The 41448-nt window shown below is 73.4% G+C and carries 36 protein-coding genes and 2 pseudogenes; 8 read left to right on the forward strand and 30 right to left on the reverse strand.

Annotation, left to right across the window (positions count from 1 at the left end):
• A partial coding sequence (locus VK640_13105; GenBank protein ID HTE74122.1) for an IS110 family transposase occupies positions 1 to 120 on the forward strand: 120 nt, incomplete at its 5' end.
• A 55-nt stretch (positions 121 to 175) separates the two neighbouring features.
• On the opposite strand, the gene dapB is transcribed toward VK640_13105, so the two are convergent.
• From dapB to VK640_13145, 8 genes are all read right to left on the reverse strand, one after another.
• On the reverse strand, positions 176 to 922 hold the full coding sequence (gene dapB / locus VK640_13110) for a 4-hydroxy-tetrahydrodipicolinate reductase (GenBank protein HTE74123.1): 747 nt from the start codon (positions 920 to 922) through the stop codon (positions 176 to 178).
• Between the two features lie 3 nt (positions 923 to 925).
• The gene (locus tag VK640_13115; GenBank protein ID HTE74124.1) at positions 926 to 2251 is read right to left on the reverse strand and encodes a pitrilysin family protein; all 1326 of its coding nucleotides are present in this window, start codon (positions 2249 to 2251) and stop codon (positions 926 to 928) included.
• A 5-nt stretch (positions 2252 to 2256) separates the two neighbouring features.
• On the reverse strand, positions 2257 to 4506 hold the full coding sequence (locus VK640_13120; protein ID HTE74125.1) for a polyribonucleotide nucleotidyltransferase: 2250 nt from the start codon (positions 4504 to 4506) through the stop codon (positions 2257 to 2259).
• A 166-nt stretch (positions 4507 to 4672) separates the two neighbouring features.
• Complete coding sequence (gene rpsO / locus VK640_13125; GenBank protein ID HTE74126.1) at positions 4673 to 4942, reverse strand: 30S ribosomal protein S15; 270 nt, start codon at positions 4940 to 4942, stop codon at positions 4673 to 4675.
• A 184-nt stretch (positions 4943 to 5126) separates the two neighbouring features.
• Positions 5127 to 6158 (reverse strand): aldo/keto reductase, encoded by a 1032-nt coding sequence (locus VK640_13130; protein HTE74127.1) that lies wholly within the window; start codon positions 6156 to 6158, stop codon positions 5127 to 5129.
• Positions 6159 to 6169: 11 nt separating this feature from the next.
• Positions 6170 to 7345 (reverse strand): hypothetical protein, encoded by a 1176-nt coding sequence (locus tag VK640_13135; protein HTE74128.1) that lies wholly within the window; start codon positions 7343 to 7345, stop codon positions 6170 to 6172.
• Positions 7342 to 8289, reverse strand: a complete 948-nt coding sequence (locus VK640_13140; protein HTE74129.1) for a bifunctional riboflavin kinase/FAD synthetase — start codon at positions 8287 to 8289, stop codon at positions 7342 to 7344. Before VK640_13140 ends, VK640_13135 begins: the two co-directional genes overlap by 4 nt.
• A gap of 104 nt (positions 8290 to 8393) precedes the next feature.
• On the reverse strand, positions 8394 to 10526 hold the full coding sequence (locus VK640_13145) for a peptidase M6 (GenBank protein ID HTE74130.1): 2133 nt from the start codon (positions 10524 to 10526) through the stop codon (positions 8394 to 8396).
• 254 nt (positions 10527 to 10780) lie between these two features.
• Here VK640_13145 and VK640_13150 point away from each other — a divergent pair, with 254 nt between their 5' ends.
• Complete coding sequence (locus VK640_13150) at positions 10781 to 11602, forward strand: SMI1/KNR4 family protein (GenBank protein HTE74131.1); 822 nt, start codon at positions 10781 to 10783, stop codon at positions 11600 to 11602.
• Here VK640_13150 and kynU read toward each other — a convergent pair.
• Positions 11547 to 12794: a kynureninase gene (kynU, locus tag VK640_13155; GenBank protein ID HTE74132.1), complete on the reverse strand. Its 1248-nt coding sequence runs from the start codon at positions 12792 to 12794 to the stop codon at positions 11547 to 11549. The two genes, VK640_13150 and kynU, sit on opposite strands and share 56 nt — an antisense overlap.
• A gap of 64 nt (positions 12795 to 12858) precedes the next feature.
• Between kynU and VK640_13160 the strand changes: the two genes are divergently transcribed.
• Positions 12859 to 14319: a glycosyltransferase family 39 protein gene (locus tag VK640_13160; GenBank protein ID HTE74133.1), complete on the forward strand. Its 1461-nt coding sequence runs from the start codon at positions 12859 to 12861 to the stop codon at positions 14317 to 14319.
• A 77-nt stretch (positions 14320 to 14396) separates the two neighbouring features.
• Here the strand turns inward: VK640_13160 and truB are convergent, their stop codons facing one another.
• The 5 genes from truB to VK640_13185 form a co-directional block, all read right to left on the reverse strand.
• Positions 14397 to 15311 (reverse strand): tRNA pseudouridine(55) synthase TruB, encoded by a 915-nt coding sequence (gene truB, locus VK640_13165; protein ID HTE74134.1) that lies wholly within the window; start codon positions 15309 to 15311, stop codon positions 14397 to 14399.
• Positions 15298 to 15897 carry a 30S ribosome-binding factor RbfA gene (rbfA, locus tag VK640_13170; protein ID HTE74135.1) on the reverse strand — a complete coding sequence of 200 codons (600 nt, stop codon included), beginning with the start codon at positions 15895 to 15897 and terminating at the stop codon, positions 15298 to 15300. Before rbfA ends, truB begins: the two co-directional genes overlap by 14 nt.
• A gap of 2 nt (positions 15898 to 15899) precedes the next feature.
• Positions 15900 to 16253: a DUF503 domain-containing protein gene (locus VK640_13175; protein HTE74136.1), complete on the reverse strand. Its 354-nt coding sequence runs from the start codon at positions 16251 to 16253 to the stop codon at positions 15900 to 15902.
• A 110-nt stretch (positions 16254 to 16363) separates the two neighbouring features.
• Positions 16364 to 19213, reverse strand: a complete 2850-nt coding sequence (gene infB, locus VK640_13180; GenBank protein HTE74137.1) for a translation initiation factor IF-2 — start codon at positions 19211 to 19213, stop codon at positions 16364 to 16366.
• A gap of 269 nt (positions 19214 to 19482) precedes the next feature.
• Positions 19483 to 20952: a PLP-dependent aminotransferase family protein gene (locus VK640_13185; GenBank protein HTE74138.1), complete on the reverse strand. Its 1470-nt coding sequence runs from the start codon at positions 20950 to 20952 to the stop codon at positions 19483 to 19485.
• Positions 20953 to 21134: 182 nt separating this feature from the next.
• Between VK640_13185 and VK640_13190 the strand changes: the two genes are divergently transcribed.
• The gene (locus tag VK640_13190; protein HTE74139.1) at positions 21135 to 21716 is read left to right on the forward strand and encodes a hypothetical protein; all 582 of its coding nucleotides are present in this window, start codon (positions 21135 to 21137) and stop codon (positions 21714 to 21716) included.
• A 417-nt stretch (positions 21717 to 22133) separates the two neighbouring features.
• Here the strand turns inward: VK640_13190 and VK640_13195 are convergent, their stop codons facing one another.
• Genes VK640_13195 through rimP form a run of 3 tightly spaced genes read right to left on the reverse strand, consistent with a single transcriptional unit; the run spans position 22134 to position 23863 of the window.
• On the reverse strand, positions 22134 to 22457 hold the full coding sequence (locus tag VK640_13195; protein ID HTE74140.1) for a YlxR family protein: 324 nt from the start codon (positions 22455 to 22457) through the stop codon (positions 22134 to 22136).
• Complete coding sequence (gene nusA, locus VK640_13200) at positions 22382 to 23389, reverse strand: transcription termination factor NusA (protein ID HTE74141.1); 1008 nt, start codon at positions 23387 to 23389, stop codon at positions 22382 to 22384. Before nusA ends, VK640_13195 begins: the two co-directional genes overlap by 76 nt.
• 3 nt (positions 23390 to 23392) lie before the next feature.
• Positions 23393 to 23863: a ribosome maturation factor RimP gene (gene rimP, locus VK640_13205; protein HTE74142.1), complete on the reverse strand. Its 471-nt coding sequence runs from the start codon at positions 23861 to 23863 to the stop codon at positions 23393 to 23395.
• 112 nt (positions 23864 to 23975) lie between these two features.
• Between rimP and VK640_13210 the strand changes: the two genes are divergently transcribed.
• Together VK640_13210 and VK640_13215 are read left to right on the forward strand one after the other, a co-directional pair.
• On the forward strand, positions 23976 to 24536 hold the full coding sequence (locus VK640_13210; protein HTE74143.1) for a hypothetical protein: 561 nt from the start codon (positions 23976 to 23978) through the stop codon (positions 24534 to 24536).
• Complete coding sequence (locus tag VK640_13215; GenBank protein ID HTE74144.1) at positions 24533 to 24991, forward strand: ferritin-like domain-containing protein; 459 nt, start codon at positions 24533 to 24535, stop codon at positions 24989 to 24991. The genes VK640_13210 and VK640_13215 overlap by 4 nt, the downstream gene beginning before the upstream one ends.
• A 15-nt stretch (positions 24992 to 25006) precedes the next feature.
• On the opposite strand, the gene VK640_13220 is transcribed toward VK640_13215, so the two are convergent.
• From VK640_13220 to dxr, 12 genes and pseudogenes are all read right to left on the reverse strand, one after another.
• Positions 25007 to 25921 (reverse strand): aminoglycoside phosphotransferase family protein, encoded by a 915-nt coding sequence (locus tag VK640_13220; protein HTE74145.1) that lies wholly within the window; start codon positions 25919 to 25921, stop codon positions 25007 to 25009.
• Positions 25918 to 26697, reverse strand: coding sequence for a TSUP family transporter (locus tag VK640_13225; protein ID HTE74146.1), 780 nt, complete (start codon positions 26695 to 26697; stop codon positions 25918 to 25920). The genes VK640_13220 and VK640_13225 overlap by 4 nt, the downstream gene beginning before the upstream one ends.
• Positions 26698 to 26715: 18 nt before the next feature.
• Positions 26716 to 27450: an HAD family hydrolase gene (locus VK640_13230; GenBank protein HTE74147.1), complete on the reverse strand. Its 735-nt coding sequence runs from the start codon at positions 27448 to 27450 to the stop codon at positions 26716 to 26718.
• Complete coding sequence (locus VK640_13235) at positions 27447 to 29219, reverse strand: proline--tRNA ligase (protein HTE74148.1); 1773 nt, start codon at positions 29217 to 29219, stop codon at positions 27447 to 27449. Before VK640_13235 ends, VK640_13230 begins: the two co-directional genes overlap by 4 nt.
• A 70-nt stretch (positions 29220 to 29289) precedes the next feature.
• On the reverse strand, positions 29290 to 29838 hold the full coding sequence (locus VK640_13240; protein HTE74149.1) for a hypothetical protein: 549 nt from the start codon (positions 29836 to 29838) through the stop codon (positions 29290 to 29292).
• A pseudogene (locus VK640_13245) lies at positions 29835 to 30146 on the reverse strand (helix-turn-helix transcriptional regulator). The gene VK640_13240 and the pseudogene VK640_13245 overlap by 4 nt, the downstream one beginning before the upstream one ends.
• A gap of 85 nt (positions 30147 to 30231) precedes the next feature.
• A complete protein-coding gene (locus VK640_13250; GenBank protein HTE74150.1) occupies positions 30232 to 32040 on the reverse strand; it encodes an ABC transporter ATP-binding protein in 1809 nt (602 codons plus the stop codon).
• Positions 32024 to 33901 (reverse strand): ABC transporter ATP-binding protein, encoded by a 1878-nt coding sequence (locus VK640_13255; protein HTE74151.1) that lies wholly within the window; start codon positions 33899 to 33901, stop codon positions 32024 to 32026. Before VK640_13255 ends, VK640_13250 begins: the two co-directional genes overlap by 17 nt.
• Positions 33902 to 33913: 12 nt before the next feature.
• The gene (locus VK640_13260) at positions 33914 to 34756 is read right to left on the reverse strand and encodes a GNAT family N-acetyltransferase (GenBank protein HTE74152.1); all 843 of its coding nucleotides are present in this window, start codon (positions 34754 to 34756) and stop codon (positions 33914 to 33916) included.
• 41 nt (positions 34757 to 34797) lie between these two features.
• Positions 34798 to 35952, reverse strand: a complete 1155-nt coding sequence (gene ispG, locus VK640_13265; protein HTE74153.1) for a flavodoxin-dependent (E)-4-hydroxy-3-methylbut-2-enyl-diphosphate synthase — start codon at positions 35950 to 35952, stop codon at positions 34798 to 34800.
• A gap of 42 nt (positions 35953 to 35994) precedes the next feature.
• The gene (locus VK640_13270) at positions 35995 to 37254 is read right to left on the reverse strand and encodes a site-2 protease family protein (GenBank protein HTE74154.1); all 1260 of its coding nucleotides are present in this window, start codon (positions 37252 to 37254) and stop codon (positions 35995 to 35997) included.
• 40 nt (positions 37255 to 37294) lie between these two features.
• A complete protein-coding gene (gene dxr / locus VK640_13275) occupies positions 37295 to 38521 on the reverse strand; it encodes a 1-deoxy-D-xylulose-5-phosphate reductoisomerase (protein ID HTE74155.1) in 1227 nt (408 codons plus the stop codon).
• Between the two features lie 107 nt (positions 38522 to 38628).
• Here dxr and VK640_13280 point away from each other — a divergent pair.
• A pseudogene (locus tag VK640_13280) lies at positions 38629 to 38814 on the forward strand (hypothetical protein).
• 150 nt (positions 38815 to 38964) lie between these two features.
• On the opposite strand, the gene VK640_13285 reads toward VK640_13280, so the two are convergent.
• On the reverse strand, positions 38965 to 41181 hold the full coding sequence (locus VK640_13285; GenBank protein ID HTE74156.1) for an MMPL family transporter: 2217 nt from the start codon (positions 41179 to 41181) through the stop codon (positions 38965 to 38967).
• An 83-nt stretch (positions 41182 to 41264) separates the two neighbouring features.
• Between VK640_13285 and VK640_13290 the strand changes: the two genes are divergently transcribed.
• Positions 41265 to 41448: TetR family transcriptional regulator (locus VK640_13290; GenBank protein ID HTE74157.1), on the forward strand; the 184-nt coding region annotated here is incomplete at its 3' end.

The following is a 41448-nucleotide window of genomic DNA, read 5'->3' on the forward strand; positions in this document are numbered from 1 at the left end:
CGCGCCTACGTCACGCGACGCACCCAGCAGGGCCTGTCCAAGCGAGAAGTCATGCGCTGCCTCAAGCGCTACATCGCCCGCGAGCTCTACGCCGACCTACCCCAGCAAATGTTGGCTTGACGGCCCTAGGAGCATCACTACCGGGCGGCCCGGGTCCATCGCCCTGGACCGGCCTTCAGAGGCCCATCAGGTGCTCGAGGCCGACGGTCAGGCCGGGGCGCGACGCGACCTGGCGCACCGCGAGCAGGACGCCAGGCATGAACGACGAACGGTCGGTGGAGTCGTGCCGGAGGGTGAGGGTCTCCCCCGGACCGCCGAGCAGCACCTCCTGGCTGGCCACCAACCCCCGGGCACGCACCGCGTGCACGTGCACACCGTCGACGTCCGCCCCGCGAGCGCCGTCGGGGTCGCTCGTGGTCGCGTCCGGCACCGGGCCGAGACCGGCCTTCCGGCGCGCGGCGGCGACCAGCTCGGCCGTCCGGCGTGCGGTGCCGCTGGGCGCGTCGCCCTTGTCCGGGTGGTGCAGCTCGACGACCTCGACCGACTCGAACCACGGCGCGGCCTGGGCCGCGAAGCGCATCATCAGCACCGCGCCGACGGCGAAGTTCGGCGCCACCACGACGCCCACTTCCGGCGCCCCGGCCAGCCAGGACTCGACCTCGGCCAGCCGGTCCGGCGACATGCCGCTGGTGCCCACCACGACGTGGATCCCGTGCTCGACGCAGAACCGGACGTTGTCCATCACCACGTCCGGCCGGGTGAGGTCGACCGCCACCCGCGCCCCCGCGTCGGTGAGCGCGCTGCGCTCGTCGCCGGAGCCGAGGCGCGCGACCAGGTCGAGGTCCTCGGCCGCCTCGACGGCGGCGGTCGCAGCAGCACCCATCCGGCCGTACGCCCCGAGCACGCCCACCTGGGTGGCCATGGACTAGGCCACCGCCGAGGTGAAGTCGCGGTCCTCGTCGAAGGGACCCACGACGGCCAGCGTCGGCCGCACCGCGAGCAGGTCGGAGGCGACCGCGGCCACGTCGTCCAGCGTCACCGCCTCGATCCGGGCCAGTACGTCGTCGACGGACAGCAGCTCGCCGTAGACCAGCTCGGCCTTGCCGATGCGGCTCATCCGGGACCCGGTGTCCTCGAGCCCGAGCACCAGCGAGCCGCGCAGCTGGCCCTTGCCGCGGTCGAGCTCCTCGAGGGTGATGCCAGCCGCGGCCACCTTGTCGACCTCGTCACGGCAGATCGCCAGGACCTCGTCGACCTTGCGCGGGACACACCCGGCGTAGACCCCGAAGAGCCCCGTGTCGGCGTACTGCGCGTGGTAGCTGTAGACGCTGTAGGCAAGGCCGCGCTTCTCGCGGACCTCCTGGAACAGCCGGGAGGACATCCCACCGCCGAGGGCGGCGTTGAGGACCCCGAGCGCGAAGCGCCGCTCGTCGGTCCGGGCGATGCCGGCACCACCGAGCACCACGTTTGCCTGCTCGCTGGGCCGGCGCACGACCCGGACGTCGCCGGGTCGGGTCGCCGGTGCGCGGCCGCCGGCCCGGGCCTGCGTGGGGTCCGTGTCGCCGTCGAGCATCCCGGCCTGCGCGAACGCCGCCTTGACCAGACGGACGACGTTGGCGTGGTCGACGTTGCCGGCCACCGCGACGACCATGTCCTGTGGCTGGTAGCGGCGGCGGTAGTAGCCGTTGATCGCCGACCGGCGGATCGTCTCGATCGACTCGACGGTGCCTAGCACCGGGCGGGCGATCGGCGCGTCGCCGAAGAGGACCTGGGCGAACTGGTCGTGCACCATGTCCGTCGGGTCGTCCTCGTGCATGGCGATCTCCTCGAGGATCACGCCCCGCTCTGCGTCGACGTCGGAGCCGCGGATCACCGACGAGGTGACCAGGTCGCAGACGACGTCGACGGCGAGCGGCAGGTCGGCGTCGAGGACCCGCGCGTAGAAGCAGGTGTACTCCTTCGACGTGAACGCGTTCATCTCGCCGCCGACCGCGTCGATCGACGCCGAGATGGCCAGCGCGTCCCGGCGCCGGGTGCCCTTGAAGAGCAGGTGCTCGAGGTAGTGCGAGGCGCCGGCGAGCGCCGGCGACTCGTCGCGGGAGCCCACCCCGACCCACACGCCGACGGTCACCGACCGGACGGTGGGCACCGCCTCGGTGACGATCCGCAGCCCGCCGGGCAGGACGGTGTGACGGACGAGTCCGCCACCACCGTCCCCCCGGTCGAGCGTGCGGGTGGCCTGACGGCCCAAGGCGGCTAGGCCTCGACCGACGCGTCGGCCGGCGGGCCCGCGGGCGCGCCGTCGGCGGTGTCGCCGGCCTCGACCGGCACCAGCGAGAGCTTGCCCCGCGGGTCGATCTCGGCGATCTGGACCTGCACCTTGTCGCCGACCTTGACCACGTCCTCGACGTTGTCGACCCGCTTGCCGCCCGCGAGCGCGCGCAGCTTGGAGATGTGCAGCAGGCCGTCACGGCCGGGCACCAGCGAGACGAAGGCACCGAAGGTCGTGGTCTTGACGACCGTGCCCAGGTAGCGCTCGCCGACCTCGGGCATCGTCGGGTTGGCGATGCCGTTGATCATCGTGCGGGCAGCCTCGGCCTTCGGGCCGTCGGTGGCGCCGATGTAGATCGTGCCGTCGTCCTCGATGCTGATCTCGGCACCGGTGTCGTCCTGGATCTGGTTGATCATCTTGCCCTTGGGGCCGATGACCGCGCCGATCTGGTCGACCGGGATCTTGATGGTGATGATCCGCGGCGCGTGGGGCGACATCTCGTCCGGGGCGTCGATCGCCTCGTGCATGACGTCGAGGATGTGCAGCCGGGCCTCCTTGGCCTGGGTGAGCGCCGAGGCGAGCACCGAGGCCGGGATGCCGTCGAGCTTGGTGTCGAGCTGGATCGCGGTCACGAACTCGCGGGTGCCGGCGACCTTGAAATCCATGTCGCCGAAGGCGTCCTCGGCACCGAGGATGTCGGTGAGCGCGGCGTACTCCGTCTCACCATCCACCGTGTCGGAGATCAGGCCCATCGCGATGCCGGCCACGGGGGCGCGCAGCGGCACGCCGGCTTGGAGGAGCGACATGGTCGACGCGCACACCGAGCCCATGGACGTCGAGCCGTTGGAGCCGAGGGCCTCGGACACCTGGCGGATGGCGTAGGGAAACTCCTCGCGGGCCGGGAGCACCGGCAGGATCGCCCGCTCGGCGAGTGCGCCGTGGCCGATCTCGCGGCGCTTCGGCGAGCCGACCCGGCCGGTCTCACCGGTCGAGTAGGGCGGGAAGTTGTAGTTGTGCATGTAGCGCTTGCGGTTCTCGGGGTTCAACGTGTCGATCATCTGCTCCATGCGGAGCATGTTGAGCGTCGTGACCCCGAGGATCTGGGTCTCGCCTCGCTCGAAGAGCGCCGAGCCGTGCACCCGCGGGAGCACCTCGACCTCGGCGGCCAGGGTGCGGATGTCCGAGAGGCCACGGCCGTCGATGCGCACCTTGTCGCGCAGGATGCGCTGGCGGACCAGCTTCTTGGTGACGGCGCGGTACGCCGCGCTGATCTCCTTCTCGCGGCCCTCGAACTGGCCGGCGAGCTTCTCCTTGGCCGACTCCTTGAGGCGGTCGAGCTCGGTCTCGCGCTCCTGCTTCGCGGCGATCGTCAGCGCCTGGCCCAGGTCGTCGCCCACCAGGCTGCTGACGGCCTCGAGGACGTCGTCCTGGTAGTCGAGGAAGCGCGGGAACTCGGCCGTCGGCTTGTTGACCGCCGAGGCCAGCTGCTGCTGGGCCTCGCAGAGGACCTTGATGAACGGCTTCGCGGCCTCGAGGCCCTGGGCGACGACCTCCTCGGTCGGAGCGGTCTTGGCATCGTCCTTGATCAGGTGCCAGGCAGCTGTGGTGGCCTCGGCCTCGACCATCATGATCGCGACGTCTTCCCCTTTCGGGGTGTTGACCGTGCGGCCGGCCACCACCATGTCGAAGACGGCCGACTCGAGCTGCTCGTGGGTGGGGAACGCGACCCACTGGTCGTCAATGAGAGCTACCCGGGTGGCGCCCACCGGGCCGGAGAACGGCAGGCCGGAGAGCTGGGTCGAGGCCGACGCGGCGTTGATGGCCACGACGTCGTACATGTCCTTGGGGTCCAGCGCCATGACGGTGATGACGACCTGGACCTCGTTGCGCAGGCCCTTGGCGAAGGTCGGGCGCAGCGGGCGGTCGATCAGCCGGCAGGTGAGGATCGCGTCCTCGGAGGGCCGGCCCTCACGGCGGAAGAACGAGCCGGGGATGCGCCCGGCGGCGTACATGCGCTCCTCGACGTCGACCGTCAGCGGGAAGAAGTCGAGCTGGTCCTTGGGGTGCTTGCCGGCCGTCGTGGCCGAGAGCAGCATCGTGTCGTCGTCGAGGTAGGCCGCGACCGAGCCGGCGGCCTGGCGGGCGAGGCGCCCGGTCTCGAAGCGGACGGTGCGCTTGCCGAACGAGCCGTTGTCGATGACGGCGTCGGCGGTGTGGACGTTCTGACCCTCCATGTCGGGTCACTCTCCTGTTCCTTGGCGGAGGAGCAGGTCGCACACGACGAACAGCCGGTCTTCGATGGAAGCCTTCGGACTGCCAGAACGCAGGTCGCCCAGCGGTCCGCGGGCCACTACCGAGGACCGGAACGCCTGGGCGAACCGCTCCTCACGGTGAGTGGGACTAGCGGCGGAGGCCGAGCTTCTCGATCAACGCGCGGTAGCGGTTGATGTCCTTCTTGGCCAGGTAGTTGAGCAGCCGGCGGCGCCGGCCCACGAGCAGCAGGAGGCCACGACGCGAGTGGTGGTCGTGCTTGTGCTCCTTGAGGTGCTCGGTGAGGTCGGCGATGCGGCGCGAGAGCATCGCCACCTGGACCTCGGGCGAGCCGGTGTCCGTCTCGGCGCTGCCGTGCTCGGCGATAATCTGCTTTTTGGTGGCGGTGTCCAGCGACACAGGCTCTCCTCGGTGGTGTGCTGCAGTGAGCTCCGCGCGGTCTGAGTCACGGGCGGATCGAAAGGGCTCACGCCGTGACGCGCACGGCAGTAGGCGAGGCTACCAGCCGGTCGGCCCGGGGACCGAATCGCGCCGGACCGGCTCGGTGAACGGATCTCCGCAGGTCAGGCCCGGTCAACCTGGGTCAGACGGTCCGGGAGCCCTGCTCGCGGCCGGTCGCGCCGTAGGGGTACGCGGCCGGCGCCGGGTCGCTCGCCGCGTCCAGGCGGGCCGTCTCCTCCGCCGACAGGTGCAGGCCGACGGCGCCGAGGTTGTCGCGCAGCTGGTCGGTGGTCCGGGCGCCGAGGATCACCGAGGTGACTGCCGGGCGGTCGTGCAGCCAGGCCAGCGCCACCTGCCCCATGGGCACCCCTCGGCCCTCGGCCACCGACTGCAAGGCGTCGACGACCGCCCAGGTCCGCGCGCTGGCGGCGCGCGGGTCGTAGGCCTCCACACCTCGCTCCGGGTTCTCGCCGAGGCGCGTCCCTCCGGTCGGCCGCTGGTCGCGGGTGTACTTGCCGGTCAACCAGCCACCGCCGAGCGGCGACCACGGGAGCAGGCCCAGGCCGTTGGCCCGGCAGGCCGGGACGATCTCCCACTCCACCTCGCGGGCGAGCAGGTTGTACTGCGGCTGGTGGGTGACCGGGGCCGCCCAGCCGCGCCGGTCGGCGAGGTCGACCGCGCGCTGGATCTGCCAGCCTGCGAAGTTCGACAGCCCGACGTAGCGCACCTTCCCGGCGCGGACCGCGTCGTCCATGAAGCGCAGCGTCTCCTCGAGCGGCGTCACGGGGTCGAAGGCGTGCACCTGGTAGAGGTCCACGGCCTCCACCCGCAGCCGGCGCAACGAGGCCTCGAGGGCACGGTCCAGGTGCCGGCGAGACAACCCGACGTCGTTGCGGTCGGTGCCCGTGGCGAAGCGCGCCTTGGTCGCCAGCACGACCCGGTCGGTGACGTCGGAGGGCCGGTCGTCGAACCAGCGGCCGACGATCTCCTCGCTGGCCCCGGGGTCGTCGCCGCCGTAGACGTCAGCGGTATCGACCAAGGTGCCGCCCGCCTCGACGAAGACATCGAGCTGGTCGTGGCCGGCCGCCTCGTCGGTCTCGACGCCGAACGTCATGGTTCCCAGGGCGTACGTCGACACGGCGGCGCCGCTGCCGCCCAGGGTTCGATGCTCCATGGCGACCGACCCTAAGGTGCTGACGACGTCGCCGCGCGTCGCAGGGCGAGGTAGGCCGCCCGGACCCCGACCGCGCGCTCAAGGTCGTCGGTGATCTCGTGGAAGAACTGGTCTCGGTACGTCGCATCGGTCACGGCGTAGACCGTGAAGTAGAGCCCGGAGAACGCGGCCAGGAAGATGCTCACCTGCAGCAGCTCCTGGGACAGAAAGCGCAGGCCCGGGACTTGGTGCGGCGCGGCGTCACCGACCCAGCTGGAGATGACCGAGTCCTCGATCGCGACCGCCCCGAATGACAGGAAGAAGACCCACACCGCGAGCGACAGCAGCAGCACCTGAGACATCTGGGTGATGAGCAGGACCAGCAGCAGGTTGACGCGCTGCTTGCGTGCAAGCGGCTCGGCACGCACGTCGTCCTCGACGTCGCCGACGCAGTCCTCGAGGGGGCTGCCGGCGACCGCCCTGCGCACCGCGTCGGGGTCGAGGTCGTCGTTGACCGCCGCCACCTCCTCGGGCAGCCGGGCCACCAGGAAGCCCACCGCCAGCGCCCCGAAGAACGCCACGGCCAGCCAGAGCACGGGTGTCGACAGCGAGGACGCGACCTGCCACACCTCGGTGTTGATGAACAGGAACGTCGTGAACAGCAGGAGCATCGGCAGCGCGCGGGTCACCAGGCGGAACAGCGAGGACACCTCGCGGAAGCTGCGCAGCAGCGCCCACCGCGCGATGGGCCCGGCGTCGAGCACCTCGACTGCCGCGACGACGACCAGCACCGTCACGTCCGCCAGCAGCACCGTCAGCACCAGGTCGGCGTCCCGCCGAAGGGCGCCGACGGCCGCCGCCGGCGCGAGAGTGAACACCGCGACCTCGACCAGGCCGACCCGGCTCGGGCGCTCGAGCGCCCGCTGCCGGCGGGCCAGGTTGGCCACCGCCCACACGAGGACGAGCGCCAGGACGCCGAGGCCGGCGTAGACCAGCCGGGGGCCCCAGTCCTGTCCCCCGGGCACCGCGAGCAGCAGGGAGCCGAACCACGCCAGCACGAGGACGACGAGCGAGCGACCGCGCACCAGGTCGTCGAGGGTGATGCTGCGCCCCTCGACGAAGAACGGCAGCCCGTGGTCGAGGAACCAGCGCTCGGTCGCCCGGACGTCCTCCCGCGTGTCCCGGCTCCCTCGACCGCCTGTCGTCACGGGGCCTCGGTGATGCGCCGCGCATGCACGACGTCCAGGCCCATCTGCGCCACGAGCGGCTCCACGCCGGCGTAGGCGATGGTCTCGCGCAGCCGTTGCACGAACTCGACGCCGACCCGCTCGCCGTAGAGCTCGAGGTCGTCCCGGTCGAGCACGTACGCCTCCACCCGGCGAACGGTGCCGCCGAAGGTGGGGTTGGTGCCGACGGAGACCGCGGCGGGCAGCGTCGTGCCGTCGGCCCGGACCAGCCAGCCGGCGTAGACGCCGTCGGCGGGCACGGCGACGTCGGCGTCCAGCGCGAGGTTGGCCGTCGGGTAACCGAGCTCCCGGCCCCGCTTGTCGCCCTCCACGACCGGCCCCACGACGCGGTGCGGCCGGCCCAACGCGGCCGCGGCGGCCACGACGTCGCCCTCGGCGAGGCACTGCCGGACGTACGTCGACGACCACCGGGCGGTGTCGCCGGCGAGCGGCAGGGCACGCACCGCGAAGCCGTGTCGCTCGCCGTCGACGCGCAGGGTCTCGACGTTTCCGGCGGCCCGGTGGCCGTAGCGGAAGTTCTCACCCACGTGCACCTCGACGGCGTGCAGCGCCTCGACGAGCACGTCGTCGACGAACCGGCTGGGCTCCCACAGCGAGAGCTCACGGGTGAACGGCAGGACCAGGGTCGCGCCCACCCCGAGATGGTCGAGCAGGTCGAGGCGTCGGTCCAGGTCGGTCAGCCGCAGCGGCGCGGAGTCCGGGTGGATCACCGACATCGGGTGCGGGTCGAACGTCGTGACGACGGGAACCGCGGCGATCTCGGCGGCCCGCGCGACGACTCCCGCGACGACCTGCTGGTGCCCGCGGTGCACGCCGTCGAAGTTGCCGATGGTCACGACAGGCCCCGGCGGCGACGCGACGCCACCCTGCCGCTCGACCTCGTCGAGACCGTGCCAGACCTGCACCGCGCACCTCCCTGTGGAACGGCCGCGGGCCAGCCTAAGGCTGCCGGACGCGCGGACAGGCCCCGGCCTGTCAGCCGGGGCCTGTCGTCACGCGGAGGAACGCGTCAGGTGCCTTCTCCGCCGCCGGGCAGCGTGGTGCCGCCCTGGGTAAGCGTGTAGCCGGCGTACTGGGCGACCGACGCACCCGGGTCGTCGGCCGTCACGATGAAGCCGGCGAACGTCGGGCTCGCGATACCGAGCGTGTCCGACACGTCACCGGTCCAGGTGTTGCCCGCCCCCAGTGTCAGGGTCCGGGCGCTGGCCTGGGAACCGTTCCAGCCGACGAGCTGGACGGTCCAGCCCGCCACCGGCACCGGCACCGCGCCCGTCAGCGACGTCCACTTCGACAGGTCGGTTGCGTCCGCCACGGGCGTGCCGCCGACCGACATCCCGCTGAGCCACACGCCGCCCGCGTTCACCGAACCGTCCGACATGTAGCGGACCGCGAGCCAGATCGTCTGGCCGGCGTAGTTCGCCAGGTCGAACGTCTGCGGCACGACGCCGCCGGAGCTGCCGGTCAGACCCGGCAGCTGGGTCCGGATCGTGGCCAGTGCTTGCGGGTCCGCGGCGCTCGTCGTGTTCGCGTTGGACAGGCTGACCCACTTCTTCTCCGTGGAGTCGTAGACCTGCACGAAGGCGAAGTCCCACGCGGGCTCGGTCTCGTACTGGAGGTCCAGGGTCACCGTCGGGCTTCCGGCCGGCACCGTGATCTGCCGAGCGATGGCCCGGTCGAGGTTGTTGGCGTTGCCGGAGAACAGCCTTCCGTCCGCAGCCTTCGTCCACTCCACCGGCTTGGGCTTGTATCCCTCGGCGCCGTCGAAGGTGACCGCTGCGCCGTCGGTAACCTTGAGCCAGTCAGCACCGTTCGTCGGAGCGCCCGAGGTGCTGTAGGCCTGCGGCGTGTCCCAGTTGATGTGCGCGTTGAGCGACGCCGTCTTCATCGCTGCCGTGCGTCCCGCGTCGACGAGCGTCCGGGTGTCCAGGGCCTTGTCGAGGGCCATCGACGCCAGGAAGTCGTGGATGACGTCGAGCGGCGTGCCGCTCACCCCGAACTGGGTCATGACTGCCTGCAGGCCGGCGAATCCGTTCTTGTCCTGGTTGTGCAGCGCCGTCATGAACGCGTCACCGCCGAAGTGGCTCCACAGGTACTCCTGGAAGGCGTACGCGATGCCGTAGTCGGCGAGGATCTCCGGTGCACCCTGGTCCTGCCACCGGGTCAGCGACTGCTCAGGGCCGCCGAAGGCCGGGTCGTCGTTGAAGCCGAACCAGGTCTGCAGGTGGCCGTCGACGTCTGGGTCGTCGCTGGCCGGGTCCAGGCTCGGGTCGACGTAGCCGACCAGGGTCTGCGCCCAGTCGGAGAGGCCCTCGTTGATCCAGGTCGACTCGCCCGGGCTCGCGTAGTACTCCAGCAGGTGCTGGTACTCGTGCGCGAAGGTGCCCTCGTAGGTCAGCGGCCGCGGGTCGCCGAACGGCCGCAGGATCTTCGCGCTGCAGGCGGCGTAGTCGGCGTCCGCCGAGTCGTCCGGCGGGTTGGTGCCGGTGCGGTGGATCCAGTCCCACGAGTCCAGCGTCATGACGTTGCGGTTGGTGTACTCGTTGAACAGCGACCAGAAGAAGCCCGCGATGTAGGTGCGGCCGTCGGCGGCCGTCGGGTCGTAGTAGTTCTGGTCGCGGACGTTGTCCACCAGCGTGACGATCCGGTCGCCCTCACCCTTGAAGTTGCGGGCCGGCAGCCCGTAGAAGTGGGCGTACGCCCGGGTGAGCGGCGTGACGCTGCCGTCGCGGTCCGGCGGGACCGAGAAGACTTTCGACTCCTTCGGGTAGATGTTGGTGTCGAACTCGTCGATGAAGTCCGCCACCTGCTGGTCGGTGACGACGATGCCCTCGCCATTGCCGACCGTGTTGCGGCACGCTCCCTCTGAGCCCGCCGGGAAGGCGAGGTTCTTGGCGACCCAGACCTCGACGTTGTCGCCGATGCCGCGCAGCACGTACTGCTTGACGTAGGTGAAGTCGCCCTTGTCGTCGAGCGCCGGCCACTTCCGCACGGTGCCGACCTTGAACTGGTCGCTCTTCACGCCGGAGCCGCCGGCGTTGGCGCCCTTCCGGGAGAGGCGCAGCGGCTTGCCGTTGTTGTAGTCGCCGTTGATCAGGCGGACGTCCGACTTACCCCTGCTGCCGTTCGCCGCCTGCGCGGTCACTGCCCCCGGCGCCGACGCCGAGCCCCGTGGCGAGCAGGCCGAGTGCGGCCGTGACCGCGACACCCCGAGTCGTCCGCCGACGCGCCGGTGCTCGTTCCATATGCCCACCTCCGACGTGAGATCCGCGCTTGTGCGGTCATCTGACCATTTGTTACGCCGCCTGACAAGAGATGTCCGTGACGTCGTCTGGGCGTCACGTCCTGGGTGGCGCCAGGTCCGGCCTGAGCCGGGCTCCGGTCGCCTACCGTGACCGTGTGGACGCGGTGCAGCGGCTGGGCAGGGCCGCCACGGCCGGCGAGCTGCGGGACGAGGACGGCGAACCGGTGCGCCTGGACCTGCTCCCGCCGGCGGGCCAGGGCACGGTGGACGGTCTCCGCGACCGCTACGGCGCGCTCGGTGCGGCTCTTCCGGCGGAGCTGGTCCGGCTGCTCGGGCTGGCGTCCGGCGCCGAGGCGCTGCTCGACCTCGACCTGACCGGGGAGCGGCACAGCATCGAGGTCGCCGAGCTCCTTCCCGCCGGCCACCCGGTCGCCGCGGACGGCTTCGGCAACTTCTGGCTGCTCGACCTCACCCCGGACACCGTGGAGACCGCGCCGGTGTTCTTCGCCTGCCACGACGCGCCGGTGCTGCTCTACCAGGCCGCGTCGCTGGGCGACTTCCTCGACCAGGCGCTCGGCGCGCTCGAGCCCCGCCGCGACACCACGATCGACGACGTGCACGAGGACCGGCTCTTCGAGGTCGGCCGCCGTGCCCCTCAGTCGATGCCGTGGCGCGCGGCGATGACGTCGGACGACCAAGCGCTGCGCGACTTCGCCGCATCGCTGGACGAGTCCTGGACCGTGGTCGACCTGCGCCGGCGCGACGTCGGGATGGGCGTGGCCTGGGGCGCGCACGGGGCACGCACCCGGCTGGCCCGGCACGGCTGGGAGCGGGTCTTCGGCTACGCGCCGCCGGCGCGGACCCGCCGGAGCATCTGGTCGCGGATGGCGTTCGCGGACCCGACGATGGGCATGCGACCGGTCAGGTCACGGTCGCGCGGACGTCGTACCGCTCGTCCCGCTCCTCCCCCGCCGTGACGACCGCCGTCAACTGCTCGACGGCGCGGACGACGTCGACGTGGCGCAGATAGAGGGGCGCGAACCCCAGCCGCACCAGGTCCGGCTCGCGGTAGTCGCCGACCACGCCGCGAGCGTGGAGCGCCTGCACCACGCCGTACGCCCTCGGGTGCCGCAGCGAGACCTGGCTGCCCCGCTCGGCCGGGTCCCTGGGTGTGACGGGGGTGAACTCCAGCGGGGCCAGCGCCTCGTCGGCCAGCTCGAGGAAGAACGACGTCAGCGACAGGCTCTTGGCCCGTACGTCGTCCATGCCCACGCCGTCGAACGCCGCCAGCGCGGCCTCCAGCGCCAGCAGCGAGAGGACCGGCGGGGTGCCGTTGCGCATCCGGTCGATGCCCGGGGCGGGTCGGTAGCTGCCCTCCATCGCGAACGGCTGCGCGTGGCCGGTCCAGCCGGTGAGAGGTGACCGGACCGACTCCTGGTGGCGGCGGGCCACCATCACGTAGGCCGGCGCGCCGGGGCCACCGTTGAGGTACTTGTAGCCGCACCCCACCGCCAGGTCCGCCCCGGCGCCGGTCAGGTCGACCGGCAGCGCACCGGCCGAGTGCGACAGGTCCCACACCGCCAGGGCTCCCGCGTCGTGCACGGCCGCCGTGATGCCGGCCATGTCGTGCGCGCGGCCGGTGCGGTAGTCCACGTGCGAGAAGCTCACGACGGCGACGTCGCCGCCGGCCTTCGCCAGCAGGGCGGCGACCTCGCCCGGCTCGGCGCGCGCGACCTGGAGGCCGAGCAGCTCGGCGACCGAGTCGGCGACGTAGAGGTCGGCCGGGAAGTTGCCGGGCTCCATGACCAGGGTCGAGCGCCCTGGCCGCATCCGCGCCGCTGCGACCAGCGCCTTGAAGAGGTTCGCCGAGGTGGAGTCGGCCACGACGACCTCGTCGTGATGCGCCCCGACCAGCCGGGCGATGCGGGCCCCGACCCGCCGCGGCGCGTCCCACCAGTCGTGAGTGTTCCAGGACGTGATGAGGTCCTGACCCCACTGGCGGGACACCGCGTAGTCGAGCGCCGCGCGGACCCCGACCGGCAGGGCTCCAAGCGAGTTGCCGTCGAGGTAGACCAACCCGTCCGGCAGCTGGAACCGGTCCCGTACACCGGCCAGCGGGTCGGTGGCGTCCAGCTGCTCGGCCCTTGGCCTGGCCTCGACGAGGTTCATCGTCCGAACCCTAGGGCTCGCGCGGCGGGGCGGCGAAGTCAGTGGCAGGTGCGACCATGCGGGGATGAGGGGGGCGAACCGGCTGACCGGCGCGACGTACGCCGTCTCGGCCGCCGCCACCGTCCTCCTGCTGGCGCTCTCGGGCCGTTACGGGCCGCACCGCGACGAGCTGTACTTCGTGGCGGCCGGGCACCACCCGCAGTGGGGCTACCCGGACCAGCCGCCGCTGACCCCGCTGGTGGCCGGGCTCGCCGACAGCGTGGCGCCCGGCTCGCTGCTCGTGCTGCGCCTGCTGTCCGCGCTCGCCGTGGGCGTGGTCGTGCTGGTCACCGCCGACCTGGCCCGCGCGCTGGGCGGCGGCCGGGGCGCCGAGCTGCTCGCCGCGGTCGCGACCGCGACCGGCGCCGGGGTGCTCGCCGTCGGGCACATGCTCTCGACGGCGACCACCGACCTGCTCGTGTGGACCGTCGTCGTGCGGCTCGTCGTCTCGACGCTGCAGCACGACCGGCCCCGGCAGTGGCTGGTGGTCGGCCTGGTGCTCGGCATCGGGCTGCAGAACAAGCACCTCGTCGGCTTCCTGGCCGCGGGGCTGGTGGCCGGCATCGTCCTCACGCCTGGGCTGCGGCACCACCTCCGGTCACCGTGGGCCTGGGGCGGCGCGGCGGTCGCGATCCTGATCTGGCTGCCCAACCTGGTCTGGCAGGCGCGGCACGGCTGGCCGCAGACCGAGCTCGCCGCGGACATCCGTGACGAGTACGGCACGGCCGGCGGCATCGCCGAGTTGGTACTGCTGCAGGTCGTCATGCTCAACCCGCTCGGCGCGGTGCTAGCCGCGGTCGGCGGGGTCGCCGGGTGGCGGCGCCCCCAGTGGCGGTGGTTCCGCCCGGTGCCGATCGCCTATCTGCTGCTGCTGACCGTCTTCGTCCTGACCGGCGGGAAGAACTACTACCTGCTCGGCCTGCTGCCGCCGCTGGCCGCGGCCGGCGCCGTCGTGCTCGAGCGGCGCTGGTCGACGCGTGGGGTCGGCCTCTTCACCGCGGCCGTCGCCGTCACCGCGCTGTTCCCGCTGCCCGCGCTGCTGCCGGTGCTGCCGGCGACGACGCTGGACGCGTCGTTCTACCCGGCGCTCAACGAGGACCAGATGGAGACGATCGGCTGGCCGGCAGTGGTGCGCACGGTCCGCGGCGTCGTCGACTCGCTGCCGGCCGGGGAGAGGGGCTCGGCGGTGGTGGTGACGCAGAACTACGGCCAGGCGGGCGCGCTCCGGTGGTACGGCGTCGAGCCCCCGGTCTACGGGACCCACAACGGGTTCGCCGACTGGGGGCCGCCGCCCGAGGGCTCCGGGCCGGTCGTGTGGGTCGGCTTCAGCGCGCCGGACCCGGCCGCCCTCAGCGGGTGCGCCCGCGCGGCCCGGCTGGACACCGGCGTCGACAACGAGGAGGACGGCAACGGGGTCTGGGTCTGCGACGGGCCGACCGGCAGCTGGGCGTCGGCCTGGAAGCAGCTGCGCCACCTCTCCGCCTGACCACCGGCACCTTCCGGACTGTCGGGGACTCCGCATGGTCATCATGCGGATTCCCCGACGGTCCCTGGCGGGCCTGGTCAGACGAAGACGGCGATCGCCCGGGTGGTCGCGCCCCGGTCCTCGACGAGCGCCAGGAACCGGCCGTCCGGGCCGAAGACGGCGGTCGGCCCCGGCGCCCCGGTCGCGGGCAGGGGGCCGCCGTGCGAGACGACGGTCGCCGCCGCCTCGTCGAGCTCCCGGACCGGGAACGCGGCCCTGGCCGCGTCGGCGATCGGCAGCACCGGCAGGTCGGCCGGTGGCTCCTGCGCGACCAGCCCGGCCAGCTCGTCCAGGGTGTGCGCACCGGCCAGGCCGTAGGGCCCGACCCGGGTCCGGCGCAGTGCGGTGAGGTGGCCGCCGACCCCCAGGGCCGAGCCCAGGTCCCGGGCGAGCGCCCGGACGTACGTCCCGCTCGACACCACGACCTGCACGTCGACGTCGAGGAAGCCTTCCTCGCGGCGCGAGCCGACGAGGTCGAACCGGTGCACGGTGACCGGCCGCGGCGGCAGCTCGACCTTCTCGCCGGCGCGGACCCGCTTGTAGCTCCGCTCGCCGGCGACCTTCACGGCGCTCACCGCTGAGGGCACCTGGGCGATGTCGCCGGTCAGGGCGTCGATGCCGGCGCGCAGCGCATCGTCGGTGACCCCGCTCGGGTCGACCGTCGTCAGGACCTCGCCCTGCGCGTCGTCGGTCACCGTGGTCGCGCCGAGCCGGATGGTGGCGTCGTAGGCTTTCTCGGTCAGCGTGAGGTGGCCGAGCAGCCGGGTCGCGCGGTTGACGCCGACGACGAGCACCCCGGTCGCCATCGGGTCCAGGGTCCCGGCGTGCCCCACCCGCCGGGTGCCCGCCAGCCGGCGGATCCGGGCGACCACGTCGTGAGAGGTGATGCCGGCCGGCTTGTCGACGACGACGAGGCCGTTGACGGCGCCGCCGGCGGTGTCAGCGGACGGGATCGCGAACGTCCTCGTCGGGCTCGTCGGCACCGCCGACCTCGTCGGCTCCGTCGGCACCGTCAGGATCGTCAGGACCGCCAGGACCGCCAGGACCGCCAGGACCGCCAGGACCGCCAGGACCGCCAGGACCGCCAGGACCGCCAGGACCATCAGCGTCGTCAGCCTCGTCCCGGGGCGCCTTGTAGGGGTCCGCGTCGCCGGCGTAGGCCGCACCGGCGGCCGCCCGGTGCACCTCGGCGTCCGCGGCGGCGACCTGCGCGAGGAGGTCCTCGATGTGGCTGGCGTTCTCCGGCACCGCGTCCTCGACGAAGGTCAGGGTCGGCGTGAGCCGCACCCCGGTCTGCCGGCCGACCTCGGAGCGCAGCACCCCCCGGGCGCTCTCCAGCGCCGCCGCGGTGTCGGCCTTCTGGGCGTCGTCGCCGTAGACGGTGTAGAACACCGTCGCCTGCTGGAGGTCGCCGGTCACCCGGGCGTCGGTGATGGTGATGAACCCCAGGCGCGGGTCCTTGATCCGCGTCTCGAGGGTCTCGGCCACGACCACCTTGATCCGGTCAGCCAGCTTGCGAGCTCGGGCCACGTCCACCACGGCTACTCGTCCTCCGTCTCACTGCTCAGGCGCTCGTCGGTCTGGTCCATCTCGTCGGTCTCGATCTCGTCGCTGCGCAGGACCTGCCTCCGGGCGGAGAGCAGCTCCATCTCGGGGCGGTAGGCCACCAGGCGCTCGCACGCGTCGAGCACCTCGACGCAGTGCGCCGGCCGGGCCGCGACCACCGCCACCCCGACGAGGGCGCGGCGGTGCAGGTCGAGGTGACCTGCCTCCGCCGCGCTCACGTCGTACTTCCGGCGCAGCTCGGCGACCAGAGGGCGCACGAGCGAGCGCTTCTGCTTCAGGGACCGGACGTCACCGAGCAGCAGGTCGAAGGCGATGCTGCCGACGAACACCCGCCCGACTCCTTCCGTGCCAAGGGCGGTGGGACCCGCCCCTGGTGCGCCTTGCCTGCCCGTGGTCGGCCGGCTCCGCGGATGCGGAGCCGACCGGCCACCTCGGTGCGTCAGGCGCGGGCCTTCTCGCGCATCTCGAACGTCTCGATGACGTCGTCGACCTTGATGTCGTTGTACGACCCGAGGCCGATGCCGCACTCGTAGCCCTCGCGGACCTCGGTCGCGTCGTCCTTGAACCGCTTGAGCGACTCGACCGTGAGGTTGTCCGCCACGACGGCGCCGTCGCGGATGAGCCGTGCCTTGGAGTTGCGGCGGATCTCGCCGCTGCGCACCAGGCAGCCGGCGATGTTGCCGAACTTGCTGGACCGGAACACCTCGCGGACCTCGGCGGTGCCGAGCTGCGCCTCCTCGTACTCCGGCTTGAGCATGCCCTTGAGCGCGGCCTCGACCTCGTCGATCGCCTGGTAGATGACCGAGTAGTAGCGGACGTCGACGCCCTCGCGGTCGATCAGCTCACCGACCCGCTCGGCCGGGCGCACGTTGAAGCCGATGATGACGGCGTCGGACGCGACGGCCAGGTTGACGTCGTTCTGCGTGATCGCACCGACACCGCGGTCGATGACCCGCAGGGCGACCTCCTCGCCCACCTCGATGTTGAGCAGGGCGTCCTCGAGCGCCTCGACCGAGCCGGAGCCGTCACCCTTGAGGATCAGGTTCAGGGTGTCGACCTTGCTCTGCTCCAGCCAGTCCTCGAGCGAGACCCGCTTGCGGGCCTTGGCGAGGGCCGCGTTGCGCTCCATCGCTTGGCGCTTCTCGGCGATCTGGCGGGCGATGCGGTCCTCGTCGGCGACGAGGAACTTGTCGCCGGCGCCGGGCACCGACGTGAAGCCGAGCACCTGCACGGGTCGCGACGGCAGCGCCACGTCGAGGTGCTCACCGTGCTCGTCGAGCATGGCGCGCACCCGGCCGTAGGCGTCGCCGGCGACGATGGCGTCACCGACCGCGAGCGTGCCGCGCTGCACCAGGACCGTGGCGACCGGGCCGCGACCGCGGTCCAGGTGCGCCTCGATCGCGACACCACGGGCCTGCTCGTCGGCCACCGCGCGCAGGTCCAGCGCGGCGTCGGCCGTCAGCAGGATCGACTCGAGCAGCTGCTCGATGTTGGTGCCCTGCTTCGCGGAGACGTCGACGAAGATGGTCTCGCCGCCGTACTCCTCCGCCACCAGGTTGTACTCGGTGAGCTGCTGGCGGATCTTCGCCGGGTTGGCGCCGTCCACGTCCACCTTGTTCACGGCCACGACGATCGGTACGTCGGCAGCCTGGGCGTGGTTGAGCGCCTCGATGGTCTGCGGCATGACGCCGTCGTCGGCCGCGACCACGAGCACCGCGATGTCGGTCACCTTGGCACCGCGGGCACGCATGGCGGTGAACGCCTCGTGGCCCGGGGTGTCGATGAAGGTGATCGCGCGGTCCTCGCCCTCGTGGGTGGTGTGGATCTGGTAGGCGCCGATCGACTGGGTGATGCCGCCGGCCTCGCCCGAGAGGACGTCGGTCTTGCGGATCGCGTCGAGCAGTCGGGTCTTTCCGTGGTCGACGTGACCCATGACGGTTACCACCGGCGGGCGCGAGACCAGCTGGTCCTCGTCCCAGTCCTCGCCCTCGAAGTCGATGTCGAAGGACTCGAGCAGCTCGCGGTCCTCGTCCTCGGGGCTGACGATCTGGACCTGGTAGCCGAGCTCGGCACCGAGCAGCTGGAAGGTGTCCTCGTCCAGCGACTGGGTCGCGGTCGCCATCTCACCGAGGTGGAACAGCACGGTCACCAGCGACGCCGGGTTGGCGTCGATCTTCTCGGCGAAGTCGGTCAGCGACGAGCCGCGGGCGAGGCGGACGACGGTCGAGCCGTCGCCGCGCGGGACCTGGACGCCGCCGATCGACGGCGCCGCCATGTTGTCGAACTCCTGACGGCGCTGCTTCTTCGACTTGCGCTGGCGGCCCCGCGGGCCACCGGGACGGCCGAAGGCACCGGCGGTGCCGCCACGACGGGCACCGCCGCCGCGACCGCTGAAGCCACCGGGACGACCGCCACCGGGACCGCCGCCGTAGCCGCCGCCACCACCGCCGCCGCCGCCGGGACGACCGGCACCGCCGGGCGCGCCGGGCCGGCCGCGGCCGGCGGGAGCGCCAGGACGGCCCCCGGGGCCACCGGTCCGGCCGACGCCGGGCGCCGGGCGGGCCGGCATCATGCCGGGGTTGGGGCGGGGGCCGGCGGGGCCGGCGGAACCGCCGGCCCGCGGCGCACCCGGACGCGGCGCGCCGGCGGTCCCGCCGGGACGCGGCATGCCGGTGGAGCCGCCGGTGGAGTACGGGTTGTTGCCCGGCCGCGGAGCGGCCGGACGGCCCATGCCGGTCGAGCCGCCGGAGCTGAACGGGTTGTTGCCCGGGCGGGGGCCGGCCGGGCGGGGGGCCGGCCGCGTGGGCGCGTCGGTCGCGCCACCGGTGCCGGAGTGGGCGGCGGCGGGACGCGGGGCGGGGGCGGGAGCAGGGCTCTCCGGGCTCGCCGGTGCCTCCGGAGCCACCGGGCTGATCGGGCGCGGTGCGGAGTCCGGGGCCGGGATCTCCTGCGCGGGCGGCGGCACGGGGGTCGCCGGCTCGCCGGGCGCGGGGGCAGGGGTGACCGGCGCCGCGGGGGCGGGCACTGCGGGGGCGGGCGCGGCCTTCTTGGCGGCGGCCTTCTTGGCGGGAGCCTTGCCGTTGGCCTTCCCGTCCGCGGCACCGTCGGCCTTGCCGTCGACGGTGGCGGGGGCGGCCGGCATGGCGTCCCTGAGCTTGCGGACGACGGGCGGCTCGACGGTCGACGACGCCGACCGGACGAACTCCCCCATCTCTGTGAGCTTGGCCATGACGACCTTGCTCTCGACACCGAGCTCCTTGGCGAGCTCGTAGACCCGGACCTTTGCCACAACTCTCCTGTCTCGGTCCGGGCCGGATCATGACCGGCGGCGGACCGTCGTTACTGCACGGGGGCACTCATGGGTGCGTGCTCATCGGGGGCTCATCAGCGTCTCGATTCGCTTCCGGACTGGACGGTCCCGCGGCCGCCGAACGGCCACGGCGCGCTGCACCCGCGCATGGCGCGCCAGGTCAGCTCGTGATTCCTGCTCATCCTAACGCCTGGCGTCAGGCTGGGCATCCCAGCGGGGCGACGGCGGCAACGCCGGCCCCGCACCGGTCAGACCACGAGCGCCTGCCCGGGGTCGGTGGCCGGGCGGTGCGGCACGTCGGCCGCCGCCTGCGCGAGCACGGCCACGGCGGGGGTAAGCACGTCCTCGGGCTGGGTGAAGGGCAGCCGCAGCCGGTCGTCGAACGCCGCGCCGGTGCCGAACCGCGGCCCCGGCGCCAGCAGCACGCCGCGCTCGGCCGCCGCACCGACCAGCGCGGTCGAGGACCGGCCGGGCAGCCGGCACCACAGCACCAGCCCGCCGGCCGGGCGCGGCACCTCCCAGTCGGCCAGGTGCTCGGCGAGCGCAGCCGCGAGGACGTCCCGGCGGTTGCGCAGCTCTGCGCGGCGTACGGCGACGATCTCCTGCTCCCGCTCCAGCAGGTGGCACGCCGCGAGCTGCTCGAGCACCGGCCCGGCGAGCTGGCCCTGCCCGAGGACCCGAGCGAGCCGCGGGACGAGTGCGGCGTCGGCCCGCAGCCAGCCGATGCGCAGCCCGCCCCAGACGCTCTTGCTCAGCGAGCCGGCGGTGACCACCTGCGCCGCGTCCGACCCCGGCGCGAGGTCGGCGGCGACCGCGGCGAACGGCGCCGGCGCGGCGTCACCCTCGGCCGCATCGAGCGCGAGGTCGGCCATCGTCTCGTCCACCAGCGCCACCGTCCCGGCCTGCCGCAGGCCGACCGCCAGCCGGCGCCGGTGCGGGTCGTCGAGCAGCATCCCGGTGGGGTTCTGGAAGTCGGGCATGACGTACGCCATGGCCGGTCTGGTCGCGGTCGCGGCCCTGGTCAGGGCCTGGACGGTCGCGCCCGGGTGGTCCGGGTCGACGGCGACCGGCACCGGCCGACGACCACCGGCCCGCACGGCGTCGAGCGCGTTGGGGTAGGTCGGGTGCTCGACCAGCACCCGGTCGCCCCGGCGCGTGAGGGTCTCCAGCGCGACCCCCACCGCGTGCAGGGCGCCGCTCGTGACCAGGACCTGCTCGGCGGTCGTGGGCAGCCCTCGACGCGTGTAGCGCTCGGCGACCAGCGCCCGCAGCTCGGGCAGCCCGCGGGGGTGGTAGCCGTGGCCGGGCAGCAGCCGGGGCAGGTGGTCGAGCGCCGCGGCGAACGCGGCGGGAACCTGCGGCGGCGCCGACGGCGCGGCGTGCGCCAGGTCGACGACACCGGGGGCGACCGGAGCCGGCAACCACGCGACCGGCGACTCGCGGTGGCTGGCCGGCAGCCGGGTCCAGGTGCCCGAGCCCTGCCGGGCGTCGGCCCAGCCCTGCTCGCGCAGCCGTCCGTAGGCCGCGGCCACCGTCGCGCGGCTCAGGTGCAGCGCGGCGGCCAGGTCGCGCTCGGCCGGCAGGCGGGCCCCGACCGGCAGCCGCCCGTCGCCGACGAGCAGCCGCAGCCGGGCGGCCAGGCCGGCATAGAGCGGCGGGCGCTCGCCCCGGAGGTCGCCGAGCAGGGTGCGCAGCCGGTCGGCCGGGATCGTCGTCACACCCGCCACTCTGCCTGGATTGGCCTGCTGACACCAGTCCAATCGTGACGCATCCTGGTCGCATGACCGACGCCGCCGCGGCCGCCGTCCTCACGGTGGCCACCTCCCGCCGCCCCGTCGTCGCCGGTGCCGGTGCCGGTGCGGTGGCGACCGGGCCGACGTCCTGGCAGCACACCCTGGTCATGGGCCGCCGGCTGGCCCAGCTCTACGCCGGGCTGGCGCTCTACGGCCTGTCGATGGCGCTACTTGTGCGGGCCGGGCTGGGCGTCATGCCGTGGGACGTCCTGCACCAGGGCATCAGCCGCACCGTCGGCGGCTCGCTCGGCGTGGTCTCGATCGTCGTGGGCGCCCTCGTGCTGCTGCTCTGGGTGCCGCTGCGCCAGCGGCCCGGCGTCGGGACGGTCAGCAACGTCCTGGTCATCGGGCTCGCGGTCGACGCCAGCCTGGCCGTGCTGCCGTCCGTCGACGCGATGGCCGCCCGGGTCGCGCTGGTCGCCCTCGGCGTCGTGCTCAACGCCGTGGCGACCGCCGCCTACATCGGCGTGCGGCTCGGCCCCGGCCCGCGGGACGGCCTGATGACCGGGCTGGTGCGACGTACCGGCTGGTCGGTCCGGCTGGTCCGCACCGGCATCGAGGTCGCCGTGGTCGCGGGCGGCTGGCTGCTCGGCGGCACCCTGGGGGTGGCGACCGTGCTCTACGCGCTGGCGATCGGTCCCCTGGTGCAGCTGCTCCTCCCCCGCTTCACGGTGCCCCCGCGCGGCTGACCGCCCGGCGCCGCTGACCGCCCGCCCACCCGGCCACCCGGGCCACCCGGCCACCCGGCCACCCGGCCACCCGGCCACCCGCTTGATCGTTTGCGACATGCGCCGGCATGACACGCCGAGGACTGCGCGTGTCGTCCGACGGCAGCGTCGCAAACGATCTGGTAACTCCCTCGACCCTCAGGCGTGGGGCAAGGGCGTCGGACGGCTGCTGCACGACACAGTGCTCGCCGGCATGACGTCCTGCGCCGTGGCGACGGTCTGGGTGGCCGAGGGCAACCGGCGCGGCCGGGCGCTCTAGGAGCGTCAGGGCTGGCGGCCGGACACGGCGACCAAGCCCGAGGAGCTCGGCGGCGTCGAGGTCGTCGCGATGCGCTACCGACCGTCGCTGCCCTGAGGCACACACGCAGCGCTCGCGGGTCAGGACCGATCGAGGGCAGCTCGCACGGCGGTCGCGTCGAGCGGTCCGGGCACGCGCAGCGCCCGGGCGAACGCCCGCCGGCGCTCCGCGGCCTCCAGGCAGGCGAGGTCGCGGTGCAGGTGCGCCCCCCGGCCGGGCAGCACCCGGCGCTCGTCCACGACGAGGAGCCGGGAGCGCTCGACCACCCGGAGCAGGTCGGCGGCCGGTGCGCGGCCGCGGCAGCCGACGCAGGTGCGGACCGGCGGGCTCAGCCGTCGCCCCCGGCAGGGGCGGGAGCACCCGGGTCCGGCCGCTCGACGTCGGGCCGGATGTCGATCCGCCAGCCGGTGAGCCGCGCGGCCAGCCGTGCGTTCTGGCCCTCCTTGCCGATCGCCAGCGACAGCTGGTAGTCCGGCACGATGATCCGCGCCGACCGGGCCGCGAGGTCGACGATCTGCACCTCGTTGACCCGCGCCGGCTGGAGCGCCTGGGCCAGGAAGGTGGCCGGGTCCTCGGACCAGTCGACGATGTCGATCTTCTCGCCGTGCAGCTCGGCCATGACGGCACGCGCCCGGGCACCCATGGGTCCGATGCAGGACCCCTTGGCGTTGACACCGGGTCGCGTGGTGCGTACGGCGATCTTGGTGCGGTGACCCGCCTCGCGTGCGACCGCCGCGATCTCGACGGTCCCGTCGGCGATCTCCGGCACCTCGAGCGCGAACAGCTTGCGCACCAGGTTGGGATGGGTGCGCGACAGCGTGATCGACGGCCCGCGCATGCCCTTGCGCACCTGCACGACGTAGCAGCGCAGCCGCTCGCCGTGCTCGTAGGACTCCCCGGGCACCTGCTCCGGCGGCGGCAGCACAGCCTCGACCCGGCCGAGGTCGACGTAGACGTTGCGGGCGTCCTTGCCCTGCTGGATGACGCCGGACACGATGTCGCCCTCCTTGCCGGCGAACTCCCCGAACGTCTGCTCGTCCTCGGCGTCGCGCAGCCGCTGCAGGATCACCTGCTTGGCCGTGGTGGCCGCGATCCGCCCGAAGCCGGTCGGCGTGTCGTCCCACTCACGCAGGACGCTGCCCTCGTCGTCGGTCTCGGCGGCCCACACGGTGACGTGACCCGACTTGCGGTCCAGCTCGACCCGCGCGACCGGCTGGTGACCCTCGGTCCGCTGGTAGGCGACGAGCAGCGCCGACTCGATGGCCTCGACGAGCAGCGGGAAGGAGATCTCCTTCTCGCGCTCGAGCGCGCGCAGCGCGGTCATGTCGATGTCCATCGCTCAGCCCTCCTCCCGCCGGTTGAACTCCACCCGGACCCGACCCCGGTCGACCCGGTCCCACCCGAGCCGGGTGACGGTGCCGTCGGTCTCGACCGCGATGCCGTCGTCGTCCACCTCGGCCAGCCGGCCGTCGAGGCTGGTCGCCTCGGCGGTGGTCACGGTGACCAGGCGGCGCAGGTTGCGGCGCCAGTGCCGGCGCTCGGTGAGCGGCCGGTCGACGCCCGGTGAGGTCACCTCGAGGACGTACGGCGTCGCGCCCATCACGTCGCTCTCGTCGAGGACCCGGGAGACCGCGGTGCTCACCTCGGCCACCGCGTCGAGCTCGAGCCCGCCGTCCCGGTCGACGACGACGCGCAGCAGCCGGCGGCGGCCGGCCGGCGTCATGACGACGTCCTCCAGGTCCAGCCCGCACTCGGAGACGACGGGGCCGAGCAGCGCGAGGAGGGAGTCGCGGTCCGCGGGACGCGCCATCTCGACCTCCTGCTCTGCTGTTGTCACTCATGCTCCGGCGGCGCACGGGCCACCGGTTCGTGCTCGACGATAGCGGTCGGGCGGGCTCCCGGTCGCATGGGATCATCCCCGGGTGACGCGGTCCGGGGAGATGCTGCCCGGCCGCCGGCAGGTGGTCCGGACGGCAGTCGTGGCGGCCGCGGCGGTGACCACGACGACGGTGCTCGCCGGCTGCCTCCCCGGCGACGACGACCCGGAGCCGCCCGACCCCGAACTGCTGCTGCGGGCCCGGGTCGCCGGCGAGGCTCGCGCGCTGGCGGCGCGGTACGCCGCGACGGTCGAGCGCTTCCCGGCGGCGCGGACCGAGCTCGCGACCCTGGGTGCCGAGCACGAGGAGCATGCCCGGGCGCTGCTGCCGCGGCGCGCGGCCCGGGCGCTGGCCTCGGCAACATCCACCGCGACGGCCACCGCGACCGGCACCGCCTCGTCGGCGCCGTCGCCCTCCCCCACCTCGACGGTCCCCTCGACGCTGCGGGCCGCCCGCGCAGAGCTCGCCGAGGCCGAGCGGGTCGCGTCGAGGCGCCGGCTCCGCGAGCTCCGCGGGACGGGCCGCTCGCCCGAACTGGCCCGGCTGCTCGCGTCGGTCGGGGCCTGCGAGGCTGCGCACGCCGCCCTGCTCTCGGCCGACGCGTGACCTCGCCCGCACCTACCACGACGTCCGGCCCGGTCGTCGACGTGGTCGAGGTGCTGCAGGAGGCCCTCGCGGCCGAGCACGCCGTGGTCTACGGCTACGGCGTCGCGGGCGCCCGGCTGGCGGGCCGCGACCGCGACCGGGCGCTGCGCGCGTACGACCGGCACCGCGCGCAGCGCGACGAGCTGGTGCGGGTCGTGGCCGGTCGGGGCGGCGACCCGGTGGCACCGGCCGCGGCGTACGCCCTCCCGCACCCGGTCGAGGACGCCCGCGACGCGCTCGCGCTTGTCACGCTGCTCGAGGAGCGTCTCGCGGCGGTCTGGGCCGACGCGGTGCTCGAGCTCCGCGGCGACCTGCAGCAGCGAGCCGCCGAGGGGCTGCGGGGGGCGGCGGTCGCCGCCGCGCTGTGGCGACGCGGCAGCGTGCCGTTCCCCGGCCTCCCAGAGCGCGCGGGCTGACCGGCTGCCGGGGAGCTACGGGGCGAGGTCGCGGGCCACGGCGAGCAGGCCCGGCTGCTCGTCCGGCTGCGCCCACGAGGCCTCGACCACCCAGCGGGCGAAGAACCAGAGCCGGAGCCGACCCAGGTCGACGTCGCACAGCCCGGCCGTCCGCCGCGCCATCGCGTCGGGGTCGGCCTCCACCCGGCCGAGGCAGTTGAACAGGTGCTGCAGCGGGTCGTAGCAGCGGTCGCCGACGTAGGGCTTGGGATCGATCACCAGCCACGGCCGCCTCTGCGCGGACAGCACGTTGCCGCCGTGCAGGTCGGTGAACAGCAGCACGTCCTCGTCGGGCCGGGGGTCACGCGGCAGGCTGCGGAACAGCTCGACGCCCGCCCGGAACAGGCCGGGGTCGAGATCGGAGGGAGGAGTCTCCTCCGCCTCGTCGGCCCACAGGTCGCACATCTCGGCGAGCGGGCGGAACGGGTGTTCGGCCGGCGGCGGGACCCACATCTCGCGGAGCAGCCCGGCGACCACCGCGTCCTGCTCGGTCTCCGGCAGCGACCGGCCCAGCTCGACGCCGGGGCGCGCCCGCTCGAGCAGCAGCGCCGTCGTGTCCCCGTCCACGTGGTCGTCGTGCAGCCGGACGGCGCCGCGGCCGTCCCAGAGCCGGAGCGCCGCCGCCTCGTGGGTGCCCTCGTCGTGCGTCCAGCCCGCCTTGAGCACCAGGTCGCGGCCCGCGGCGTCGACGGCCGGGGCGGTCCACGACCCCTGACCGCCGGGCTGGAACGGCCGCCCGAGGGTCAGCCCCCACCGGTCGGCCAGCGCCGGCACGATGCTCGGCAGCCGGGCCACCCAGTCGCGGCGCCGGTCGTGCCGGTCCAGCGCCGAAGCGCGGGCGAGCTCGGCAGGCAGCTCGAACCCGCCGCCGGCGGTTGTCTCGCCGGTCACGACACCGCGTCCCGCACCACGTCGACCCCGAGCCGCACCACGAGGCCGCCGACCACCACCAGGAAGACCACCCGGACGAAGCGGCCGCCGCGCCGGATCGCCGTGTGCGCGCCGAGCCAGCCGCCGGCGATGTTGGCCGCGCCCATCAGCAGGCCGAGCCGCCACAGCGGCGCTCCCTGCGGGATGAAGACCAGCAAGGCCCCGAGGTTGGTGGCCAGGTTGACGATGCGTGCCTTGGCCGACGCCTGCAGGAAGGCGTAGCCGAGCAGGGAGACGAAGAGGAAGACCAGGAAGGCGCCGGTGCCCGGCCCGAAGATGCCGTCGTAGAAGCCGATGCCCAGGCCGCCGGCCGCGGCGGCGAGGTGGTGCTTCCGCCCGTCCCAGCGCAGCCGCTGCTCGTCGCCGACCGTCGGGTGCGTGAGGACGTACGACCCGACCGCGACGAGCAGCACCAGCACGAGGGGGCGGAACAGCTCCTCCGGCATCAGCGACGCGCACGCCGCACCGGCGGCCGCCCCGACGAACGCGACGCCGGCCATCGGCAGCGCGGTCCTCAGGTCCGGGTGCACCCGCCGGTAGTAGGTGCCCGCCGCGACCGAGGTGCCGCAGACGCCTGACAGCTTGTTGGTCGCGAGGACCTGGGCCGGCGACGCCCCGGGGAGCAGCAGGAGCAGGGCCGGCAGCTGCACCAGCCCGCCGCCGCCCGAGACAGCGTCGAACCAGCCGGCCGCGGCGGCGGCCGCCACCAGCAGGAGGACGACGTGGAGGTCGGGCACGGGCGGTCGGCCGCCCGCTCAGGCGTTCCAGCGGTCGACGACGGCGAGCACGTCGCCGAGCCTGTCGACGACGGCGTCCGGCTCTCCCTCGACGTGCCCCTTCTGCGAGTCCGGGATGGCGCTGTGCGGGACGAGGACCGCGCGCAGCCCGGCCTCCTTCGCCCCGTGGATGTCGTCGAAGGGCCGGTCGCCGACGAACACCGCACGGGCCGGGTCGTCGACGCCCACGGCGTCGAGCGCGGCACGGAAGGCGTGCGGGTGCGGCTTGGTCCACGGGATCTCGCTGGAGTAGACAGCGCCGTCGACCAGGTCGAGCACGCCGTCGCGGCGGAACACCGCCTCGTGGTGCTCGCGGGTCCAGAGCGTGTTGGACAGGACGCCCACCTTGATGCCTCGGTCCCGCAGCCCGGCGAGGAGCGGGGGCACGTCGGGGTCGGTGTGCGTGTGCGGCTCCCACCAGCGGTGGTAGGCGGCCAGCCCGTCACGGTGCCGGTCGCTGTCGACGTCGACCCCCACGCCGCGGAAGATCTGGTCGAGGGTCGCCGAACGCTGGTGCTCGCGGCCGGCCTGCCAGGCGGCGTCCTCGGCGGAGAGGATCCGGGCCGACAGCTCGTCGGCGTGGGCGGGGTCGTAGACCTCGGCGTAGTGCAGCCACTGCTCGCGCAGGTCGATCGTGTGCCAGGGCGTCAGGGTGCCGCCCCAGTCGAAGACGACCGCGTCGACCGTGCGGTGACCGCTGGTGCCCCCGCTCACGACCGGGCAGCGGCGAGCACGTGGGTGACCGCGTCGCCGACCGGGACGTCGCTGCGCGCGCCGGAGCGCCGGTCCCGCACCTCGACGACGCCGTCGGCCAGCCCCTTGCCGACCACGACGATCGTCGGCATCCCGAGCAGCTCCGCGTCCTTGAACTTCACGCCTGCCGAGACCGAGCGCCGGTCGTCGTAGAGGACCTCGAGCCCCTGGGCGACGAGGTCGTCGGCGAGGCGCTGGGTCGCGTCGAAGATCGCGTCGTCCTTGCCGGCGGCGACCAGATGCACGTCGCACGGCGCGACCTCGCGGGGCCAGCACAGCCCGAGGTCGTCGAGCGTCGCCTCGGCGATGGCCGCGACCGCGCGCGACGGGCCGATGCCGTAGGAGCCCATCGTCACGACGACCTGCTTGCCGTTCTCGTCGAGCACCTTGAGGTCGAGCGCCTCGGCGTACTTGCGGCCGAGCTGGAAGATGTGGCCCATCTCGATGCCCCGGGCCGGCACCAGGGTGCCGCCGTCGTCGTTGGGGCAGGGGTCGCCCTCGCGGACGTCGGCCACCTCGATCACGCCGTCACCGGAGAAGTCGCGGCCGGCGACCAGGTCGAAGACGTGGCGGCCCGGCTCGTCGGCACCGGTGATCCACCGGGTGCCCTCGACGACCCGCGGGTCGAGCAGGTAGCGCACGCCGGCCGGCTTGTCGGCGCCGAGCGCGGCAGGCCCGATGTAGCCCCGGACCAGGCCGGGGTTCTGCGCGAAGTCCTCGTCGACGAAGGGCTCGACGACGGCCGGCAGGCTGACCGCCTCGAGCCGCTTGGCGTCCACCTCGCGGTCGCCGGGCAGCCCGATGGCGTGCAGCCCGGTCTTCCCGTCGGGCTGGCGCAGCTTGACCAGGACGTTCTTCAGGGTGTCGGCGCCGGTCCACTCCCGGTCGTCGCGGCGCAGATCCTCGCGCGCGTTGGCGAGCGCCACCAGGGTGTCGATCGTCGGGGTGTCGGGCGTGTCCTCGACGTGGGCTTCGGGGACGTCGTCGTACGGCCGGGCCGGCGGCACGAGGGTGCGCAGCGCCTCCACGTTGGCCGCGTAGTCGCACGTCGTGCACCGCACGTAGGTGTCCTCGCCGACAGCGGCCGGGGTGAGGAACTCCTCGCTCTTGGAGCCGCCCATCGCCCCCGACATCGCCGAGACGATGACGTAGTCCAGGCCGAGCCGGTCGAAGATGCGGACGTAGGCCTCGCGGTGCGCGAGGTAGGACCGGTCGAGACCCGCGTCGTCGACGTCGAAGGAGTAGGAGTCCTTCATGACGAACTCGCGGCCACGCAGCAGGCCGGCGCGGGGCCGGGCCTCGTCACGGAACTTGGTCTGGATCTGGTAGATCCACAGCGGCAGGTCCTTGTACGACGAGTACAGGTCCTTCACCAGCAGGGTGAAGAACTCCTCGTGCGTCGGGCCGAGCATGAAGTCAGCGCCCTTGCGGTCCTTGAGCCGGAAGACGTCGTCGCCGTACTCCGTCCAGCGGTTGCTCCGGTCGTAGGGCTCCTTGGGCAGCAGGGCCGGGAAGTGCACCTCCTGTGCCCCCATGGCGTCCATCTCCTCGCGGATGACGCCCTCGATGTTGCGCAGCACCCGCCAGCCCAGTGGCAGCCAGGTGTAGCCGCCCGGCGCGGCCCGGCGGATGTAGCCGGCCCGGACGAGCAGCCGGTGCGACGGCACCTCAGCGTCGGCCGGGTCCTCTCGCAGGGTGCGGAGGAACAGGGTCGACATCCGAAGCAGCATGTCGGCGAGGATAACGAGCGGTCCTCAACAGTTCCGACCGGTTTCCGCGGAGCCGACCGGCCGGCCGGTCTCAGTGCCCGGTGTCGTCCAACCTCCGCGCCAAGATCTCGCGCAGCGTCGGCAGGGTCAGGCGGTCCTTCTCCCGGTCAGCAGCCTGCTTGCTGCGGACGACGTCCGCCAGGCTGGCCACAGTCACCTCGACGCCCTCCACCACGATCGCTACCGCGTCCCTGACCAGGTCATCGAAACCCTTCGTGCCGGTCGGCACGAAGGAGATGTCGAGGTCGCCGTACCTGGTCGTGAGGTTCCACACACCGACGTCCGCGATCGACTGCGCGTCATGGGCGAAGGGCAGACCTCCATCGACCCCGCTCGCGCGGACACTGGCCGCCATGTCGATCAGGGCACCTGACAACCGCGCGAGGTTTTCGGGGTCGCGACTCGGCGTGATGTCGACGTCCTGCGTCAGGTGGGGCGAGCCGTGGAAGGTCGCTGCCAACCCGCCGATGAGGACGAACTCGACACGGTGGTCGGTCAGAGTCGCGAGGATCTGGCGCGGCCGGAAGGTCGGCGCGGGGGGGACGCTCGGCTCCTCGGGCTCGCGGTCCGATCCAGTCATGCGGTGCGGGTTCGCCGGGCCGCTGCGCGGCCCGCTTCGACGAGGCGGACTGTGTCTTCCAGCTGCTCCAGCCGAAGTGCCGGGTCCAGCAGGCGGTTGCGCACGGCCTGCTCCACCGCCGAGTCGTCGCGCTCGACGAGCATGACGTCGAGGTCGAAGCCGCAGGCGCGCACCAGGTGCAGCACCGACTCGAAGCTCGGTGCGGTCCGTCCGCTCTCCAGGCGGGCGATCGAGGACTGCGTGGTGCCGACTCTCTCGGCGAGCTCACGTTGGGTCAGCCCGGCCCGACGCCGGGCCTCCCGGACCAGATCGTTGCCGAGCAGGTGCCTCTGCGCCGCGAGGGCCATGCGGCCCATGGTATCGCTGGCATAGCAGAAACGCTATGTCGACCGCTCAGCGGAAGGACGCCGACTGGATCCCGTAGAGCTCGGCGTAGGTGCCGCCGCGCGCCATCAGCTCGGCATGGCTGCCGACCTCGGTGACCTTGGCGCCGTCGAGGACGACGATCAGGTCGGCCATCCGCACCGTGGAGAATCGGTGCGACACGAGCACCGTGATCCGCCCCCGCGCCGAGGCCTCGGCCGGGCTGCGGGCGGCGGTCGCGAACCGCTCGAACAGCGCGTGCTCGGTCTCGGCGTCGAGGGCGGCCGTCGGCTCGTCGAGCACCAGCAGCAGCGGCTCGTCGCGCATGAATCCGCGGGCCAGCGCGAGCTTCTGCCACTGGCCATAGGAGACCTCCACCCCCTCGTCCCACGCCGGGCCGAGCTGCGTGCCGAGGCCACGGGGCAGCTTGTCGACGACGTCGCGCGCACCGGCCCGGTCGACGGCGGTGTCGACCGCGGCGCGGTCGCCGATCCGGGCGAGCTCGCCGAGCCCGACCGACTCCTGCGCGGGCAGCTCGAAGCGCACGAAGTCCTGGAACGCGCCCGCGAGTCGCTCGCGCCAGACCGGCACCGAGAAGGACGCCAGGTCGGCGCCGTCCACCTCGATCCGGCCCGAGTCCGGGTCATAGAGCCGGGCCAGGAGCTTGACCAGCGTGGTCTTGCCGGCGCCGTTCTCGCCGACCACGGCGACCACCGACCCGGCCGGCAGGTCCAGCGACACGTCGTCGAGGACCACCCGGTCGGTGCCGGGGTAGGCGAAGGTCACGTGGTCCAGCCGGATGCCGCTGCGCAGCCGCTCCGGCGGTACGCCGTCCGACCGGGCGTCGACCGCGGCCGCGTAGTCCTCCAGCCACATCAGCCGGCGCGAGATGTCCAGCCAGAAGCTGCGCAGGAAGCCGAGCTCGCCGACGGCCGCGCCGACGAACTGGGAGAGCTGGCTGCCGGCGACCAGCACCAGGACCACCGCGCCCGGCGACGCATCCAGGACGGTGGTGGCCAGGACGACCGCCCCGACGTAGGCCAGCCCGAAGACGGCCCACCCGGCGCTGTTCCAGGCCGCGGTCCCCCAGGTGGCCCGGATCATCGGCCGTGACAGCCGCTCGAACTCCTCGCGCCGCAGCCGCACCAGCTCCGTCCCGTTGCCCGTGACCCGCAGCTCCTTGCCGGGGGGCGCGGTCGTGCCGAGCTCGAAGAGGTGGCGCGCCCGTCGCTGGTGCGGCGCGACCCGCTCGAAGACGGCGCGCTCGACGCCCGGGCGCCAGGTCGCCGTGAGCACGACCGGCAGCGCGAACACCGCCAGCAGGCCCAGCACCGGGCTGACCTGGGACATCAGCAGCACCTCGACGACCACCAGGCGCAGCACCCAGCCCAGCGTCGAGAAGAGCGAGGAGAACAGGTGGTCGAGGCCGAAGGTGTTGCGCCGCAGCACCTCGAGCCGGTCCAGGTGCTCGCGGCGCTCCTGGTGCGCGACGGTGGCGACCGTCGCGTGCAGTCGCGCGACGTGGGCCTCCATGGCGATCGAGAGCCGGTCGCGGAACCGCCGGCTGAGGCGGTCGAACACGACCTGCAGCCACCAGAGCAGGGTCGCGGAGACCGCCAGCCCGATGCCGGCGACCGTCACGGCGGTGCGGGACGAGTCGTTGACGCCGTCGACGAGCAGGGCGAGCCAGAGGCCGATCAACGCCGCCGGCAGCGCGAGCGCGAGGGTCATGACGACGGACACGACGAGCAGCCGGGGCTCGACGCGGTAGGCCAGCTTCACCATCCGCCACAAAGACTGTCCCGCGGGGGGCAGGTCGTCGTCAGTCGAGCGTGTCATGGACGACCTCCTCCCCTCGCTCGTCGACCTCGGTGAAGCGGGCGGCCTGCAGCTCGAACATCGTGCGGTAGCGGCCGCCCAGCGCCATCAGCTCGTCGTGGCTGCCGAGCTCGGCGACCCGGCCGTGCTCGAGCACGCAGATCCGGTCGGCCTTGCGGACCGTGGAGAACCGGTGGGAGACGAGGATGGTCGTGCAGCCGCGGGTCTCGCCAAGGATCCGCTCGAAGATCTCCGACTCGCCGCGCACGTCGAGGGCTGCCGTCGGCTCGTCGAGCAGCACGATGCGCGCGCCCTGCCGGACGGCGGTGAGCGCCCGGGCCAGGGCGACCCTCTGCCACTGACCTCCGGACAGGTCCGTCCCGTCGTCGTAGCCGCGGGCCAGGACGGTGCCCAGCCCGGCCGACCGCTCGGCCAGGTGGGCGGCCCCGGCCGACGCCAGCGCCTCGAGGACGACCTCGTCGCCGGCGCCGCGCGGCGCGACGTTGTCGCGCAGGGGGAGCTCGTACCGGATGAAGTCCTGGAACACCGCGGTGACGGTCGCCCGGTGCTCGGCGAGGTCCAGCTCGCGGACGTCCACCCCGTCGACCTCGAGCGAGCCCGCGAGCGGGTCGTAGAGCCGGCAGACCAGCTTGGCCAGCGTCGTCTTGCCGGCTCCGTTGACGCCCACGACGGCCATGGACGTCCCCGCCGGGACGGTGAGGTCGACGTGGTCGAGCACCAGCGGCCCGTCGCCGTAGCCGAAGGTGACGTCCCGCAGCCGCAGCTCGGGGGCGTCGGACGAGGGGCGCCGCTCCGAGCCCGACTGCCGGGGCTCCGAGCCCGACTGCCGGGGTTCCGAGCCCGGCACCAGCGCACCGACCCGGGCCATCTCCGCGGGCAGCCGCAGCGTCATCGCCGCCGGGGCGGCCGACATGTCGAGCGCCCAGCTCAGCCCGCCGAAGGCCACCGCGCTGACGCCGACGGCCGCCTGGAGGTAGGTCGTCGCGGCGCCGAGGCCGATCGTGCCGTCGAACGCGCCACGGGCCAGCGCCCAGAAGACCAGCGTGTTGCCGGCCAGCACGATCAGCAGGGCACCGGCCAGTGGTCGCTCCCGCAGCCGCGTGGCGGCGTACTGCAGGTCGAAGAGCCGCTGCCGCCGGGCGCTGAAGCGGTCGACCACCCAGTCGCCGAGCCCGAACAGCCGCAGCTCCTTGGCGGCCGGCGGCTCCACGGCGAGGTCGTAGGCGTAGGCCGCGTGCCGTTGCGCGTCGCGCACCTCCGGGGTGTTGCGGTCCTTCCACACCCCGCTCTCGCGCAGCAGCCAGTGGGTGGACGCCCAGACCGAGAGCAGCACCGGCGGCGCCCACCACGAGAAGCCGAAGAGGACTGCGGCCGACACGACGCCGGTGACCAGCTGCGCGAGGCCGATCGCGATGAACTCCATCGAGATCCGCAGCGGCGGACCGCCGCGGCCGAGGTCGAAGTCGCGGGCCATCGCCAGGTCGGTCGCGAGCTCCGCGCTCTCCAGGTGAGCCATGCCGGGCGGGTCGACGCTCGCCCGCATCAGCCGGTCGCTGAGCCAGTCGGCGGTGACCGCCCCGAGCACGGCGCTGACCGCCTGCAGCAGCGGCGGCAGCACCTGCGCGAGCACGAAGAGCACACCTAGGACGGTGAGCGGCCACGCCAGCCCGGCATCGTCGCGCACCGTCCCCACGACCCAGCCGGTCGCGATCGCCAGCAGGCCCGGCATCGCACCCTGCAGGACCAGGACGGCCCACCAGGCGACCGTCTTGCCGGGCGACGCCTTCCAGAGCACGCCGAAGAACTGCCACTCCGGGCGGGCGCGCAGGGCGGAGCGCGAGAACCGGGGCGTGGTCGGCACGGAGGACACCCTCTAGAACAGCACGGACATGAAGGTGCCGCGGTCGGTGAAGCCCACCTTGCGGTACGTCGCGCGGGCGGCTTGGTTGTAGTCGTTGACGTAGAGACTGACCACCGGGGCGATGTCGGCCATCGCCTGGGTGACGACGGCGGCCATCCCCGGCGCCGACAGGCCACGGCCGCGCAGCTCCGTCGGCACCCAGACGCCCTGGACCTGGCAGGCCGCGTGGGTCGCCGACCCGACCTCGGCCTTGAAGACGACCCGCCCGTCCTCGATCCGGGCGAACGCGCGCCCGGAGCGGATCAGCTCGGCCACCCGGGCCCGGTAGGACGCCCCGCCGTCGGCCGCCACCGGCGAGACGCCGACCTCCTCGGTGAACATCGCGACGCAGGCCGGCACCATGACGTCGAGGTCCTCGATGCCCACCCGGCGGACCAGCGGGTCCGGCTCGACGGCCGGCGGCCCGTCGATCACCATCAGCGGCTGGTCGTCGCGGACGTCGCGGGCCGGGCCCCACGCCGGCTCGAGCTCGGCCCACATCGTGGCCACCGCGGTGCGGTCGCCGACGATCGAGGCGCAACGGCGGCCCTGGCGGCGGGCCCGATCGGCGAACGCGCGGGCCGCCTCGGGCCCGGCCTGCACCGGCACCAGGTTGGCGGCGGCGTGGCAGAGCGCCTCGAGCCGCCCGTCGACGACGTGGCCCCACATCTCCCCGCCGAGTCGCCGGGGGTCGAGGCCGACCGCCTGCACCCGGGCGGCGACGAAGACGTCGGCCACCGGGTCGCGGTCGAGGACCTCGAGGACGTCGGGCAGCTCGTCGGGGCGCAGCACCCGCAGCGCCGACGTGCGCAGCACGGTGCCTCCTCCCCGAGCGGGCCGAGATGGGCGGTAGCGGCTTACCGGACGCTGACCGCCGGCTCGCCAGAGGCTACGCCCTCGGCCTCCATCCCCTCCGCGATCCGCATGGCCTCCTCGATCAGCGTCTCGACGATCTGGCTCTCCGGCACGGTCTTGATGACCTCGCCCTTGACGAAGATCTGGCCCTTGCCGTTGCCGGACGCGACGCCGAGGTCGGCCTCACGGGCCTCTCCCGGCCCGTTGACCACGCAGCCCATGACGGCGACCCGCAGCGGCACCGTCATGCCCTCGAGCCCCGCCGTCACCTGGTCGGCGAGGGTGTAGACGTCGACCTGGGCCCGGCCGCAGGACGGGCACGACACGATCTCGAGGCCACGCTGCTTGAGGCCCAGAGACTCGAGGATCTGGTTGCCGACCTTGACCTCCTCGACCGGCGGCGCCGAAAGCGAGACCCGGATGGTGTCGCCGATGCCCTCGGCGAGGAGGGCGCCGAACGCGACGGCCGACTTGATGGTGCCCTGGAAGGCCGGCCCCGCCTCCGTCACGCCGAGATGCAGCGGGTAGTCGCACCGCTCCGCGAGCAGCCGGTAGGCCGCGATCATGACGACCGGGTCGTTGTGCTTCACCGAGATCTTGATGTCGCGGAAGCCGTGCTCCTCGAACAGCGAGGACTCCCAGAGCGCCGACTCGACCAGCGCCTCCGGCGTGGCCTTGCCGTACTTCTGGAGCAGCCGCTTGTCGAGCGAGCCGGCGTTGACGCCGATGCGGATCGGCACGCCGGCGTCACCGGCCGCCCGGGCGATCTCCTTGACCTTGTCGTCGAAGGCCTTGATGTTGCCGGGGTTGACCCGCACTGCGGCGCAGCCGGCGTCGATGGCGGCGAAGACGTACTTGGGCTGGAAGTGGATGTCGGCGATGACCGGGATCTGCGACTTGCGGGCGATGACCGGCAGCGCCTCGGCGTCGTCCTGGCTCGGGCAGGCAACCCGCACGATCTGGCAGCCGGACGCGGTGAGCTCGGCGATCTGCTGCAACGTGGCGTTGATGTCAGTCGTCGGGGTGGTCGTCATCGACTGCACCGACACCGGGGCGTCGCCCCCGACCAGGACGCCGCCGACGTCGATCTGCCGGGAGACCCGGCGGGTGGCGAGCGGCCTGGGGGGCGTCTCGGGCATGCCGAGGGAGACGGTCACCTCTCGATTATCCCTCGTCCGCGGCGTCCTGCCCGCCCGCGCTCACTGCAGGGTGATCGGGTTCACGATGTCGGCCGTCAGGGTGAGCAGCGTGAGGCCGCCGAAGAACAGGATGACCGCGTAGGTGACCGGCAACAGCTTGTTGTAGTCGACCCGTCCCGGGTCCGGCCGGCCGCGCCGCGAGGCGAGCCACGACCTGGCCCGCTCGTACCACGCGATCGCGACGTGGCCGCCGTCCAGGGGCAGCAGCGGGAAGAGGTTGAAGACGCCGATGAAGACGTTCAGGCCGCCGAGCAGGGTCAGGAAGATGATCGGCGCACCGAGCTCGACCGCCTCGCCGCCGATCCGGCTGGCACCGACGACGCTGATCGGGGTCTCCTGGTCACGCTCCTCGCCGCCGATCGCGTCGAACAGCTTGGGGATCTTCGACGGGAAGGCCGCGACCGCCGCGAACGTCTGCTGAACCGTCTCGTCGAGGAAGTCCACCGCGGCACCGATCGCCGTGACCGGTCCGTAGTCGTCGAGGATCAGGCGCGGGTAGCGCACGGTGATGCCGATGGACGACACGGTCTGGAGCGGTCCGGTGGCCTCCGGGTCGTCGAGGGCCGGGCGCTCGGTCGCGACCAGGTCGACGGTGGTGGTGCGCTGCTCGCCGTCGCGCAGGTAGACGACCTCCGCGGGCCCCGGCGGCGTGGCCCGGATCGCCCGGACCAGGTCGCCGTACGTCGCCACCTCGGTCCCGTCGAGCGACACGACGCGGTCGCCGTGCTCCAGCCCGGCCGAGGTCGCGGGCGAGACCGGGTCGCTCTCGCGGCAGGCGCGCAGCCCCCCCTGCGGCGCCTGCTGGTACTCGACGACCACGCAGGGGCTCACCTGGCCGATCACCGGCTTGGCGGCGAGCGGGTCGAAGCTCTGGGCTGCCGGGTTGGGCAGCCCGGTCGTCAGCGCCGCCACGTAGAAGATGGCCAGGGCGAGCGCGAAGTGGGTGGCCGAGCCCGCGACGAGCACGACCGTCCGCTGCCAGAGCGGGAAGCGCCAGAACGCGCGCTGGGAGTCGGCCTCGTCCACCTGCTCGAGCGGGGTCATCCCGACGATCTTGACGAAGCCGCCCGCAGGGACCGCCTTGAGGCCGTACTCCGTCTCGCCCCGCCGGAACGACCACACCGTCGGGCCGAACCCGGCGAAGTACTGCGTCGCCTTCATGCCGAAGCGCTTGGCGGTCAGCAGGTGACCGGCCTCGTGCAGGCAGACCGACACCAGGATGCCGATCGCGAAGATCAGCACCCCGATCCAGAAGCTCATGCGGGCGGTCCCTCGGAGTCGTGGTGCGGCGCCGGACGGGTCAGCGGCTGGTCAGGGCGGCGGCGCGGTCCCGGGCCCAGCTCTCGGCATCGAGGACGTCCGACACGTCTCCGACGTTCCCCACGTCGTGCTCGTCGAGCACCTGCGCGAGGGTGTCGACGATACCGGTGAAGCGCAGCCGACCGGCGACGAACGCGTCGACGCACACCTCGTTGGCCGCGTTGTAGACGGCCGGGGCGGTCCCCCCCGCCGTGCCGGCCGCCCGTGCCAGCCGGACCGCCGGGAACGCCTCGTCGTCGAGCGGGAGGAACTCCCACGTCGAGGCCGTCGACCAGTCGCAGGCCGCCACTGCCCCGGGGACCCGGTCCGGCCAGCCGAGCCCGAGCGCGATCGGCAGCCGCATGTCCGGCGGGCTGGCCTGGGCCAGGGTCGACCCGTCGACGAACTCGACCATCGAGTGCACGACCGACTGCGGGTGCACCACCACCTGGACCCGGTCCAGCGGCACGTCGAAGAGCAGGTGGGCCTCGAGCAGCTCGAGACCCTTGTTGACCAAGGTGGCCGAGTTGATCGTGACGACCGGACCCATGTCCCAGGTGGGGTGGGCCAGCGCCTGCTCCACCGTGACGTCGTGCAGCTCGTCACGCCGGCGCCCCCGGAACGGGCCGCCGCTCGCGGTCAGCACCAGCCGGCGCACCTCGGCGGCCGAGCCGCCGCGCAGGCACTGCGCCAGCGCCGAGTGCTCGGAGTCGACCGGCACGATCTGGCCCGGCCGCCGGGCGGCTGCCCGGACCAGCGGCCCGCCCGCGACCAGCGACTCCTTGTTGGCCAGGGCGAGCGTCCGGCCCTCCTCGAGCGCGGCCAGGGTGGGACCGAGCCCGATCGAGCCGGTGATGCCGTTGAGCACGACGTCACTCGGCCAGCGGGCCAGCTGGGTCGCGGCGTCAGGCCCGGCCAGGATGGTGGGCACCGGGTGCTCGCCGGCGGCGTACCCGCCTGCCTTCGCCGCCGCGTAGAACGCGAGCTGCAGGTCCTGCGCGGCGCTCGCGCGGGAGACCGCGACGGCCTCGACGCCCAGCTCGAGCGCCTGCCGGGCCAGCAGCTCCACGTTGCCACCGCCGGCGGCCAGCGCCACGACCCGGAACCGCTTCCGCGCGTGCCGCACGATGTCCAGGGCCTGGGTGCCGACCGAGCCGGTCGAGCCGAGGACGACGACCCGGCGGGGGCCGGCAGGCCGCTGCTCGGGCTGGCCGGGTCGGCCGCGCAGGCCGGGCTGGCCGGGCTGGCCGGACTGGTCGCTCACGCCGCCAGTCTCCTGCACCCGCCGAGTGGTGGAAGTTGGGGGCGATTCGCGCCGCAGTCGGCGGCCAGAGCATCTCCTTCAACCAGGGACGGGGCCTGACCTGCAACGCGTACGGCTACCCGGCGGCCGGCAAGTTCAACGGCCAGACGCTGCGGTCCTGCTCCGGCACCGCCACGCCCGACCCGTACGGCCAGACCCAGAGCCAGGGCATCCCGTGCGACATGACCGGTGGCTCGAGCGGCGGCCCGTGGCTGATCAGCAGCAACACGGTGCTCCCGCTGACCACCCGGGAAATGATCACGCCGGCATCATCGATGCACCCGGACCGCGGCGAATACGGCGCGGTCCGGGTGCATCGTCCACGGTCCGGGTGGGGTGGGCCACTGGCTGGCCAGGCGGGCTTGTGATCAGACCCCGGCGCCCTCGCGGGCCGGCTGCCGCGCATCGGGCAGGACCACGGACCGACCCCGCTCCTCCCGGAGCCCGAAGCGCCACCAGAACCGGGCCAGCGGTGCCGGCGCCCACCAGTTCCAGCGCCCCAGCAGCCGCATGGTGGCCGGCACGAGCAGCGCCCGCACCACGGTCGCGTCGACCAGGATCGCGATGATCATCCCGACGCCGATCATCTTGATGAAGACGATCCCCGAGGTCGAGAACGCCCCGATCACCACGACGAGCAGCAGCGCCGCGCTCGTGATGATCCGGCCGGTGCGCTGCAGCCCGGTGGCGACCGCCGCGGTGTTGTCGCCCGTGGCGTCCCACTGCTCGCGTACCCGTGAGAGCAGGAACACCTCGTAGTCCATCGACAGCCCGAACGCGAGCGCGAGCATGAGGATCGGCTGGGTGGCCTCGATCGCGCCCGTCGACTCGAAGCCCAGCGGCCCGGACAGGTTGCCGTCCTGGAAGATCCAGACCAGGGCACCGAACGACGCCGCGAGAGACAGCACGTTCATCAGCACCGCCTTGACCGGCAGGACGACCGAGCCGAAGGCCAGGAACAGCAGCACCAGCGTGGTCCCGATGACGAACAGCCCCATCCACGGCAGCGTCGAGCCCAGGCTCGACAGCAGGTCGCGCAGGTCCGCGGCCCGGCCGCCCACCAGGACGTCGGATCCGGCCGGGGCCGGCACGTCGCGCACCTCGCCGACCAGCTCCCGCGCCTCGGCGCCGATGCCGTCCTGCTCGTAGCGCAGCGACACCACGGCGGTGCCGTCGGCGGCCCCGGTGACGGTGGCCGCCGTGACCCCGCCCAGGTCGGCGAGCTGCTGGACGTACGTCGTCAGGGCCGTGTCGTCGACGGTGCCGTCCCGGAAGGTGACCGCCACGTCGATCGACGTGACGTCTCCCTGGGGGAAGTCAGCGATCAGGGCCTCGGACACCTCGCGGCTCTCGGTGCCGGCGGGCAGCGCCCGGTGGTCGACACCGCCGAACTCCACCCGCAGGAACGGCAGGCCGGCCACGAGCAGCAGGGGCACGATCACCGCGACGTAGACGGCCGGCCTGCGCATGACGCTGTGGGCCAGCCGGAACCACGGGCCGTGGTGCTCGGGCCCGCCCCCGTCGCGCCGCAGCCGGGCGAGGCCAGGCACCCGCAGCGCGTCGACCCGGTGCCCGAGCACGGCGAGCAGCGCCGGCAGCACGGTGAGCGCCCCGACCATCGCGACCAGGACCGCGGCCATGCCGCCGAAGCCCATCGAGCGCAGAAAGGTCTGCGGGAAGAACAGCAGGGAGGCCAGGGCGACGGCGACGGTGACGCCGGAGAACGCGACCGTGCGCCCGGCGGTTGCCATGGTGCGGACGAGCGCGCTCTCGGTCGTGGCCCCCGGAGCCCGGCGCTCCTCGCGGAACCGGCTGACGACGAACAGCGCGTAGTCGATGGCCAGCCCGAGGCCGAGCATCGTCACGATGTTGACCGAGAAGATCGACACGTCGGTGACCAGCGTCAGCAGCCGCAGCATCACGAACGCGCCGAGGATCGCCAGCCCCCCGATCGCCAGCGGCAGGCTGGCCGCGACCAGGCCGCCGAAGATGACCACCAGCAGCACGAGCACGATCGGCATCGACAGCTGCTCGGCGCGCGCGATGTCCTCGCTGACCTGGGTGGTGATGTCGCTCGAGATCGCGGCCGCTCCGCCGAGACGGGCGTCCAGCCCGGCTGGGGTGTCGCGCAGCGCGGGCTGCAGCGCGTCGTAGGCGTCCATCACCTCGTCGTCCCCGGACCCGACGAGGCGGACGACGGCGTACGTCGACCGGCCGTCCTCGGCGACCAGCCCGCTGGCCTGCGGGGTCGGCGCCCCGGCCGACCAGGCCGACGTGGTGGAGGCGACCAGCCGGCCCGGCAACCCCGCGAGGTGCTGCGCCACGGCAGCCCGGAAGCCCGGGTCGGTCACCAGGGCGCCGCCGAACCGGTAGAGCACCACGACGTCCGGCCCGGTGCGCCCGACCGTGTCCTCGATCCGCGTAGTGGCGGCCGCCGACTCGCTGCCCGGGTCCTCGAACCCGCTGCTCGTCATCGCCCCGAAGACGCCCGTGCCCCAGGTCGCTCCGAGCACCAGCACCGCCGCGGCGGCGGCGAGCACCCAGCGACGGGCGCGGTACACCGTGTGTCCCAGCCGGTCGAACATGTGCTGTCCCCTATCGTGCGCTGAACAGTGGTCTTTTGCGTGAATGTCGTTTACTATGAGCACAGCGTTCACGTCTGTCAAGGGTGTTCTCAGGGAGGTCCGGGGTGCCGATCACCGGGGTCAGCCGCCGCGAGCGGTTGCGCGACGCGACGACGGCCGAGATCAAGGCCACCGCGCGCTCGCTGCTGGTCCGCGAGGGCCCGGACGCGCTGCGGCTGCGGGCGATCGCCCGCGAGATGGGCATGACCGCCCCCGCGCTCTACCGCT

It is taken from the genome of Actinomycetes bacterium (assembly GCA_035489715.1).
Lineage (GTDB): Bacteria > Actinomycetota > Actinomycetes > JACCUZ01 > JACCUZ01 > DATHAP01.

Bases quoted from the DNA above. Each gene is read 5' to 3' on its own strand.
- dapB (HTE74123.1), bottom strand. From the start codon at position 922: ATGGCCACCCAGGTGGGCGTGCTCGGGGCGTACGGCCGGATGGGTGCT.
- VK640_13120 (HTE74125.1), bottom strand. From the start codon at position 4,506: ATGGAGGGTCAGAACGTCCACACCGCCGACGCCGTCATCGACAACGGC.
- VK640_13130 (HTE74127.1), bottom strand. From the start codon at position 6,158: ATGGAGCATCGAACCCTGGGCGGCAGCGGCGCCGCCGTGTCGACGTAC.
- kynU (HTE74132.1), bottom strand. From the start codon at position 12,794: ATGAACCTCGTCGAGGCCAGGCCAAGGGCCGAGCAGCTGGACGCCACC.
- VK640_13160 (HTE74133.1), top strand. From the start codon at position 12,859: ATGAGGGGGGCGAACCGGCTGACCGGCGCGACGTACGCCGTCTCGGCC.
- VK640_13190 (HTE74139.1), top strand. From the start codon at position 21,135: ATGGGCCGCCGGCTGGCCCAGCTCTACGCCGGGCTGGCGCTCTACGGC.
- nusA (HTE74141.1), bottom strand. From the start codon at position 23,389: ATGGACATCGACATGACCGCGCTGCGCGCGCTCGAGCGCGAGAAGGAG.
- rimP (HTE74142.1), bottom strand. From the start codon at position 23,863: ATGGCGCGTCCCGCGGACCGCGACTCCCTCCTCGCGCTGCTCGGCCCC.
- VK640_13235 (HTE74148.1), bottom strand. From the start codon at position 29,219: ATGCTGCTTCGGATGTCGACCCTGTTCCTCCGCACCCTGCGAGAGGAC.
- VK640_13240 (HTE74149.1), bottom strand. From the start codon at position 29,838: ATGACTGGATCGGACCGCGAGCCCGAGGAGCCGAGCGTCCCCCCCGCG.
- VK640_13250 (HTE74150.1), bottom strand. From the start codon at position 32,040: ATGACACGCTCGACTGACGACGACCTGCCCCCCGCGGGACAGTCTTTG.
- VK640_13270 (HTE74154.1), bottom strand. From the start codon at position 37,254: ATGAGCTTCTGGATCGGGGTGCTGATCTTCGCGATCGGCATCCTGGTG.
- VK640_13285 (HTE74156.1), bottom strand. From the start codon at position 41,181: ATGTTCGACCGGCTGGGACACACGGTGTACCGCGCCCGTCGCTGGGTG.